The sequence below is a fragment of the Paraburkholderia dipogonis genome (assembly GCF_042680985.1).
GTDB lineage: Bacteria > Pseudomonadota > Gammaproteobacteria > Burkholderiales > Burkholderiaceae > Paraburkholderia > Paraburkholderia phytofirmans.
In genome coordinates this window covers 1-57,421 of the sequence record NZ_JBHUFR010000003.1, presented here as the reverse complement: position 1 = coordinate 57,421, position 57,421 = coordinate 1, and the positions used below count along the sequence as shown (strand labels likewise).

Here is a 57,421-nt window from a genome sequence, read left to right as displayed (position 1 = left end):
CCCTTTCCTGAATGCTTCTGGATGCCGCCGGTGGTCTCTCCGGCCACGCCACAGGAATATTTTTTCGCTGCCTGAAATGCTTGCGGCGCCGTGCTCGGAGAGCGGACGCCGCTGACTTATTCACCCAGTTGTGCACGCGCTTATCACACGGTTATGCACATGGTTATGCACAGAGCAACACAAGATATAGTGCACAACTGGATTTGTGGCACCAAGTATAGTGGAGATTCGAGACAGGTCAAATCGTTTTATTTGCTCTCGAAGTCTTGACTTTTGCCTGGCGCGGCGCGAACTCGACTCCTCGGAGAACAAGGCGGCGCCTTGCTCTCCTCGCATCACGCGAAGTCGCGCGAAGAGCCGTTACGGCGTTTTGGAAAACTTGAGATAGGGGAAATACCGAGCGTCGAGCGAGGTGTCGCGCTGCAGACGCTGCCATTCGAAATGCGGCCCTGGATCGGTCTTGCGACCGGGGGCGATGTCCGAGTGACCAGCGAGCGCTTCGACCGGATAGCGAGCCTTGAGCGCGCTCACCAGGGCACCGAGCGTGTGGTATTGAGCCGCTTCGAAAGGCGTGGTGTCGCTGCCCTCCAACTCGATGCCGATCGAGAAGTCATTGCAGCGCTCGCGGCCGAAAAAATTCGACGGCCCGGCGTGCCACGCGCGCTCGTTGCACGACACGAACTGTTCGAGCGCGCCGTCGCGATGGATCACGAAATGCGCCGACACCCGCACGCCGCGCAGGTGTGAGTCGTAGTAGGGATGGGCGTCGCAATCGAGCGTATTGAGGAACAGTTCGGCGATCGCGGTGCCGCCGAATTCGTTGGGCGGCAGGCTGATGTTGTGAACCACGATCAGCGTCGGCACGGCCGCTTCGGGCCGCGCTTCGAAATTCGGCGATGGCAGTTTGCGTGCGGCGGCGACCCAACCGTCGGCATCGACGGTGAACGCGACGCTCATCGAGCGTCGCGGCCCGTGGGTCGCGCGCCGTGACGCTGCGCGTGCGCGGCGCTGCAGAACGGCTGCCCGGCCACCACCACCGAATCGCTCTTCGGCGCGTGCACGCCGCATTCGACGCAACGGATCATCGGCTCGGGGAGTTGCGCCGGCGCGGCAGAGCGCGCGCCGCCGTTCGGACCAGCCGCGCCATCCGCACCTTTGGCGCCCGCGGCGCCGTTCGCGCCGCTGCGCTGAGACGCCTGCGCGTCATGACGACGCAGCGCCTTCACCAGCCACTGGCCGACGATGAACAACAGGATCAGCAGAAATATTTGTCGCATGGGACACGCTCACACTACAGCTCGGTGCAACAGCACCTCGAAAACAAAACGGCTGCCGACGTACGCCAGCAACAGCGCGACGAACGACGCCAGCACCCAGCGCAATGCCGCACGGCCGCGCCAGCCGGAAACTTTGCGCGCAGTCAGCAGCGCGCCGAACATCACCCAGGAAAGAATCGCGAACACGGTCTTGTGATCGAGCTGCAATGCGCGGTCGACCAGTTGCTCGCTGAACAGAATGCCCGACACCAGCGTCAACGTCAGCAGGACGAAACCCGCGCCGATCAAACGGAACAGCAGCTTCTCCAGCGTGAGGAGCGGCGGCAGCGTATCGAGCCAGCTCGACAGCCAGCCGTTGCCCGCCGCAGCCGCGTGCCGCTGCGCCATGCCGCCGCGCATGGCATGCAGACGCCGTTCGACGAGCAGCATCAGAATCGCGTGCAGCGCCGCGATCGCAAACAAACCGTAGGCGATGTTGGCAATAAGAAAGTGCAGCTTGAACATCGGCGCGGCCGAATACGGCAGCACGCGCACGCCGTTGAATGCGAGCGGCAACAACGAGGCGACGCAGGCGAGCGGCAGGACCAGCAGACGCAGGCCGTCGAGCGGAAAGAAAAAGCTCTCTATCCAGTAGATGCCGGCGCCGAGCCAGAACATGGCCGACAGCGCGAACGCGAAACCGAACACCATCGCGTTCTGCGGGAAGATGGTGGTGTGCAGCAGCACGCCGTGGGCGAGCAGCGCCACGAACAGCAGCGCGCGGCCCGAGCCGCTCATGCCCGAAGCAGCCGACGGCGCCGCTGCGGCAGGCACCGGCGGCACGCTTTCGAGCATGGGACGCAACGCGGCGTGCCGGTGCGAGCGCCAGCCGGCCACGGCTAGACCGCCGTAGAGGAGCGCAGTGAGGGCATACAGTACAATATCCATATTCGAAGTTTACACTAGGCCCCTGCTCCGCGACGTCTCCTGCATCGCGCCCGCTCCGGCCGCACTGTTCATCGCTCCCCATGCTCGACAATCTGACTCAACGGATGGCGCGCGTCGTCAAGACGCTGCGCGGCGAAGCCCGGCTCACCGAGGCGAACACCCAGGAAATGCTGCGCGAGGTGCGTCTCGCGCTGCTCGAGGCCGACGTGGCGCTGCCCGTCGTGCGCGAGTTCATCGCCAAGGTGAAGGAAAAGGCGCTCGGCGAGGAAGTCATCAGCAGTCTCTCGCCGGGCCAGGCGCTCGTCGGCGTGGTGCAGCGCGAGTTGACCGCGATCATCGGCGGCGACTACGAGGGCAAGGCGGTCGAGCTCAATCTCGCCGTCACACCGCCGGCCGTCATTCTGATGGCGGGTCTGCAGGGCGCGGGTAAAACCACCACCGTCGGCAAGCTCGCCAAGCTGCTGCGCGAGAAGTACAAGAAAAAAGTACTGACCGTGTCGTGCGACGTTTACCGCCCTGCCGCGATCGCGCAGTTGAAGACGGTGACCGAGCAGGTCGGCGCGGATTTCTTCCCGTCGGAACCGGACCAGAAACCGGTCGACATCGCGCGCGCCGCAGTGGATTGGGCCAAGCGCCACTATCACGACGTGCTGCTGGTCGACACGGCCGGCCGTCTCGGTATCGACGAAGCGATGATGCAGGAAATCACCGCGCTTCATCACACGCTGAAGCCGGCGGAAACGCTGTTCGTGGTCGACGCGATGCTCGGTCAGGACGCGGTCAACACCGCCAAGGCGTTTAGCGACGCGCTGCCGCTCACCGGCGTGGTCCTCACCAAGCTCGACGGCGACTCGCGCGGCGGCGCGGCGCTCTCCGTGCGTCACGTCACCGGCAAGCCGATCAAGTTCGTCGGCGTCGCGGAAAAGCTCGACGGCCTCGAAGTCTTCTACCCGGATCGCATGGCGAACCGGATTCTCGGCATGGGCGACATTCTCGCCCTCGTCGAAGAAGCGCAACGCGGCGTGGACGTGCAGGCCGCGCAGAAGCTCGCCGACAAGGTCAAGAAGGGCGGCGACTTCGATCTGAACGATTTCCGCGCGCAGCTCACGCAAATGAAGGGCATGGGCGGCCTCTCGTCGCTGATGGACAAGCTGCCCGCGCAGTTCCAGCAAGCCGCCGCGGGCGCCAACATGGGCCAGGCCGAGAAGCAGATGCGCCGCATGGAAGGCATCATCAATTCCATGACGCCGCAGGAGCGCGCCAAGCCGGACCTGATCAAGGCCACGCGCAAGCGCCGTATTGCCGCCGGCGCGGGCGTGCAGGTGCAGGAAGTCAACCGCATGCTGAATCAGTACGACCAGATGCGCACCATGATGAAAAAGCTCAAAGGCGGCAATCTGCAAAAGATGATGCGCGGCATGAAGGGCATGTTGCCCGGCATGCGCTAAGCTTTAGCAAGACGGCGACGCGCGTTCCGCGCATGAACCACGGAACGCGCCCCTGACTCCGCTGGGCCGACTCCCGCTTTGTGCGGGTTTATTCTGTACCGCGCGCCGCCGTCCTCACTCACACTATGTATACAGTCACCGCCCGTCAGACGTCATGAACCGCGAAGAAGCCCTCCACATTTTTAGCCACTCCGAAGAAATCGTTTCGGCCGACGACGTCAACGCGTCGATCAGCGGCATGGCGGCCGCCATCCGCAGCGAGATGAGCGAGGACTTTCCGCTCGTGCTGTCGGTCATGGGCGGCGCGGCGGTGTTCACCGGCATGCTGTTGCCGCATCTCGATTTTCCGCTCGAGTTCGACTACATCCACCTGACCCGCTACCGCAACACCACCAAGGGCGGCAACGAGATGCAGTGGCGCGTGGCGCCGGCGGAGTCGGTGAAAGACCGCGTCGTGCTGGTGCTCGACGACATTCTCGACGAAGGCGAGACGATGGCCGCAATCCGCGACCGCATTCTCGCGATGGGCGCGAAGCGCTTCCTGAGCGCGGTGCTGTGCGAGAAGATCATTCCGAAGGCCAAGCCGCTGCGCCCGGATTATTGCGGCTTCGAAGTGCCGGACCGCTATGTGTTCGGCTGCGGCATGGATGCGAAGGGTTACTGGCGTAACCTGCCCACGATTCGTGCGCTGACCGAAGGGGCGTAATTGCCTGCTTTTCTCGCCGCCGCGTGCTGTTTTGCGGCGTGCCGAAGAGACGAAAAAGCGGCCCTCATGGAGCCGCTTTTTTTATGTGAAATTGCTGGGCTTTGCGCTGTGCTGCCCGCGTTGCGTCGCGCTGTGTTGCGCTAGGAGCCGCAAGTCGCGGCTTCTTGGCGCGGCGGCGAGCGTCTTTCAAAGTTGATGCACGAACGACCGAATCCCGCCGAGCATCATCTCCACCGAAATCGCCACCAGCACGAGACCCATCAGCCTTTCGAAAGCCATCATGGCGCGCTCGCCGAGCCACGCCTGAATACGCTCCGCCAGCATCAGCACGATCGCGCAGACGACCATCGTGACGGTCAGCGCGCCGATCCACTCGAACATCTTGCCGGGCGCCTGCGACGTCAGAAGCATCACGGTGGCCAGCGCCGACGGACCCGCCAGCGCCGGAATGGCGAGCGGCACGATGAGCGGCTCGCCGCCGCGCGTGTCGCCGCCGAACGGACCGTCCGGATGCGGAAACACCATTCTGAGCGCAATCAGAAACAACACGATCCCGCCGCCGATTCGCAACGACTGGTCAGTCAGGCTCATCATGCGCAGAAAACGGTCGCCGACCACCATGAAGATCAGCAGGATCGCAAACGCGATCGCCACCTCGCGGAGAATGACGATCGTGCGCCGCTTCGGCGACACACCGCGCAGACAACTGATGAAGAGCGGAATGTTGCCGAGCGGATCGGTGATCAGAATCAGCAGGACGGTCGCGGACAGGAAGGTGTACTCCACCGTCCGCTCCGCTTAACGCGCCAACGCTGCGCGAACTTTCCCGATCACCGTTTGCGCGGCGTCTTCGACCGGCAGCAGCGTCGCTTCGGCGTCGCGGCGGCCCTGGTATTCGAGCTTGCCTTCCTTGAGGCCACGGTCGCCGATCACGAGACGATGCGGCACGCCGATCAGTTCCCAGTCGGCGAACATCACGCCCGGGCGCTCGCCACGGTCGTCGAGAATCACGTCGATGCCCGCTTCGACCAGCGCCGCGTAAAGCTTGTCGGCTTCTGCGCGCACCGCTTCGCTGCGGTCGTAACCCATCGGGCACAGCACGACTTCGAACGGCGCGATCGATTCCGGCCAGATGATGCCCTTGTCGTCGAAGTTCTGTTCGATCGCGGCACCCAGAATACGCGTGACGCCGATCCCGTAGCAGCCCATTTCCATCGGCCGCGGCTTGCCGGTTTCGTCGAGGCAGGTCGCGCCCATGGCTTCCGAATACTTGGTGCCGAGCTGGAACACGTGGCCCACTTCGATACCGCGGCAGATGTCGAGCACGCCCTTGCCGTCCGGCGACGGGTCGCCCTTCTTCACGTTGCGGATGTCGGCGACGACCGGCTCCGGCAGATCGCGGCCCCAGTTCACGCCCGTGGTGTGGAAATCCACCTCGTTCGAGCCGACCACGAAGTCGCTCATGTTCGCGACCGTGCGATCCGCGACGACCTTGATCGGCTTCTTCGTGCCGATCGGACCGAGGTAACCCGGCGGCGTACCGAAGGTTTCGATGATTTCAGCCTCGGTCGCCATGCGGAACTCGGCCAGACCCGGCAGCTTGCTCGCCTTGATCTCGTTCAGATCGTGGTCGCCGCGCAGCATCAGCAACCAGATGGTCGGCTCGGTGCCTTCATTTTCAGTGGCGAGGATGATCGACTTGATCGTGCGCTCAAGCGGAATGTTCAGCAGCTCAGCCACCGCTTCGCACTTCGCCTTGCCCGGCGTGGCAGTCTTCTTCATCTCTTCGGCCGGCGCCGCACGTTCCGCGTAGAGCGGCAGCGCTTCGGCCGCTTCGACGTTCGCCGCGAAATCCGAGGTCGGGCAATAGGCGATCGCGTCCTCACCGGTCTCGGCGATCACGTGGAATTCGTGCGAACCGCTGCCGCCAATCGAACCGTTGTCCGCCGCCACCGCGCGGAAGTCCAGACCGAGGCGCGTGAAAATGCGCACGTACGCGTCGTACATCTTGCGATAGGACTCGCGCAGACCGTCCATGTCCTTGTCGAACGAATACGCGTCTTTCATGATGAATTCGCGGCCGCGCATCACGCCGAAACGCGGACGGATCTCGTCGCGGAACTTGGTCTGGATCTGGTAGAAGTTCACCGGCAGCTGGCGATAGCTCTTGATCTGATTACGCGCGATATCGGTGACCACTTCTTCGTGGGTCGGTCCGATCACGAAATCGGACTGCCTGCGGTCCTTGAAGCGCAGCAGTTCGGGACCGTACTTTTCCCAACGGCCCGATTCCTGCCACAACTCGGCCGGCTGCACCGCCGGCATCAGCAATTCAATACCGCCTGCCCGATTCATTTCTTCGCGCACGATGGCTTCCACCTTGCGGATCGAGCGCAGGCCGACCGGCAGGTAGTTATAGATACCGCCGGCAACGCGACGGATCATGCCTGCGCGCACCATGAGCTTGTGGCTGACGATCTCTGCGTCGGCGGGAGCTTCTTTGAGGGTACCGATAAAGAAACGGGAAGCTTTCATTCAGATTATCCAAAAGCGGCGGCTCCGGAGGGACCGCCCGAAAGGTGAAAACGGTGGGGAAATCGACACAGATCCAGCGCTGAGCCGGCATGGCTCACCTGACAATACACTGACACCGGTGCAGCGCAATCCGACCGCAGCGCCGAAGCCGCCGCGCAAAGCCTTTGCACAAGGGATAAGGCACGGAAAGACTGACAGGCTACCGCAAACGCGGGCCTTTGGCGGCGAATCGTTCCAATCCGGTGCGAATCGGTGCGTCAGACCCGTTATCTGTTTATAATCAAAGCAATTTTAAAGGATTCGAAGGTGGTTGTATGCTGGATCGTGAAGGCTTTCGCCCGAACGTCGGCATCATCCTCTTGAACGCGCACAACGAGGTGTTTTGGGGCAAACGGCTCCGTGAACATTCCTGGCAGTTTCCGCAAGGGGGCATCAAGTACGGAGAGACCCCCGTGCAAGCGATGTATCGGGAGTTACACGAAGAAACCGGGCTGCTTCCTGAGCACGTCAAGGTGATTGGTCGCACGCGCGACTGGTTGCGTTACGAGGTGCCTGACAAGTTCATCAAGCGCGAAGTACGCGGTCATTACCGCGGCCAGAAACAAATCTGGTTTTTGCTCCGGATGGTTGGACGCGACTGCGACATCTGCTTGCGCGCCACCGACCACCCTGAGTTCGATGCGTGGCGCTGGAACGAGTACTGGGTGCCGCTCGACTGTGTGATCGAGTTCAAGCGGGATGTATATCAGTTGGCGCTGACGGAGCTATCCCGTTTCATGCGCCGGGCTGCGCCGCGTGCGGAAAAACCTGGCGGGCACCATGGGCCGCGCTATCCCCGGATAGCGTCGTCAATGGAAAGTCCGCCGGATTCCACGGTAATGACGGTGACTTCTGTGACCACCGTCGGCATCGAAACATCGGTTCACGTAACGATCGCGTCCGATTGCGGTCCGGGATCCGGGTCAACGGCAGAACTCGACGCCGCGCCGGATCACGAAGACGAATCGGCAGGCGAAACGGCCGGCTCGCTGTTCCGCCCGGGCGTGCGCAATTAACAACTCTGAGCGGCTGTCCACGCCGCCTCTCTCTGGCGCGGCTCGACGAGCCGCGCCAGTGTTTCGAGGAAACCATATTGAAAGCACTTGCTCTCGTCGTGGCGTGCGTCGCCACCGGCGCCCTGCTGGCTGGTTGTTCGAGCGCCGGCAAACCTACTAATAAAGACGACAGCGCGTTTACCTATTTGCTGGACCGTCAGAGCAACTGGGTTGAGAACAAAGTGGACGCTCTGCCGCCGCTGCCGCAAGAGTCGAATCTGTTGCCTTTCGAAGTCTCCGGCAACACGCCGCTGCAGTTCGCGGTCGACCGGAAGTCGTTAACTGTCGGTACGGACGGAGTGGTTCGCTTTACCGTCGTCGTGACAAGCCCGAGCGGCGCTCGTAACGTGATCTACGAAGGGATTCGTTGCGACACGTATGAATGGCGCCAGTATGCGGGCCTGAATTCGGATCACGACGGCTGGGACACGACGGTCGCGAACAGCTTCACGCGCATCGAGAACGGCGCGCTCAACGCTTATCAGGCCGCGCTGTATCAGGACTATCTGTGCGCGAACAAGATGCCCATGGGGAACGCAGCCTCGATTCTGGAAAACATCCGCTATAAGCGCACGGCGAGTTCGTCGATCCACTGAGCTTTGGATCCTGCCGGGTTGCGGGCGTAAAAAAGCCGTTCCAGCTGTTGCTGGAACGGCTTTTTGTTTGCCGTATGCGTGTTCCCGCGCCTGGAACTATCCGTGACTTAGATCAGCACCAGGTTGTCGCGGTGAATCAGCTCCGGCTCCAGCATATAGCCGAGCACCGATTCAATCTCGCCACTTGGGCGCCGCTGAATCAGCTTGGTTTCCGCGCTGCTGTAGTTCGTCAGACCGCGCGCCACTTCGCGCCCAGCGGTGCTCAGACAAGCGATCACTTCACCGCGAGCAAAGGCACCCTGAACGCCGACGATGCCGATAGGCAGCAGGCTCTTGCCCCCTTCGGTCAGCTTTTCGACGGCGCCGTCGTCGATCACCACATGGCCGCGCACCTGAAGATGATCCGCCATCCATTGCTTGCGCGCCGCCATGCGCGCCGTGCGCGCGATCAACTGCGTGCCAATCGCCTCGCCCGAGGCCAACCGTGACAGCACATCAGCTTCGCGCCCGCTTGCGATCACCGTATTGGCGCCACTGTGCGCCGCGCGCTTGGCGGCGAGAATCTTGGTCAGCATGCCGCCACGACCGAGACTCGAACCCGCGCCGCCGGCCATGGCTTCGAGCTCCGGCGCGCCGGCATCGGCTTGCTGAACCAGCGTGGCGGTCGGATCCTTACGCGGATCGGCGGTGAAAAGTCCTTGCTGATCGGTGAGGATGACGAGTGCGTCGCCTTCGATCAGGTTTGCGACGAGCGCGCCCAGCGTATCGTTGTCGCCGAATTTGATTTCGTCGGTGACGACCGTGTCGTTCTCGTTGATGATCGGCACCACGCCCAAGCGTAGAAGCGTGAGCAACGTGGAGCGCGCATTCAGATAGCGTTCTCGATCGGCCAGATCGGCGTGCGTCAGCAGAATCTGCGCGGTCTGAATGGAATGCTCGGCAAAGCGGCTTTCGTACACCTGCGCGAGACCCATTTGGCCGACGGCCGCGGCCGCTTGCAGTTCGTCGATCTCTCGTGGCCGCCTGGTCCAACCGAGCCGTTGCATTCCTTCGGCAATGGCGCCCGAGCTGACGAGCACCACTTCCTTGCCCCGCGCGCGCAGCGCGGCAATCTGTGCGGCCCAGCGGCCGATAGCGGCATGGTCGAGGCCCCGCCCGTCGTTCGTGACGAGGCTCGAACCGACTTTCACTACCAATCGCCGTGAATCTGCGATGACGGAACGCATTGTGCGCGGTCTCCCAAGATGACGCGTATGCATACCGGCAGCCCGCTCGGGCGCCGGCGCTCGAGCTTTTATGCCTGCGGGTCGGTGCCGGCGTCGTCTGCGGCGGCCGGGGCTTGCGGCTTCTCGCGGAAACGCACGTCCGCAGCGAGATCTTCGGCCTCCGCCGCGCGCTGTGCGTCAGAATGCGCGGAGATGTGGTCGAACACCGCGTAGCAAAGGTTTTCGCAGCCTTGGCCAGTCAGCGCCGAGATTTCGAACACCGGACCCTCCCAGCCGAAGCCTTCGAGGAACGCCGAGACACGCGCTTCGCGCTCCTCTTCGGGCACCATGTCCAGCTTGTTCAGCACCAGCCAGCGCGGCTTTTCATACAGCAGTTCGTCATACTTGCGCAATTCGTTGACGATCGCCTTGGCTTCCGCGACCGGATCGACCCCGTCGTCGAACGGTGCCAAGTCGACGATATGCAGCAACAAGCCCGTGCGCTGCAAATGACGCAGGAACTGGTGGCCAAGGCCCGCGCCTTCCGCCGCACCTTCAATCAAGCCGGGAATGTCGGCGATCACGAAGCTGCGGCTCGGCCCGACACGCACCACACCGAGATTCGGTGCGAGCGTCGTGAACGGGTAGTCTGCGATCTTCGGCTTCGCGTTCGACACCGACGCGATGAAAGTCGACTTGCCAGCGTTTGGCATGCCGAGCAGGCCGACGTCCGCCAGCACCTTCAGCTCGAGGCGCACCATGCGCCGCTCGCCCGGCTTGCCGTCCGTTTTCTGACGGGGCGCGCGGTTCGTACTGGATTTGAAATGCAGGTTACCGAGACCGCCCGCGCCACCCTGAGCGATCTGCACGCTCTGGTTGTGCTCGGTCAGATCGGCGATCAGTTCGCCGGTCTCCATGTCGGTGATCGTGGTGCCGACCGGCATGCGCAACGTAATATCGTCGCCGCCTTTGCCGTAGCAGTCCGCGCCGCGGCCGTTTTCGCCGTTGCGCGCCAAGTGTTTCTTCGCGTAGCGGTAGTCGATCAGCGTGTTGATGTTTCGGTCCGCGACCGCGATCACGCTGCCGCCCCGGCCGCCGTCGCCGCCATCCGGGCCGCCGAACGGAACGAACTTCTCGCGGCGCATCGACGCGCTGCCATCCCCTCCGTCGCCGGCGATGACTTCAATCCTCGCTTCGTCAATGAACTTCATGCGTAACTCCGTCCCGTGGTGTGCTGCCAGATGGTGCTGCTAAATTTGATGCTGCTGGATGCTGCTATTTTGCCGCGCCCGCCGTGCGCCGATCAATCGGCCAAACGGCATAGGACGTTTCGGCATGAAGGGCGTTCCTGCCCATTCATCCGGCGAAAACCTGCCGGAATAAAAAAAGCCCCGCTAACTTCGCGGGGCCTTTTCCGGTCCTGAAGCCCGTGCCTGAGTAAGCTCAGACTGCTGCCGGGACGACGTTGACCATGTGCTTCTTCGCTGCGCCCTTCGTCGAGAAATTGACGTGGCCGTCCGTCAGCGCGAACAAGGTGTGATCCTTGCCGATGCCAACGTTTTCGCCCGGGTGCATACGCGTGCCACGTTGACGAACGATGATGCCGCCAGCGTTGATAGCCTGACCGCCGTAAACCTTCACGCCAAGGCGTTTCGATTCGGAGTCGCGGCCGTTGCGGGATGATCCGCCTGCCTTTTTGTGTGCCATTTGATTTGCTCCTTAACCGGTGCGCTTACGCGTTGATCGCGTCGATGCGCAGTTCGGTATAGTTCTGGCGGTGGCCGCCATGCTTCTGGTAGTGCTTCCGGCGACGCATCTTGAAGATGGTCACTTTTGCGTGACGACCTTGCGACACGACGGTAGCCTTGACGGAAGCCCCACTGACCAGCGGCGTACCGAACTTAATCGATTCGCCTTCGCCCACTGCGAGAACCTGGTCGAGCGTGATTTCAGCGTCAATGTCTGCCGGTATCTGTTCTACTTTAAGTTTTTCGCCGACGGCAACTTTATACTGCTTGCCACCGGTTTTTATGACCGCGTACATTGAGAACCTCACTCTGTGTTCATTTTTCCCACGCACCGCGCGCGGAAACCCGTGATTATACATAGAGTTAGCTACTCGGTCAAAACTCATTGAGAGGCGCCGCGCGTAGCGCCCGGCGTCTTGCCGCACAGCCCCGGCGCGCGGTTCTGCTGCCGCCCGGAACGCGCCGCGCCGCAGCCTGCGACCCGGAACTGTCGCGATTCGCCTTATAATTCGCGGCACTACCCAATTCAGCCATCATGTCGTCGACTGCCACCCCCTCCTCCAACGCCGCCAGCCTGCTCGCTCCGATCGCCGAAGACATGCAGCAGGTCAATCGCGTCATACGGCACCGTCTTGCGTCCGACGTGATGCTGATCAACCAGATTTCCGAGTACATCATCAGCGCCGGCGGCAAGCGGCTGCGGCCCGCGCTGCTGCTGCTGGTGGCGGGCGCGCTGGGCGAAACCACGGGGCACCGGCATGAGCTGGCCGCGGTCGTCGAATTCATCCATACGGCCACGCTGCTGCACGACGACGTGGTCGACGAATCCGACTTGCGGCGCGGCCGTCAGACCGCCAACGCGCTGTTCGGCAACGCCGCGAGCGTGCTGGTGGGCGACTTCCTGTACTCGCGCTCGTTCCAGATGATGGTCGGTGTCGGCAAGATGCGCGTGATGGAGATTCTGTCGGAGGCGACCAACATCATCTCCGAGGGCGAGGTCCTACAGCTCCTGAACATGCACGACGCCGACGTGGACGAAGCCCGCTACATGCAGGTGATCCGCTACAAGACCGCCAAGCTGTTCGAAGCAGCCGCCCAACTGGGCGCGGTGCTGGCCGGCTCGGACGCGAAAACGGAAGCCGCCGCGGCAGAGTTCGGCCGGCGCATCGGCACCGCGTTCCAGATCATGGACGACTGGCTCGACTACACGGGCACGGCTGAATCGATGGGCAAGAACGCCGGCGACGACCTTCGCGAGGGCAAACCCACGTTACCGCTGATCTATCTGATCGAACGCGGCACGCCGGAGCAATCGGCGCTCGCGCGAGAAGTTATCGAGCAAGGCGGCACGGACCGTTTCGACACCATTTTCGAAGCGATCACGCGCTCCGGCGCGCTGGATCACACGCTCGAATGCGCAAAAAAGGAAGCTCAGGCCGCCGCAGCAGCAATTTCTTCATTTCCGGATTCCATTTTTAAAGAGAGCCTGCTAGAATTATGTTCTTACTCGACGGCAAGACAGTCTTGAACGAGACTGGAACGCCGGCTTAGTCTGAATCGAGTCTGCAGTACACATCGGGGTGTAGCTTAGCCTGGTAGAGCGCTACGTTCGGGACGTAGAGGCCGGAGGTTCGAATCCTCTCACCCCGACCAGATTCGCCTTGTTAGTTCAAGGCTCAAAAAACCGCCCAGCTTGCTCGGCGGTTTTTTGTTTTTCGGCCAAGTGCACGTGTTATGTCCCTCACGCGCCCTGCACCGCCATCGCCGCCCTGTCTTTTGCCGCCAGCGCGGACGGCGCGCGCAAGCCCCTCTGCTATATTCTCTTCATCCTTTCCCCTATCCTTCACGACGCGTGGAACAACTTCCCTTATGGGCGCAGATTGGCGCCGTCTTTCTGCTGCTTATCTGCTCGAGCTTCTTTTCGATTTCCGAAACGGCGATGATGGCGATCAATCGCCATCGCCTGAAACATCTGGCCAATCAGAACGCGCTCGGCGCAAAGACCACTCAAGGTCTCCTCGCGCAGACAGATCAGCTTTTGAGCGTCGTGCTGATCGGCAACAATCTGTTCAACACCATCATTCCGGTGCTCACCACCTCGATCGCGCTGCACACGTTCGGCCGTAACAACCTGGTGCTGTCGATCGCGACCGGTATCGTCGCGTTTCTGATCATCGTGTTCGCGGAAATAACGCCGAAGATCGTCGGCGCGACGTTCCCTGAGAAAGTCGCGCTGCCGGCCAGCTTGCTGATTGCGCCCATGATGCGCATCGCCAGACCGCTAGTCTGGTTCGTCAATCTTTTTGCAAACGGCATTCTGCGCGTGCTGCACATCAATACGAAAGGCGCACACGACCAGCGCCTCTCGACCGAAGAACTGCGCACCATCGTGCTCGAGTCGGGCAGCTTCATGCCGACCAAGCACCGCAGCATTCTGCTGAACCTGTTCGACCTGGAAAACATCTCCGTCGACGACGTGATGATCCCGCGCCGCCGCATCGAGGCGCTGGATTTCGACGCGCCGTTCGAACAGATCCTGCATCAACTGGAAACCTGCTATCACAACAAGCTGATCGTCTATCAAGGCGACATCGATCGGGTGCTCGGTGTGCTGCACGTCCGCAAGACACTGGCGGCGCTGCACAACCAGGAGCTCGAGCGCGAGACGCTTCGCGAACTGCTGGCCGAGCCGTACTTCGTGCCGAGCGGCACGCCGGTTTTCCAGCAATTGCAATTCTTCCAGGAGAGCCGTCACCGCACGGCGCTGGTCGTCAACGAATACGGCGAGTTGCAAGGCCTCGTCACGCCGGAAGACATCATCGAGGAACTGATCGGCGAGTTCACTACCTCGATCCCGCGCGGCGCCAACTCTCGCGGCGGCTGGAACGAGAGCGGCGAATGCATCGTCGCCGGCAGCATGCCGCTGCGCGAGTTGAACCGCTGGCTGCATCTCACGCTGCCCACCGACGGACCGAAAACGCTCAACGGCCTGATCCTCGAAATTCTCGAAGATATTCCCGACGGCGACGTGTGCGTGCAGATCGGCGAAGTCAAACTCGAAGTGATGCGAAGCGACGATCAGGCGATTCGTACGGTCAAGCTGTTCAGGCCGCCTACGCGTGCGAAAGCCGGCAAGGTATTGCGCGGCTAGGTAAGAAGACTTAACTGCGCAACTTCACAACGCTGCGCACGAGAGCCGCGTACGACAGGCAACAGCGCGAATCGGGCGAGCACCACAGCCACGCACGACAGGCCGCAGCAGCATCGCACGCGCCAGGCACGGCGGCCAGACATCCAGCAGCATCGCACACGGACACAGCGCGCGCCATTAGCCGAATGGCCGAATAGCGGCGCCCGCCACCTTGCCGGAAGATGAACCCGTCGTGTTCTACAGGCGGTTCATCACCGGTCTCTCATGCAAGCATCTTTCCAACCCGCGGCAGCGTCGCCGCGTCCCGTCGCAAGCGCCCACGAAAGCGCCGTCAGAGCGAAGCTGAAACCATTCGCACCCGATCTCAGCGCAGCAAATCCCGCCGACACCGACAACGCTCCCGCCGTGCGTCTCCTGACTGACACATTGCAGGAAGCAACTCGCCGGAACGCGTCGGACCTTCACATCGAGCCAGCGGAACACGGCTGGCGCGTGCGCTTGCGAATCGACGGCGTGCTGCACGAAATGCCGCCGCCGCCCGCGCATCTGCGCGACGCGTTCATTACTCGGGTGAAGGTGCTGGCTCGTATGGATATCGCCGAGCGGCGCGTGCCGCAAGACGGCCGGCTGCGCATTTCCACTTCGCCGGGACGCGTTGAAGACTACCGCGTCAACTCGCTGCCCACGCTATTCGGAGAAAAGCTCGTGCTGCGCAGACTCGACGCGCTGCCCGCCGATCTTTCACTCGACTCGCTCGGCCTCGATCCGCATCAACGCAAAACAGTGGACGCCGCGATTCGCGCGCCGCACGGCCTCATGCTTGTCACCGGTCCCACAGGGAGCGGCAAGACATTGTCGCTGTACTGCTTTCTGAATTTGCTCAACGGCGAGGCCCGCAATCTCTGTTCGGTGGAAGACCCCGCGGAGATCCAGTTGGCGGGCATCAATCAGGTCAGCGTGCGCGAGAAAGCCGGGCTTACTTTCGCCGTGGCGCTACGTGCGTTTCTTCGTCAGGATCCCGACGTGATCATGGTCGGTGAAATTCGCGACGAAGAGACCGCCGACGTCGCGGTGAAAGCCGCGCAAACGGGCCACCTTGTCCTGTCGACCCTGCATACGAACGACGCGCCGGCAGCCGTCGCGCGTCTGATCGATATCGGCGTCGAGCCGTATAACCTCGCGGCCGCGTTGCGGATGGTCACCGCGCAGCGGCTGGTGAGGCGGCTCTGCGTCGCATGCCGAGTGCCGGCGCCGCAGTCGGCCGCAGCGCTCCGAGCGGCGGGTTTCAGCGAGCATGAACTCGATGGCTGGCAGCCTTACGCCGCCGCCGGGTGTGCCGCATGTCACGGCATCGGCTATCGCGGCCGCGTCGGCGTTCATCAGGTGATGCCCGTCTCCGATGCGATGCGGGAGTTGATCGTCGCGAGCGCCGGCACGCATGAACTCGCGCGGCTAGCGCAAACCGAACAGGTGGGCACCTTGCGCGACGCGGCGTTGACGCGTGTGCGCGACGGCACCACCAGCCTCGCCGAAGCGCTCGCCGCCACCGAGGTCGCATGAACACGGCGACAATCCAAAGACCACCGGCCTCCGACATGCGTTTCAAATGGCGCGGCGTCGATGCCGACGGCGTGCGGAAAAACGGCGCACTCATCGCGCCGGACGCAGCCGTCGCGCGCTCGGTACTCAAGCGCGACAATCTGTTCATCCTCGAACTGACCGCGCACGGACCGGCACCGCGTCCCACCACGCGCGCCGCGGACATCACGCTCTTCACGCGGCAACTCGCCAGCCTGCTACGCGCGGGTCTGCCACTCGCGCCCGCGCTGGACCTGCTCGCGCAAGCCGAGACTTCGCGGCGTCAAGGTATGGCGCGGATCGTCGGCGCTCTTGCACGCGACATCACAGGCGGCCTGCGTTTTTCCGCGGCATTGCAGCGGCATCCTGCGCAATTCAACGCGCTGTACTGCCAGCTCGTCGAAGTCGGCGAGGCGGCCGGCGCGCTCGCGGCCGTGCTCGCCCGCATCGCCGACGACCGCGAACGCGCCGCCGCGCAGCGCGCCAAAGTGCGCGCGGCACTGACCTATCCCGTGGCGATCCTCGTGCTGGCAATGGCCATCACCGCGGCATTGCTCGTGTGGGTCGTGCCGACCTTCAAACAGATCTTCGACGGCTTCGGCGCCAGGCTGCCCGTACCCACGCAGTTCGTGCTGGCGTTGTCGTCCGGTGTGGCGCGATGGAGCATACCGGCATTCGCCATGATCTTCGCAACCGGATCAGCAGTGACGTTTCTACTGCGACGTTCCGAAGCCGCGCGCATCCGCTTTGCTCGCGTATCGCTGACAATACCGGTCGCCGGTCCGCTGCTGCGCACGTTGTGCGCGGCGCGCTGGAGCCGCGCGCTCGGCACCTTGTTGTCAGCCGGCACGCCGCTGGCCGACGCGTTCGACTCGCTGACTCACGCCACCGGCAACGCCTTCTTCGACCGCGCCACCATGGAAATCGCCGCGCGGCTGCGGCGCGGCGAGCGGCTCGCCGCCGCGATGCGCGCGGCACGCTGCTTTCCGCCAGAGGTCGTGCAGCCGATCGCGGTTGCCGAGGAGTCCGGAGCACTCGACACCATGCTGATCGACGTGGCGTCGCTGGCGGATCGTCAAGTAGACGAAAAGATCGGCACGCTGTCGAGCCTATGCGAGCCGCTCGTCATCGTCGTGCTCGGCGCGCTGGTCGGCGGCCTCGTGATCGCGATGTATCTTCCCATTATTCAACTCGGCAACGTGGTGTAGGATCGCAGCCGAATCCATCCTAAATCTATGCGGGCTACTCTTCCACTCGTGCCAGACACCTCTTCCAGCCTGCTCTCGGGCTTGCTGCCCGGCCATTTCGCGACCGGCTTCGGCCAGGCGTTCGGCAGCTTGCCCGCAGCACTGCAAATGACGTTCGCCATTGTGTTCGGCCTCATGATCGGCAGCTTCCTGAACGTTGTCGTGCATCGGCTGCCGATCATGCTCGACCGCGCCTGGCGCGCTGAAGTCAGCGAGGCGGCCGATCAACCACAGGAAGAAGACGGCTTGCCTGCGCGCTATAACCTGTGGGTGCCGCGCAGCGCGTGTCCTCATTGCGGCCACGTGTTGAGCGCATGGGAGAACCTGCCGGTGCTGAGCTATCTACTGCTGCGCGGCCGCTGCTCCGCGTGCAAGGCGCGTGTGAGCCTGCGCTATCCGTTGCTCGAAATCGCCAGCGCAGCGTTCGCGGCCGGCGCACTCGCGTTGTTCGGCCCGACCTTCACGGCGCTCGCCGCCTTTGGTCTGTGCGCTACGCTGCTCGCCATGAGCGCGATCGACATCGACACGCATCTGCTGCCCGACTCCATGACGCTGCCGTTGCTGTGGGCGGGCATCATCGTCAATTTCAACGGTATGTTTACGAACTTGCATGATGCGGTGCTCGGCGCGATCTTCGGCTATCTGGTGCTGTGGGTCGTGCATTGGGTATTTCTACTGATACGCGGCGTCGAAGGCATGGGTCATGGCGATTTCAAACTGCTGGCGGCGCTAGGCGCATGGCTCGGCTGGGCCGCGCTGCCGCAGATTGTGCTGGTCGCCGCGGTGACCGGCGCGGTCGTCGGCCTGCTGGCAACATGGCGCGGCCGTATGCGCTTCGAAGAGCCGCTGCCCTTCGGGCCGTTTCTCGCCGCGGGCGGCGCACTGACGCTGTTTCTCGGCACGCCGCTCTATCTGGCTCTGGGAGGCTGAAGCATGTTTGCTGTGGGATTGACCGGCGGCATCGGCAGCGGCAAATCGACTGTCGCCGACCTGTTCGCGGCGCACGGTGTGCCGCTCGTCGACACTGACCTGATCGCGCACCGCATCACCGCGCCACACGGCATCGCCATGCCGCCAATCGCCGCTGAGTTCGGCGAGGCGTTTGTCGCCCCTGACGGCTCGCTCGACCGCGCCCGCATGCGCACACTCGTATTTAGCGACGACAGCGCGCGCAAACGCCTCGAAGCCATCACGCATCCATTGATTCGCGCGGAAACCGAACGCGAGCAGCGCGAGGCTCAAGGGCCTTATGTGATCGTCGTGGTGCCGCTGCTGGTCGAATCCGGCAAATGGAAGACGCGCGTGAATCGCGTGCTGACGGTGGATTGCAGCGTCGAAACGCAGATATCGCGCGTGATGAGCCGCAATAATTTCAGTCGCGAACAGGTGCTGGCGATCATCGCCCGTCAGGCCACGCGTGAAGCGCGCCTCGCCGCGGCCGACGACGTGATCGACAACGACAACGCGCCGCTCGACGCGTTAGCAGCGCAAGTCGACGCGCTGCATCGCGTGTATCTGTCGCTCGCCGGCGCATGACGCCGACATGACACCTCGGGAAATCCCGGTTGAACTTCGCAGCGATGCGCATGCCAAAAGTGCGTTGAAAACCGCCCGAAACACGTGGGAAAAGTTGCAAATGCGCGCTGAAAAAGTGCGTGATTGCTAGGGTAGTCTCACGGCATTAGAATGTTCTGCATTCCCGTCACCGACCACGCCCGAGGCGAGCCCGCTTGATCCTTTACGAGTATCCCTTCAACGAGCGAATCCGGACGCTATTGCGCCTCGAAGATCTGTTCGAGCGCTTCACGTTCTTTCTGACTCAGGAAGACGCCAGGGAACATCACGTCGCACTGACAACGTTGTTCGAAATTTCAGAGGTTGCGGGCCGCGCTGATCTGAAGTCGGATCTGATGAAAGAACTCGAACGCCAACGGCAAACACTGGCGCCGTTTCGCGGCAATCCGGGAATCGAACAGAGTGCGCTCGAGGCCGTACTCGGCGAGATCGAGCAAACTCTCGCGGGGCTTTCGCAGATGCAGGGCAAGACCGGCCAGCATCTTGCAGACAACGAGTGGCTCGCCAGCATCCGCAGCCGCGCGATCATTCCAGGCGGCACCTGCAAGTTCGATTTACCGTCTTATTACGCCTGGCAACAGATTCATCCCGATCAGCGCCGCCAGGACATCGCAAAATGGGTGACGCCGTTGCTGCCGTTACGCGACGCGGCCATCATCGTCTTGCGGCTCGCGCGCGAATCCGGCCAGGCATCCAAGGTCATGGCCATGCAGGGCAGCTATCAGCAGATGCTGTCCGGCCGTTCGTATCAATTGATGCAAGTGCGGGTGGCACCGGAATTGCGCGTGATCCCCGAAGCCAGTGCGAACAAGTACATGCTGTGGGTGCGCTTTACAGTGCAGGACGGCGATTTGCGTCCGCGTGCGGTCGATGTCGACGTACCTTTCCAGCTCACGCTTTGCAGCCTGTAAAACACGCTCGCAAGCCTGTCACGTTCACCGGGTAAATCAGAAAGGAAGGGGCACGCCTTTAAAGCGGCGAAAAATCCCCCTATATTCGTTACTTGTTCCGTTTGCAATTGATTGCCTGACCGTATGCCTACTGTCGTCAAATGCCCCACTTGCGGAAAGGACGTCCGCTGGACACCTGAAAACCGCTTCCGCCCCTTCTGTTCCGATCGCTGCAAGCAGATCGACCTTGGCGCCTGGGCCGCTGAGAAGTACAAGATCGGCGGGTCCGAGCAGGAAGCGTCGTCGGACGAGACGCCTGGCGGGGATTACACCCCGCATTGAGCAGCGGCCCGCTGGGCAGGCCATGCCGATCGGCGCCGCGGTGAAGCAGCGCCAGGCGTCGCGCGTCCTGCTCTTCGCTTCAGTTCTCTTCGGCTGCGAGCCATTCCAGCACGGGAATGGTCGCCGGCAACAGCGGCTCGACATCCGCGGGCAGCGTCTGCCAGACAAAAGCCTGACCTTCGCGGCCGTGCGGCTCGCCGGACCACTGCGTCACTTTGCAGAAAAAGAGCCGCACATACGCGTGCGGGTAATCGTGTTCGAGCGTATGCCAGAGATGGCTTGCTTCGACGTCGATACCCAGCTCCTCATGCAACTCACGTGCGAGCGCGGCTTCGACCGATTCGCCCGCTTCCAGCTTGCCGCCCGGAAACTCCCAGTAGCCCTCGTACGGCTTGCCTGCCGGGCGCTGCGCCAGCAGATAGCGCCCGTCGGGCTGGACCAGCACGCCGACCGCGACTTGCGTCACCTTGCGGCCGGCGGCGTTCTTCTCGACGTCGTCGTTCATGCTGACGCTCACGCTGAGGTTTTGCGGCCGGACCAGTCGCGCGCGAATTGCCACGCGACGCGTCCTGAACGCGATCCGCGCTCGAGCGCCCACACCAGCGCATCGCCGCGCGCCGCTTCGACTTCGGCGTCGTCGCAGCCGAAATGGCGCAACCAGTGGCCGATAATCGACAGGTAGTCGTCCTGTTTGAACGGATAGAAGCTGACCCACAGCCCGAAACGCTCGGACAGAGAGATCTTTTCTTCGACCAGTTCACCAGGATGAATCTCGCCGTCGGACGTGTGCTTGTACGTCTCGTTGTCGCTCATGTATTCGGGCAACAGATGGCGGCGGTTCGACGTCGCGTAGATCAGCACGTTGTCCGATTGCGCGGCGATCGAGCCGTCGAGCGCAACCTTGAGCGCCTTATAGCCCGATTCGCCGTCTTCGAACGAAAGGTCGTCGCAGAACACCACGAAGCGCTCCGGCCGCTGCGCGATCAGGTCGACGATATCGCCGAGGTCGTGCAGATCGTCCTTATCCACTTCGATCAGACGCAAGCCGTCTTTGGCATACGCGTTCAGACACGCCTTGATCAGCGACGACTTGCCGGTGCCGCGCGCGCCCGTCAGCAAGACGTTATTGGCCGGCTGCTTGTGCACGAATTGACGCGTGTTCTGCTCGATCAGGCCTTTCTGGCGATCGATGTTTTGCAGGTCGTCGAGCGTGATTGCCGAGATGGCAGGCACCGGCTGCAGGTAGCCGCGCCCCTGGCGTTTGCGCCAGCGGAAGGCCACTGCCGCCGACCAGTCGATATCAGGCGAAGCGGGCGGAAGCATCGCTTCGAGGCGAACGAGCACGGCTTCGGCTCGGGTCAGAAACTGTTCGAGTTTATCCATGGCTGGAAAGTAAGCGGCCATGAGGCCGCGTTAAACCCCTGATGAGGAACCTGGTTACGAACGATAGTCGGCGTTGATGCTCACATAGTCGTGCGACAGATCGCAAGTCCAGATCGTGGCTTGCGCATCGCCGCGGCCGAGCACCACACGAATGCCGATCTCGCTCTTCTTCATGACGCGCTGGCCGTCTTCTTCACGGTAGGCCGGATTGCGGCCGCCGGCAGTCGCAACCAGCACGTCGTCCAGATACAGATCGATCTTGCCGACGTCGAGATCGTCCACGCCGGCATAACCGATGGCCGCGAGAATGCGGCCGAGATTCGGATCCGATGCGTAGAAGGCCGTTTTCACGAGCGGCGAGTGGCCGATCGCATAGGCGATCTGGCGGCATTCGCCGACGCTCGAACCGCCTTCCACTTGCACGGTCATGAATTTGGTCGCGCCTTCGCCGTCGCGCACGATCAGTTGCGCGAGGGTCTGGGCGACTTCGGTCACCGCGTCGCGCAGCGCTGCAAAAGCGGGCGAGTCGGTGGACGTGATCGCCGGCAGGCTCGATTTGCCCGACGCGATCAGAATGAACGAGTCGTTGGTCGACGTATCGCCATCGATCGTGATGCAGTTGAACGAGCGGTCCGCCACATGCTTGACCAGCGCGTCGAGCACCGGCTGGGCGACGGCGGCGTCGAACGCGAGGAAGCCGAGCATGGTCGCCATGTTCGGCTTGATCATGCCCGCGCCCTTGCTGATGCCGGTCAACGTGACCGTGTGACCGTCGATCGTGACCTGGCGCGACGTGGCCTTGGGCAGCGTGTCGGTGGTCATGATCGCCTGCGCGGCGTCGTACCAGTTCGCTTCCTTGCGGTTCGCCAGCGCGGCCGGCAAACCCGCTTTCAAACGATCGACCGGCAGCGGCTCCAGAATCACGCCCGTCGAAAACGGCAGCACCTGTTCCGGCGTAATGTCCGCCAGACGCGCGAGTTCGGCGCAGGTTTCGCGCGCCGCCACGAGGCCTGGTTCACCCGTGCCCGCGTTCGCGTTGCCGGTGTTGATCACCAGCGCGCGAATCGGCTTGCCGCCGGCGCGCACGCGTTCCAGATTCTCACGGCACACGGTGACGGGCGCCGCGCAAAAACGGTTCTGCGTGAACACGCCGCCCACCGTGGCGCCGTCGCCCACGGAAATGACGAGCACGTCTTTGCGGTTCGGCTTGCGAATATTCGCCTCCGCCCAGCCGAGCGAGACGCCGGCGACGGGGTGGAGTTGAGCGGGATCGATCGAGGGGAAATTGACAGCCATGGTCGCGACCTGTCGAAGAAAATGCCGGCAGGCGCCGGCATCGGGGAAACGGAACTGATGGCCCGGGCGTGCTGCCGGACCACCGCGAAATCAAGACAAGCAAACGTACAAAACGACGCGGCGCGCCTCTCAGCGCGCCGCATTCGGCATTAGACGATCTTGCCGTGGCACTGCTTGTACTTCTTGCCGCTGCCGCACGGGCACGGGTCGTTGCGGCCGACCTTCGGCACGTTGTCCGCACTCAGGTTCGCCGCTGCCGTATGCGACGAGCCGTGGCTCATTGCATCGCCGATCATGGCGGCGGTGGCTGCCTCCGCGGCAACAGGCGCTGCGGCGGCTGCTTCGGCGAATTCGGCGTGGCGGAACTCGACGTTTTCAAGGTGGCCGCCCTGCTCTTCGAGCTGTTCGGCAGCCTGTTCCAACTGTTCCGGCGACTGGATCTGCACGTTCATCACCACGCGGGTGACTTCGAGCTTCACCGCGTCGAGCATGGCGGCGAACAGTTCGAACGCCTCGCGCTTGTATTCCTGCTTCGGATTCTTCTGCGCATAGCCGCGCAGATGGATGCCCTGACGCAAGTGATCGAGCGCGGCCAGATGTTCGCGCCAGCTACGGTCCAGCGTTTGCAACATGATCGAGCGTTCGAACGCGCTGAACGATTCGCGGCCGACCAGTTCGACCTTCGCTTCGTAGGCTTCGTCCGCGGCGGCTTCGACCGCCTCGAGAATCTCGTCCGCGCTGATCGAGTTCGACTCGTTGATCATTTCCTGGATCGCGAGATCGAGCTGCCATTCGTTGCGCAGCACTTCTTCCAGCTCGGGCACGTCCCACTGCTCTTCAATGCTGCCTGCCGGCACGAACTGGTGAACGATTTCGCCGATCACGCTCTGGCGCATCGCGCCGATCGTCTCGGTGATGTCGTTCGCTTCAAGCAATTCGTTGCGCTGCTGGTAGATCACCTTGCGCTGATCGTTCGACACATCGTCGTATTCGAGCAATTGCTTGCGAACGTCGAAGTTGCGCGCTTCCACTTTGCGCTGCGCCGATTCGATCGAGCGCGACACGATGCCCGCCTCGATCGCTTCGCCTTCCGGCATCTTCAGGCGGTCCATGATCGCGCGCACGCGATCGCCGGCGAAAATGCGCAGTAGCGGATCTTCCAGCGACAGATAGAAGCGCGACGAACCCGGGTCGCCCTGACGGCCGGCACGGCCGCGCAACTGGTTGTCGATCCGGCGCGATTCGTGGCGCTCGGTGCCGATGATGTGCAGACCGCCCGCGGCCTTCACCTGATCGTGCAGCGCTTGCCATTCGTCGTGCAGCTTCTGGATGCGGCGCAGCTTGTCGTCTTCAGCCAGCGTTTCGTCCAGTTCGAGGAACGACGCCTGCTTTTCCGCGTTGCCGCCGAGCACGATGTCCGTACCGCGACCGGCCATGTTGGTGGCGATCGTGATGCGCTTCGGACGGCCGGCTTCGGCGACGATCTCGGCTTCGCGCGCGTGCTGCTTGGCGTTCAGCACTTCGTGCGGCAAACCGGCCTGCTTCAGCAGATGCGAGAGCAACTCGGAGTTTTCGATCGACGTCGTGCCAACGAGCACCGGCTGACCGCGCTCGTAGCAATCGCGGATGTCGCGGATCACCGCGTCGTAACGTTCCTTGGCGGTCTTGTAGATCTGATCCTGCTTGTCGATCCGCTTGGGCGGACGGTTGGTCGGGATCACGACCGTTTCGAGACCATAGATCTCGTTGAATTCGAACGCTTCCGTATCCGCAGTGCCCGTCATGCCGGACAGCTTCGCGTACATGCGGAAGTAATTCTGGAACGTGATCGACGCGAGCGTCTGGTTCTCGCTCTGGATCTTGACGTGTTCCTTCGCCTCGACAGCCTGGTGCAGACCGTCCGACCAGCGGCGGCCCGACATCAGACGGCCGGTGAATTCGTCGACGATCACCACTTCGCCGTTCTGCACCACGTAATGCTGGTCCTTGAAGAACAGCGTGTGCGCGCGCAGCGCGGCGTACACGTGGTGCATCAGCGTGATGTTCTGCGGCGCGTACAGGCTTTCGCCCTCGCCGATCAGGCCCCACTCGGCGAGCAGGCGCTCGGCCTTTTCGTGGCCCGATTCCGTCAGGAACACCTGGCGGCCTTTTTCGTCCAGCGTGTAGTCGCCCGGCTTTTCGACGCCGGTGCCGTCAGCTTTCTCTTCGCCGATCTGGCGTTCGAGCAGCGGCGGCAGCGCGTTCATGCGCACGTACAGGTCGGTGTGATCTTCAGCCTGGCCGGAGATGATCAGCGGCGTACGGGCTTCGTCGATCAGGATCGAGTCGACCTCGTCGACCACCGCGAAATTCAGGGCTCGCTGCACACGCGCGTCGGTCTCGTAGACCATGTTGTCGCGCAGGTAGTCGAAGCCGAATTCGTTGTTGGTGCCGTACGTGATGTCCGCCGCGTAGGCTTCCTGCTTCGCGCCGTGATCCATCTGCGACAGGTTGATGCCGACCGACAGACCGAGGAAGTTGTACAGGCGCGCCATCCATTCGGCGTCGCGCTGAGCGAGGTAGTCGTTGACCGTGACCACGTGCACGCCGCGGCCCGACAGCGCGTTCAGGTACACCGGCAGCGTAGCGACGAGCGTCTTGCCCTCGCCGGTGCGCATTTCACCGATCTTGCCGTAGTGCAGAACCATGCCGCCGATCAGTTGCACGTCGAAGTGGCGCATTTTCAGCACCCGCTTGCTGGCCTCGCGGCACACCGCGAAGGCTTCCGGCAGGATCTTGTCGAGCGATTCGCCGCTCGCGACGCGCTGGCGGAATTCACCCGTTTTGGCGCGCAGTTGATCGTCCGTCAATTGCTCGATCTGCGGCTCGAGCGCATTGATCGCCGCGACGGTCTTTTGATATTGCTTGACTAGCCGCTGGTTACGGCTGCCAAAAATCTTCTGTAGAAAACCGGTGGTCATCGGATCGGTGTCTGCGTCGCGGCTTCGGCTGGGTCGCGGCGTGCAGTTCATGCACGCGCGCTCCGGGGTCGGAAGGGCCTCGGCGGCTTAGTCCAAGAGTGAATTGTCGGGTAGCCCGACCTTCTTACGAAGATCGGGCCCCCCGAGAACCGTACGTGCGAGTTTCCCCGCATACGGCTCAAATCTACAAACAAAGTTCTGTCTACGACAGAACCGGCTTAGTTACTACAAGTTTACCAACGTGTACCTGCTGGTGACAGTGCGGGTGAAGCAAGACCCGGTTGGACAACTTGTCTGACCCGCCATGCATCCGATATTCCAGATGATGGTCGTGCCAGCCTGTTTCGTCCGTCAAGGCACAGCCGCAGTGCGCACACAACCCGCTCTGCGACATGTACAGCTTTGCCCACTGTTTCCGGTAGCGCATCGAATCCCACAGACGCGTCTGCCGCAGTTGCTCGCCATATTGCTCCCACTTCGGATCAAAGGGATTGAATTCTCCTTGGATCTTCTTGTGTCTCCTGATCGCCGTACCGCTGAGTTGGTACAACTCCATCAGGCCCCAACTGCCATCGTCTCGAACCGTCCGGACCGCGAACACCCACTGTCGAGCGTCGATTGAGTGGAAGTACTTCTGTCGCACCCAACTGCTGCTCTTTCGCGGATGTCGCCGCTTGGACCACCACCAGAGCCTCCGGAACACCAGATGCTCCATGCGGGTGTACGCCTTTTTGGCCGTAACCGGATGGTGATACTGCGCCCATCCGCGCAACATTGGGTTTAGCAGTCGGATCATCTCCTCCTGCTTCACCGTCTTGTTGCTGCTAATCGTTTCCGCCACCTTGCTGTAGAACGCTTTCGCGTTCTTTTTGCTCGGTTTGATGAGCATCTTTCCCGAGTACTTCCGGAAATTCCACCCAAGGAAATCAAAGCCGTCGTCAATGTGAGTGATCCGCGTCTTTTCCTCCGATAACTGCAACCCTCGAACCGCAAGGAATGCCTCCACCCAAGGTCGGACCTCTTGCGCCAGTATCTCTTTCGAGTCACCGGTTATCACGAAGTCGTCCGCGTACCGCACCACATTTACCTTCAGCCTTCGGGCTTTCATGATCCCCAGTTTTGCACCGAGATGCACCGCCAGTTCTCGTTCCAGCCCGTTCAGCGTTACGTTAGCCAACGTCGGGGAGATGATGCCTCCCTGCGGCGTACCGGCCTCAGTCGCCCGTAGCCGACCTTGATAAATCAGGCCGGCCTTCAACCATTTCCGGAGGATTCCTCTGTCCATCGGGACATTGGTTTCCAACCAGTCATGACTGATGTGGTCGAAGCACCCCTTGATATCCGCTTCTAGCACCCACTTGGCCGAGGCCTCTTGGGACATACAGACGCGGATTTGGGACATCGCGTCGGCTGTCGAACGATTCAACCTGAACCCGTAAGAGTTCAGGTCGCTCGTCGATTCCGACACTGGCTCCAAGGCCAGCAGATACAGAGCTTGCATCGCCCTGTCCCGCATGGTCGGAATGCCCAGTGGACGTTCCTTCCCATTTGCCTTGGGGATAAAGACTCTCCGTAATGGCAGAGGCTTGTATCCGCGCCGCTTCAACCTGCCGATGGCTTCCCACCGGCTTTCAGGCGAATCCCATAGCTCGCGATCGACTCCAGCCGTTCGCGCACCCTGGTTTTGCGTAACACGTCGTACCGCATACAGCTTTGCAGACAACGTGCGAGTTAGCATCCGTTGCAGGGCTTTCACCCTACGCCAGTCACCTTCCCGCGTCGCCTTCGCAATTCGAATCTGCATCCCTCTCACGTTCCGCTCAACCCGTCGCCAATCTACGGCGTACCAGTTGTCCGGCGCGCGGGAAAGCGCAGATCCGGTCTTTCGACCAGATACTTTCATGCTGCTCTCCTACCTGGAAAAGTCCCCAGACAGAAGGCGCATCTCCCCCAGCGGGGTAGATACACCCCGCTGGGGAACAACAAAACTCAATGCAGGCGCATGCACCTGCATCTGACCAAGTTACAGAGGGTAGTCAGCCGTCTTGCGACGGTAGACCAGACGGAAGTCTGCCCGCTTTCGCGTGGGGTGATGTTCCAACCCCTATCCGAACCATTACAGCCCGGCTTTCGCTTTTTCCGTCCTCCCATACCTGCACAATCAACAGCGTCCCTTGCGGTTCGCCTGCCAGCCTTACTGCGCTGGCAACCATACAGGCTTACCACGTTCCCGGCATGTCACACGACTGACTTAGGTTCTGCCTATTCCCCGGCGGTATCACGAACGACGTAACCCGAGATTCGAGCGGGCTATCCAACCGCATACCTTTTTGGTTAGTGCCTATCAGCAGCTTTGGCACACAATGCTAACGAGGTTTATCAGCAGTTCACTTCCGTTAACCCTATCAGCCAGCCTAGCGCCTTACCCCCTTGCTGCTAGGAGTATCCAGACCGCCTCCTCGCGGAACCAATCTGCCCGAAACGTCCGGGGGCTACATTGTCAGAAGAGCTTCACACCCCACCGTTGCCAGTGACGCATGTCTTCCTAGGCTACTGCTGGTCGTACAGCAGGTTCACTACCCTCGTCTTCCAACAAACGAGGTCGAACAATGACACACCGAGCTTTCGCTCGTATCGTTTAGCGAAACCCTTGCCTGAAGGCTCGGGAATTGCAAACATCACCCCCGCCCTGTCGGCGGAGGTGAAGCCGCTGACTGGGCGGGACCTGATGGTAATCAAGCCCATGCAACAAGGTTCCCGGCTGATTGCTCCGGTTTCCAATTTCACTACAAGGATGCTTCCCATAGGGTTGCATCCGCTTCCTAAAGTGCGGCCCACAAGGGGGCCGCCTGCGGAGGGCATGGTGAGTTACCTCAATAACCCTCTAGTCGATGCTCCGTAACGTGGAGCAGCCGGACACGAGCGTGCGTGTCGCACCGAATCGCGCATTTTAGCACGCGCCCCCGCCCACGCTTATGTCAGCAGCGAGACGGCGGCAGGGCATCGGAAGCCCGCCGCAGCGAGCTCTGGCAGTCCGCATTGAGGCGGGCCCGCGTGCGTCCTGCGCGGTACAATCGCGGCGTGAACGCGCATAGGGTGCGGACACGCCGTTACCCATCGAAAATGAGCCGTTTTCCTTCCTTTTCAAGGCCGCCGCCCCAGCAGTTCAAGGCGCGCCGCCCGCAGCCGGTCGCCGAGGTGCTCAATCGCACCGACGCGTTCGCGGCCCTGCGCGCGGGCGTCGAGCAGATTGCGGCGTTGGAGAAGGATCTGCGCGCGCTGCTGCCCGACTATCTGGCGGCGAGCGTCGAACCCAGCTTTATCAAGGAAGGCGTGCTGGCCCTGTTCGCCGGCCATAACGCGCTGGCGGCGCGGCTGCGGCATCTGGAACCACGGCTGCTGGCGGACCTGCAGCAGCGCGGCTGGCCGGTCAATTCTCTGCGGATTCGCGTGCGGCCGCAGGCGGTCAAGGAACCGCCGCCGGTCAAACAGGCGCGCATGACGCCGGCTGGCGCCGATGCGCTCCACGCGCTGAGCGAATCTCTGGCGCCGTCGCCATTACAGGAAGCCTTGGCGAAAATGGCGGCCCGGCATCGGAGAAATCGCTAGCAAAAGAAAAGCGGCCCGACTGGGCCGCTTACTTTTCATGCGCTTGCTTCGGAAATTTCACCCCAAGGCGTTAGGCAAAAGCCGTCTGCGTCTCGTAGGCAAAACCGCGCGGCGCCTTCTGCGTGTCGTCGAAGGTGACGATTTCGTACGAATCTTCGTGCGCCAGCAGTTCGCGCAGCAGCGCGTTGTTCAGGCCGTGGCCCGACTTGTACGCGTCGTACGCCGCCAGCAACGGATGGCCAACCACATACAGGTCGCCGATCGCGTCGAGCATCTTGTGCTTCACGAACTCGTCGTCGTAGCGCAGGCCGTCGTTGTTCAGAATGCGGTATTCGTCCAGCACGATTGCGTTGTCCATGCTGCCGCCACGCGCCAGACCCAGTTCGCGCATCATTTCCACCTCATGCGCAAAACCGAAGGTGCGGGCACGCGCGATTTCGCGCACGTACGATGTATTGGCAAAATCCACTTCCAACGCCTGACCGGTTTTATCCACAGCCGGGTGACGGAAATCGATCGTAAATTTAAGCTTGAAACCGAAATACGGGTCGAGACGCGCGAATTTATCGCCGTCACGAATTTCGACCGGCTTGGTGACCTTGATGAATTTCTTCGCCGCGTTCTGCTCTTCAATACCGGCAGACTGAATCAGAAACACGAAAGAACCGGCGCTGCCGTCCATGATCGGAATTTCTTCGGCGGTGACGTCGACATAAAGATTGTCGATGCCGAGACCGGCGCAGGCGGACATCAGATGCTCGATGGTCGAGACGCGCGCGCCGTCCTTCTGCAACACGGAAGCCAGACGCGTATCGCCAATCGCCATCGCCGACGCGGGAATGTCCACCGGCGTGGCCAGATCCACGCGCGAAAACACGATGCCCGTGTCCGGCCCGGCCGGACGGAGCGTCAGTTCGACTTTGCGGCCCGAATGCAGGCCGATGCCGACTGTCTTGACGATTTGTTTGATAGTGCGCTGCTTCAGCATGGTGATCTTCTATTCGATTGAAAATCCCAATCGGGACTTTTTATTCCATAGCGGGAATTATACTCCAATACCCTAAGGAGCGTCTTTTCACGGAACGTATCAATCTGTTTCGCTGCATTACCCTTGGGCGCCCGTCAGGAAAGCGTGGCGGGCCGATGCACCGGAACGGAGGCGTTTCCGGTCATCGGCCCGCGTAACGGCCTGTCACAAAAGCGTCTTGTCGACCGTTGCCCTGGCACAACGCGACAACCGCGCATGCCTGTGGCGAAGGCCACGACACCTGCGTGTCTAGCTCAACGTAGCGAGAATACTCCCTGCATCGCTGACTTCGAATTTGCCGGCAGCCTCGACGTTCAACGTCTTGACCACGCCGTCGTCGACCACCATCGCGTAGCGCTGGGAACGGATTCCCATGCCGCGCGCCGACAAATCCTGCTCGAGACCAAGCGCTCGCGTGAAAGCCGCACTGCCGTCCGCCATCATGCGCACCTTGCCCGAGGCGTGCTGATCGCGTCCCCACGCGCCCATTACGAACGCGTCGTTGACGGACACGCACCAGATCTCGTCGATGCCAAGAGCGCGCAACTGCTCGGCGTGCTCGACATAACCCGGTACATGTTTGGCCGAACAGGTGGGCGTAAATGCGCCGGGCAATCCGAAGATCACCACGCGCTTGCCCGCCGTCTGCTCGCGCACGTCGAAGCTGTTAGGCCCGATCGTGCAGCCCGCCCGCTCGTCTTCGATCAACTCGAAGAGCGTTGCGTCGGGCAGCTTGTCACCTGCCTGAATCATGCTCAGTCCTTTGCATCGATGCGAAGCACGCTCGCACGTCGTCGTGTCGCAGTGAAAAATCCGGCGTGGGCACCAACCACTGCATGCTCCGCCGTCCGGCGACAGTCGCCCACTCCGCTTCGCGAATCCGAAGAGGGCAGTTGTCCTTGTCGCGAATCCTCAACGATACGCGACTTGTTCGCCGTTCACCCGCCACGCTCGTGCATTCGTCCGCCAGCGCCAGAATCGGCGCAGCAACGAAAGCCTGCCCGTGCGCTCAGTCCGCCTGCTTACGCAGGAATGCCGGAATGTCGTACGTGTCGACGCCCTTTTCCTGCAGCGCCTGCACATGCGAAGCGGCCGTATCGCGCGACGTGCGCCACACTGCCGGCGTATCCAGCGCGCCGTAATCGGCGGTGCTGGCGTGCGACGACTGCGGTGCGTATGCAGCGTGTGCGCTGATCGGCTGGTTGTCGGTGCCGGTGCGCAGCAGCGTCATCGGTGCCGATTGCTGCTTCTTCGCCGCGCGGCCCAGACCCGTTGCCACGACCGTCACGCGCAGCGCGTCGCCCATTGCATCGTCGTACACTGCGCCGAAAATCACGGTTGCGTCTTCCGCGGCGTAGCTCTTGATCGTGTTCATCACTTCGCGCGTTTCCGACAGACGCAGCGAACGGCTCGACGTGATGTTCACCAGCACGCCACGCGCGCCCGACAGATCCACCCCTTCCAGCAGCGGGCTGGCCACAGCCTGCTCAGCAGCCAGACGTGCGCGATCGACGCCGGCAACCGTCGCCGTGCCCATCATCGCCTTGCCCTGTTCGCCCATCACCGTCTTCACGTCTTCGAAGTCGACGTTCACCAGACCGTCGACGTTGATGATTTCTGCGATGCCGGCAACTGCGTTGTTCAGAACGTCGTCTGCGCACTGGAAGCACTTGTCCATCTCGGCGTCATCGCCCATCACCTCGAACAGCTTGTCGTTCAGAACGACGATCAGCGAGTCGACGTGATCCTCCAGTTGCTGCGAACCGGCTTCTGCCACGCGCATCCGCTTGCCGCCTTCGAATTCGAACGGCTTGCTGACGACGCCAACGGTCAAGATACCCATTTCCTTGGCGATCTGCGCGACCACGGGTGCTGCGCCCGTGCCCGTGCCGCCGCCCATGCCGGCCGTGATGAAGACCATGTGCGCGCCGCGCAGTGCGTCGGCGATGCGCTCACGTGCTTCTTCCGCAGCGGCGCGGCCCATTTCCGGCTTGGCGCCGGCGCCCAGACCCGTGTTGCCGAGTTGGATCACCGCAGTGGCGCGCGAACGCGACAAAGCCTGCGCATCCGTGTTCATCACGATGAAGTCGACGCCTTGCACGCCTTTGTTGATCATGTGCTGAACAGCATTGCCGCCAGCGCCACCTACTCCGACCACCTTGATGATGGTGCCGTTCGTTTCGGTTTCCAGCATTTGGAAATCCATGATGCCTCCGTCAAGATAAAAATTTACAGCCACTTCGGCCGTTATTCGGCAGGAGATCGGGCAACCCCCTGTCGCGCGCCGGCCGCCGGCACCAGCGCGTATTTTGAAACTCGTTCGACAAGCCGTTCTGTGCAGCGGTGCTACGAATGCTTTAGAAATTGCCGAGGAACCAGTCCTTCATGCGCGTGAACACCTGTCCCATGGAGCCCGACTGCACCGCGACCTTGCGGCCGCGCATGCGCTGCGAGCGTCCCTCGACGAGCAGGCCCATCGCCGTCGAATAGCGCGGATTGCGCACCACGTCGGCGAGACCGCCCGCGTATTCCGGCACGCCGATACGCACCGGCTTCAGGAAAATGTCTTCACCCAGTTCGACCATGCCGAGCATCATCGACGCGCCGCCGGTCAGCACCACGCCGGAGCTCAGCAGTTCCTCGTAACCCGACTCGCGCACCACCTGCTGCACAAGCGAAAACAGTTCTTCGACACGCGGTTCGACCACCGCCGCCAGCGCCTGGCGCGACAGCGTACGCGGACCGCGTTCGCCGAGACCCGGCACTTCGATCATCTCGTCCGGATCCGCGAGCGCCTGCTTGGCGATGCCGTAATCCACCTTGATGTCTTCCGCGTCCGGCGTCGGCGTGCGTAGCGCCATCGCGATGTCGCTCGTGATCTGGTCGCCAGCAATCGGAATCACCGCCGTATGACGGATCGCGCCTTCGCTGAAAATCGCGATGTCCGTCGTGCCGCCGCCGATATCGACCAGCACCACGCCGAGTTCTTTTTCGTCTTCCGTCAGCACCGCCAGCGACGACGCCAGCGGCTGCAAGATCAGATCGTTCACTTCGAGTCCGCAACGGCGCACGCACTTCACAATGTTCTGCGCCGCGCTCACCGCGCCGGTGACGATATGCACCTTCACTTCGAGGCGAATACCGCTCATACCGATCGGCTCGCGCACATCTTCCTGACCGTCGATGATGAATTCCTGCGTCAGGATATGCAGCACCTGCTGATCGGTCGGGATGTTGATCGCCTTGGCCGTTTCGATCACGCGCGCCACGTCCGCCTGCGTGACTTCCTTCTCCTTGATCGCCACCATGCCGCTCGAATTGAAGCTGCGGATATGGCTGCCGGCAATCCCGGTAAACACGTTCGTGATCTTGCAGTCGGCCATCAGTTCGGCTTCTTCGAGCGCGCGCTGAATGGACTGCACGGTGGCCTCGATATTCACCACCACGCCTTTCTTGAGCCCCTTTGATTCGCTCTGGCCGAGGCCGATCACCTCGTAGTGACCTTCGCCCTTCAACTCGGCGACGATGGCCACGACCTTCGACGTCCCAATGTCGAGGGCGACCAGCAGATCTTTATAGTCTTTACTCATAGCGTGCTCATTGCGTGTGATGTCCGTTTACTTCTTGCCCTTGTCGGGTTCGGTGATAAAGCGCATCCCTGCCGCGCGAATCGCGAAACCGTTCGGATAGCGCAAGTCCGCATACTCGATATCCTTTCCCCAACGTTGCGTCACCGCGCTCCACGCCGCGCTCAGACGTTTGCTCCGATCGAGCAGCGTGTCCTGATTGCGTTCGCGCCCAAGTTCCACCTGCGTGCCGTTCGAGAGCTTCACCGTCCACGCGTAGCGCGGCGACAGCGTCACTTCTTCAGGCGTCGCGCCCAATGGCGCAAACCATTTCTGGAAGTCGTGATACCGCGCGACCACCTCTTTTGCCGTACCGTCCGGGCCGTCGAACGCGGGCAGATCTTCTTCGAGCTCGCCCTGGTTCGCCGTGAACAACTCGCCGTCGACGCTCACGAGCTGATCGCTGCCCCACGTCCCCAGCGGTTTGTACTCTTCCAGCGTGACAGCCAGTGCATTCGGCCAGACGCGCCGCACGCTCGCATGACGCACCCACGGCATTTGCTCGAATGCCTGACGCGCCACGTCGAGATCCACCGTAAAAAAGTTGCCCTTCAACCGCCCAACCACACCCGCGCGCACCGTCGGCGAATTGATGTGCTCGGTATCGCCGTCGATCTGAATCTCGTGCAGCGCGAAATTCGGACGCTGGATCAGCCAGTAACCGCCAGCCGCCAGCAGCACGAGCACCAGCAACACATGCAATGCGTTGGCGGCGAAATTGAGCTGGCGAACGTTGTTCCACATGGTGTTGCTTTCGGGTCGCCCCGGTTAGTGCTGCAATTAGTGCCGCAATTAGTCCTGCAACGTCAGCGCCAATACGCCGACAACGAGTTCCTGATAGCTGATGCCCACCGCGCGCGCCGCTTTCGGCGGCAGCGAGTGATCGGTCATGCCGGGCGCCGTGTTCACTTCGAGGAAATACGGGTTGCCGTCGGCGTCGAGCATGAAATCCGCGCGGCCCCAGTCGGTGCAGCCGAGCACGTCGAACGCACGGCGCGCCAGCACTTTCAGGCGCGCCTCCTCGTCCGCCGACAGACCGCACGGAATCAGGTACTGCGTGTCGTTGGCGATGTACTTCGCGTGATAGTCGTAGAACTCGCCGGCCGGCACGATGCGAATCACCGGCAGATCCAGATTGCCCGCGATGCACGCGGTGTATTCGCCACCGCCTTCAATGCTCTTTTCCACCACGACGATCTTGTCGTACTTGACCGCTTCGATCAGCGCGGCGGGCAGTGCGTCGGCGCTCTTCACCTTGATCACCGCGACGCTCGAACCTTCGCTCGCCGGCTTCACGAAGAGCGGCAAGCCTAGCTTCGCGACGATCTCTTTCGAGCGCGTTTCGTAGTCGTCCCCACGCAGCACGGCTTCGAACGGCGGCGTCGGAATGCCGAGTTGCTGCCACACGAGCTTGGTGCGGAACTTGTCCAGACCGAGCGCCGAGCCAAGCACGCCGCTACCCGTGTACTTGATGCCGTAAAAGTCGAGCGCGCCCTGAATCTGGCCGTTCTCGCCGTAGCCACCGTGCAGCGCGTTGAACGCGCGCACGAAGCCTTCTTCCTTCAACGCGGCGAGCGGACGCTCGGCCGGATCGAACGGATGCGCGTCCACGCCCGCGTCGCGCAGACCTTGCAGTACCAGGCGGCCAGAGTTGAGCGAGACTTCGCGCTCGGCGGAATTGCCGCCGAGGAGTACTGCTACCTTGCCGAATTGTTTCGGGTCAATACTGCTCATCTCACACCTTCGTTTCCTGCGCGAGGCGACCCGGCACACCGCCGATCGAACCCGCGCCCATCGTGATCACCACATCGCCGTCGCGCACCACTGCTGAGAGCGCGTCCGGCACTTCATCCACCGTATCGACAAATACCGGCTCGACCTTGCCCGCCACCCGCAGCGCGCGCGCCAACGCGCGGCCGTCCGCGGCAACGATCGGCGACTCGCCGGCCGAATAGACTTCGGTCAGCACGAGCGCGTCGACGGTCGACAGCACTTTCACAAAATCCTCGAAGCAATCACGCGTGCGCGTGAAGCGATGCGGTTGAAACGCCAGCACCAGACGACGCCCCGGAAATGCGCCGCGCGCCGCCGCCACCGTGGCCGCCATTTCGACCGGGTGATGACCGTAGTCGTCCACCAGCGTGTAGGCGCCGCTCGCTTTGCCTTCGCTTACGACCGGCACTTCGCCGTAACGCTGGAAGCGTCGGCCCACGCCGTTGAAATCCGCCAGCGCTCGCTGGATATCGGCATCTTTCACTTCAAGTTCAGTCGCAATTGCAATTGCGGCCAAAGCGTTCTGCACGTTGTGCTCGCCGGGCAGGTTCAAGACGATGTCGATCGGCGCCGCGTCTTCGCGCATTGCCGTGAAATGCATCTTGCCGTCGTGCGCTTTGACGTTGACCGCGCGCACCTGCGCATCCGGCGCGAAACCGTAGCGGATGATCGGCTTCGACACGAACGGCAGGATCTCCTTCACGTTCGGATCGTCCACGCACAACACCGCAATACCGTAGAACGGCAAACGGTGCGTGAATTCGATGAACGCCTGCTTGAGCCGCGCGAAGTCGTGGCCGTAGGTGTCCATGTGATCGGCGTCGATGTTCGTGATGACTTCGATCACCGGGAACAGATTCAGGAACGACGCATCCGACTCGTCGGCTTCCGCGACGATGAAGTCGCCTGTGCCGAGCCGTGCATTCGCGCCTGCGCTGATCAGCCGGCCGCCGATCACGAAAGTCGGATCCAGCCCGCCCGCCGCCAGTACGCTCGCCACCAGCGAGGTGGTCGTGGTCTTGCCGTGCGTACCGGCAATCGCGATGCCCTGCTTCAGGCGCATCAGTTCCGCGAGCATCACCGCGCGCGGCACGATCGGAATGCGGCGATGACGCGCGGCCAGCACTTCCGGATTGTCGCTACGCACTGCCGTGGAAACGACCACAGCGTTCGCGCCTTCGATGTTCTCCGCCGCGTGACCGATCGCGATCCGCGCGCCGAGTGCAGCGAGGCGATCGGTGATCGCGTTGCTCGTGAGATCCGAGCCGCTCACCTGATAGCCGAGGTTGACCAGCACCTCCGCGATGCCGCTCATGCCGACACCGCCGATGCCGACAAAGTGAATGTGTTTGACGATGTGTTTCATTGCTTTCCTTCTGGGCTCGCGCCCGAAATCGAACCCGCCACGGTCGCGCAAATCTGCGCGACCTGTTCAGTGGCGTCGGGTTTCGCGAGCGAGCGCGAACGCTCCGCCATCTCCGCGAGGGTCTCTCGCGTCTGGCTGCGCAACCAGTCAGCGAGGGTTTCCGCCGACAGATCGCGTTGCTGCACGACCAGCGCCGCGCCGTTGTCGGCGAGGAACGCTGCATTAGTGGTTTGGTGATCGTCTACTGCATACGGGAACGGCACGAAGAACGCCGCCACGCCTACTGCTGAAATCTCTGAAACTGTCATGGCGCCCGAGCGGCAAATCACGAGGTCCGCGTTCGCGTAGGCACTCGTCATGTCGTCGATGAACGGCACGAGTTCGACGTCGGCGCCTGCTTGCAAACCGGCAGCCGCGTAGTTCTCACGCAGCGCTTCGATATGCTTCGCGCCCGCCTGATGCACGATGCGCGGGCGCTCATTCGGCGCGAGCAAAGCCACCGCACGCGGCACGACTTCATTCAATGCCGCCGCGCCCAGACTGCCGCCCACGACCAGCACATTCAGCGGACCGCTGCGTTGCGCGTAGCGTGCTTTGGGTGCGATTGCGCGCGCAAGTTCCTCACGAATCGGATTTCCCGTCCATTCACCGTGCGGCAATGCATTCGGAAACGCAACCAGCACGCGTTTGGCGAGTTTCGCCAGCACCTTGTTCGCCAGACCCGCAATCGAATTCTGTTCATGCAGCACCAGCGGACGGCCGCTCAACGCGGTCATCAAGCCGGCCGGAAACGTGATGTAACCGCCCATGCCGAGCACGACGTCGGGTTTCACGCGACGCAGTACGGAGAGACTTTGCGTGCAGGCGCGCAAGAGATTGACCGGCAGCATCAGCTTGGTTTTCATTCCCTTGCCGCGCAGGCCGCCGAAGCGCACGTATTCCATCGGGATGCCGTGCTTCGGCACCAGTGTCGCTTCCATGCCCGCGGGATTGCCGAGCCATACGACCTTCCAGCCCCACGCCTGCATCAGATGAGCGACCGCGAGCCCCGGGAACACGTGTCCCCCGGTGCCACCGGCCATCACCATCAGCGTGCGTTGCGGCAGAGCGGTCATACTTTCCCTCCGCGCATAAGCATGAGCCTGGACGAAAACCCGTTTTGGCTTCGGCCGCTGCGCTTAACTTCGCGCGCCTTGCGCACGAAGTTAGCCTTCGCCGAAATCGTGCGCTGCTGCGTGGGGGTCATACCTTCCCCCCGCGCATCAGCACACGATTTTCGTAATCGACCCGCATCAACACAGCAACAGCAACGCAATTCAGCACGATGCCCGAGCCGCCATAACTGACGAGCGGCAACGTAAGACCCTTGGTCGGCAGCAAGCCGAGGTTCACGCCCATGTTGATGAAGGTCTGCGCGCCGAACCAGATGCCGATGCCCTTGGCGACGAGACCCGCGAACGTGCGATCGAGCGCGAGCGCCTGACGGCCGATCTCGAACGAACGGCGCACGATCCAGTAGAACATCAGGATCACGACCAGCACGCCGACAAAACCAAGTTCCTCGCCGATCACTGCGAGGATGAAGTCGGTATGCGCTTCCGGCAGATAGTTGAGTTTCTCGACGCTGCCGCCAAGGCCCACGCCGAACCACTCGCCACGCCCGAACGCGATCAGCGAATGCGTCAATTGATAAGCCTTGCCTTGCGCGTAACGGTCGTCCCACGGATCGAGGTAGGCGAAAATCCGCTCACGACGCCACGGCGACGCCCACACCAGCAAACTGAACGTGCCGACCGCAGTGGCGACCAATCCGCCGAACAGCTTGCCGTTCACGCCGCCGAGAAACAGCACGCCCATCGCGATCGCTGCGATCACCATGAACGCGCCCATGTCCGGTTCGAGCAGCAGCAACGCGCCGACGAGACCCACCGCCACCGCCATCGGCAAAAAGCCTTTGGCGAAGCTGTGCATGTATTCCTGCTTGCGCACCGTGTAGTTCGCCGCGTAGATCGTCACCGCGAGCTTCATGATTTCCGACGGCTGCATGTTCGTGATGCCGAGCGGAATCCAGCGACGCGCGCCGTTCACGCCCTTGCCGACGTGCGGAATCAGCACGATCACCAGCGCGACCAGCGAAATCAGAAACAGCTTCGGCGCGTACTTGTCCCACGTCGCGATCGGAATGCGGAACGACACGATACCGATCACCGAACCCATCACCACGAAGATGATCTGGCGCACGAGGAACGCGTAGTCGCGGTACGACGCGTACTTCGGCGAGTCGGGCATGGCGATCGACGCCGAATACACCATCACGACACCGAGCCCGAGCAGCGCGACGACCACCCACAGCAGCGAGTGATCGTAGTCGAGCATGCGCGAGCGCAGCGGACGCACGCCATTGACGGCGCTCGCGAGGCCACTGCCGCCCGTGCGGCCGCCGACGCGTGCCGCGCCGCCCGAACCACCCGCGTCGCCGGCGGCGGCCTGACGCGAACCGAAACGTTCCGACCAGCTCATATCATCGTCCCCCGTTCGGCCGCGATGTCTTCTACCGTGCTGCGGAATACCGCGGCGCGGTGCGCGTAACCCTTGAACATGTCGAAGCTCGCGCAAGCCGGTGACAACAGCACGGCATCGCCCGGCTCCGCGAGCGCGGTTGCTGCGCGCGTCGCTTCTTCGAGCGTGGCGTGATCGGTCATCGCGATGCCGGTGTCTTCCAGCGCGGCGCGAATCAACGGCGCGTCACGGCCGATCAGCATCACGGCGCGGCACCAGCGCATGACCGGCGCGGCCAGCGGTTCGAAATCCTGGCCCTTGCCGTCGCCGCCGGCGATCAGCACGATGCGCTGCGCAAGTCCGTCGAGCGCGGCAACCGTCGCGCCGACATTGGTGCCCTTGCTGTCGTCCACGTAGTCAATACCGTCGATCGACGCGATCAATTCCACGCGATGCGGCTCGCCGCGATATTCGCGCAGTCCGTGCAACAGCGGCGCGCCCGGCAGACCGACTGCGCGCGTCAGTGCGTAAGCGGCGAGTGCGTTGGCGGCGTTGTGCAGGCCGCGAATACGCAAGGCGTCCGCGGGCATCAAGCGTTTCAGCGCGATGTTCGGCGGCGTGACCACTTCGTTCTTGCGACGGCGCTTCGGCACCGGTTCGTCGCTTGCGTCGCGATCGTGCGCCTGCACGAGCCAGATCATCCCGTTGTCGCGCAGCAGCCCGTAGTCGCCGTCGTTTTTCGGCTCGGTAACGCCGAACGTGACCATTTCGGCTTCGCTGTCTTCCGCGGGCGCCAGCTTCATGACGCGCGAGTCATCGCGATTCAGCACGCGCACAGTCTGCGCACCGAAGATGCGGCCCTTCGCGGCGGCGTACGCGTCCAAACCGCCGTGCCAGTCCAGATGATCCTGAGTGATGTTCAGCACGACCGCCGCATCCGGCGTAAACGTGTGCGCGGTTTCCAACTGGAAGCTCGACAGTTCGAGCACCCACACGTCGGGCAACGCGGTGTTGTCGATCGCTTCCGAGAGTTTGTCGAGCAGCGCCGGGCTAATGTTGCCGGCCACCGCGACCTTCTTGCCGGCGCGCTCGCACAACAAGCCCGTCAGGCTCGTGGTCGTGGTCTTGCCGTTGGTGCCGGTAATCGCGATCACTTTCGGCGCGTAGCCGCTTTCGCCGAGCGTCTTCAGCGCTTGCGAGAAGAGTTCGAGTTCGCCCCACACGGGGATGCCCTGCTCGCGCGCCGCCGAGATCAGCGGCACCAGATCGGCGGCAAGCGGCGACAAACCCGGGCTGATGGCGACGAGTTCGACATCTTCGAGCAACACCGGCGAAAACGGGCCGCCGACGAATGCGGCGTCGATGCCGTGCGCTTCCAGTGCGGGCAGGTTCGGCGGCACTTCGCGTGTATCGGCCACACGCAGCCGACAGCCGTGCCGCGCGCACCAGCGCGCCATGGCGAGACCGGATTCACCCAGTCCCAGCACGAGCACCATCGGCTTTTGCCGATCCCGAAACTTCTCGCCGAACATCGCCTGCTTCCTTAATGACCTGCTGCTTAACGCAGTTTGAGCGTGGACAAACCAAAGAGACACAACATCAGCGTGATGATCCAGAAGCGCACGACCACCTGCGTTTCCTTCCAACCCGACAATTCGAAATGGTGATGCAGCGGCGCCATCTTGAAGAGACGCCGCCCTTCGCCGAAGCGGCGCTTGGTGAACTTGAACCAGGTGACCTGCAACATCACGGAGAGCGTTTCAGCGACGAAAATGCCGCCCATGATGAAGAGCACGATTTCCTGACGCACGATCACCGCCACCGTGCCGAGCGCGCCACCGAGCGCGAGCGCGCCGACGTCGCCCATGAACATCTGCGCCGGGTGCGTGTTGAACCAGAGGAACGCGAGCCCTGCCCCGCCCATCGCCGAACAGAAGATCAGCAGTTCACCCGCGCCGGCGATATGCGGAAACAGCAGATACTTCGAATAGACCGAGCTGCCCATCACGTAAGCGAACACACCGAGGGACGCGCCGACCAGCACGACCGGCATGATCACGAGGCCGTCGAGGCCGTCGGTGAGGTTGACCGCGTTGCTCGCGCCCACGATCACCAGATACGTCAGCACGATGAAGCCCCACACGCCGAGCGGATAGCTGATCGATTTGACGAACGGCAGCATCAGGTCGGCGCGCGCCGGCAAACCCATCGAGAGGCCGCTCCTCACCCACGCCATGAACAGGTCGAACACGCGCACATTGTTCGCTTCGGACACGCTGAAGGCCAGATAAACCGCCGCGAACAACCCGATCACCGACTGCCAGAAATACTTTTCACGCGACGACATACCGCGCGGGTCCTTGTAGACCACCTTGCGGTAATCATCGACCCAGCCGATCACGCCGAAACCGAACGTGACGAGCATCACGATCCAGATAAAGCGATTGGTCAGATCCGCCCACAACAAAGTAGCCACGGCGATGCCAAGCAGAATCAGCACGCCGCCCATGGTCGGCGTGCCGGATTTGACGAGGTGAGTTTGCGGGCCGTCTTTGCGAACTGCCTGACCGACCTTCATGGCGGTCAGCTTGCGAATCACCGCCGGGCCGCAGACGAGCCCGATCAGCAGCGCGGTGATGGTCGCCATCACCGCACGGAAAGTCAGATAACTGAACACGCGCAAGAAGCTTGCGTCATTCTGCAGCCATTGCGCCAGCGCCAGTAGCATGCTTCGGTCCTTCTATTTCAATGTGCGGCGGGCGTACTGCCCGCTGCGTTGGGTTGTGGACTCGTTACGGCGTCCACCACGCGCTCCATCTGCATGAAGCGCGAGCCTTTCACGAGAAGCGTTGCGGCAGGGCCGAAACCGGCCTGCTGCAATTGCGCGATCAGCGTGCCGATATCGGCGACGTGATGCGCGTTCGCGCCATACGCGGTGCAGGCGTCGCGCGAGGCGTCGCCCATTGCGTACAGCGCGTCGATACCGCGTTCCTTGGCGTAAGCGCCGATTTCGCGGTGGAACGCCGGACCGTTGTCGCCGACTTCGCCCATGTCGCCCATCACCAGCACGCGCGGCGCGGCGCGTGAGGCGAGCACGTCGATCGCGGCGCGCATCGAATCGGGGTTGGCGTTATAGGTGTCGTCGATGACGGTGGCGCCGGCGAGCGTGCCGAGTACAGCTCGCTTCACCTGCAAGCGGCCCTTGACGGCGCCGAACGATTCGAGACCGCGCTTGATGGCGTCGAGCGACACGCCCGCTGCCAATGCGGCTGACGTTGCGGCCAGTGCGTTGTGCGCGTTGTGGTCGCCGAGCACTTGCAGCGTGACTTCGATTTGGCCTTCCGGCGTGTCGATGCTCAGGACGTTGCCGGCGAACGTGCCTTTCACTGCGGCTTCGGTGACGCGCTCGGCGGTGTTCAGCGCGAAGTCCATGATGCGGCTGCCGGTTGCGGCCACGCGCCAGATGCTCGCGTAGGCGTCATCGGCCGGGAACACCGCGACGCCTTCCGGCGTCAGCGCGTGAATCACGCTCGCATGTTCGAGCGCGACCGCTTCGACCGTCGCCATGAATTCCTGATGCTCGCGCTGCGCGTTGTTCACCACGGCGACCGTCGGCTCGGCGATTTTCGCGAGCTCAGAGGTTTCGCCCGGATGGTTCATACCGAGCTCGATTACCGCCAATTGATGTGCTGCGTGCAGACGGAACAGCGTGAGCGGCAAGCCGATGTCGTTATTAAAGTTGCCCGCGGTCGCGAGACGCGCGTCGGCGCCGACCGCGGCGGCGAAGATCGACGCGATCATTTCCTTGACCGTGGTCTTGCCATTGCTGCCCGTCACGGCGACGAGCGGCATGCTGAACTTGCGGCGCCAGCCGCGTGCGAGCGCGCCGAGACCCACGCGCGTGTCCGCGACTTTGAGCGCCGGCACAGTCCAGTCTTGCGGCGTGCGCGTGACGAGAACGGCCGTCACGTTGCGCGCGGCGACGTCCGGCAGAAAGTCGTGAGCGTCGAACCGGTCGCCCTTGATCGCGACGAACAGATCGCCGGGGCCCGCGCTGCGGCTGTCCGTGGACACGCGTTCGAACGTGACGTTTTCGTCGCCGATAACGGTTGCGCCCGGAATCAGCGCGGCGGCTTCACGCAGCGAGAACATAGCATCTCCATGCCGGTTCATTCGCCACCTCCGCGTGCGTGCGTCGCGCGTGCGGCCAGCGCGAGGCGAGCGTGGTCCTGATCGGAGAAAGCGCGTTTCTTGCCCATGATTTCCTGTGTTGCTTCGTGCCCCTTGCCCGCCAGCACGATGACGTCTTCGCGCGCCGCGCTGCGGATCGCTTGCAGGATCGCGCTCGCGCGGTCCTCGATACGGCGCGCCTTCGAGGCGTCTTTCATTCCAGCCGCGATCTGCTCGATGATGGCTTGCGGATCTTCGCTGCGCGGGTTGTCGCTGGTCACCACGACGCCGTCGGCGATTTTCTCGGCGATCGCGCCCATCAGCGGACGCTTGGTGGCGTCGCGGTCGCCGCCGCAGCCGAACATGCAGATCAGTTCGCCGCCGCGCGCCGTGGCCATCGGGCGCAACGCTTCGAGTGTTTTTTCCAGCGCGTCCGGCGTGTGCGCGTAATCGATCACGACAAGCGGTTCGTCGTTCTGCAAGCGGCCACCGAGACGCTGCATGCGGCCGTTCACCGATTCGAGCTTTGCCAGTTCGGCGACGGCGGCGTTGAACGGGACGTCGGCGGCGAGCAATGCGCCCAGCACACCGAGGAGATTGCTCACGTTGAACGCGCCGAGCGTTTGCACTTCGACTTCGGCATCGCCCCAATCCGAGGTGCTCAGATGGAACGCCGTGCCCGTGGCGGTCGCGCGCACATTCGAAGCGAGCAGAAGCGCGTCGGCTTGCGGCGCGTCTTGCAGTGCGTCGTCGAGCCCGTAGGCGATCGTGCGCGCATGGCCTTGCGTGCTCGCGAGCAAGCGGCGGCCGGCGGCATCGTCGCGATTGATCACGGCCGCGCGCAGTTCCGGCCAGGCGAACAGACGCGCCTTGGCGGCTTCGTAGGCTTCGAACGTGTGGTGATAGTCGAGATGGTCTTGCGTGAGATTCGTGAACACGACGATGTCGAACGCCGTGCCGTTCACGCGCCCCTGATGCAGCGCGTGCGACGACACTTCCATGGCCACCGCCTGTGCGCCAGCATCGCGCAACTGCGCGAGACTGCGCTGCAATTGCGGCGCGTCGGGCGTAGTGAAACCGGTGTGCACCAGGTGGCCCGGCAAGCCGGTGCCGAGCGTGCCGATGATCGCGCAGCGCGTGCCGAGCGCCGTCAGCGCCGCCGAGATCCACTGGCTGCACGAGGTCTTGCCGTTCGTGCCGGTGACGCCGAACGTCAGCATGCTGTCACTCGGATCGTTGTACCAGCCGCTCGCGATCGAACCCGCAAGTTCGTTCAACGCCGGCACGGCCAGCGTGTTCGACGGATCGATCGCGCCGCTGAAGCCTTCGGGCTGAACCAGCACGGCGGCGGCGCCACGTTCAATCGCGCCTTCGATGAACGGGCGGTTGTCCGCGCCATCCACGGCGTAGGCGAAAAACGCGTCGCCTGCCGCGAGCGAGCGCGTGTCGGCGTGCAGATTCGCGCCTGGCTGCACATGAGCATGCAGCCAGGCGAGGGCGTCGGCGATCTGCCGCTGTGCGGGATGCTTCTTCCGCAACATGCTCATCGCACGACTCCTGGATGGCTTTTCGCGTTCGCGGAAATCGTCATCTTCTTCGCGCCGGCGCTGGTGGAGAGTTTCTTGGCCGTGGCTGGCGTGGCGGGCGCGGTCGGCGCAGAATCGTCCGACACCACCATTTGCTTGACCGGCATGTCCGGCGGCACATTCAACGAGCGCAGCGTGTCGCCGACGATGCTCGAGAACACCGGGCCCGACACCTGACCGCCGAAGTGGCTGCCCGCCGTCGGTTCGTCGACCGAAACGGCCACGACGATGCGCGGGTTCGGCATGGGCGCCATGCCGACGAACGAAGCGCGATATTTGGAGTGGTCGTAGCCGTGCGCGCCGTGCTTGTACGCCGTTCCGCTCTTGCCGCCGACGCGATAACCCGGCACCGCCGCATCCGGCGACGTGCCGCCCGGCGCCGTGACGGTTTCGAGCATGGCGCGCACCTGGCGAGCGGTGGTCGGCGCGAAGATCTGCGGACCGGTGGCCGGCTGATCGCCAGGCGTACGGAAAATCGACACCGGCATGATCTCGCCGTCATGGGCGATCGCGGTGTAAGCGCGGCCCAACTGGAACAGCGACACCGACAGGCCGTAGCCGTACGACATGGTGGCCTGCTCGATGCGGCGCCAGCTCTTCCACGGGCGCAGACGGCCGGCCGCCGCGCCAGGGAAACCGACCTTCGGCGCCTGGCCGAGACCGATGCTGGTGTACATGTTCCACATCTCTTCGGGCTTGAGCTGCATCGCGATCTTGGTCGCGCCGATGTTGCTCGACTTCTGGATCACGCCGCCCACGGTCAGCACGCCGAACGCGCTGTCGTCGGTAATCGGCGCACCGTCAAGCACGAAGCGGCCGCCGCCTGTATCAACCAGTGTAGTCGGCGTGACGCGGTGCAGATCGAGCGCGAGCGAGACCGTGAACGGCTTCATGATCGAACCGGGCTCGAACGTGTCGGTCAGGATGCGGTTGCGCAACTGGTCGCCGGTCAGGTGTGAACGGTCGTTCGGGTTGTAGGTCGGGTAATTGACCAACGCCAGCACTTCGCCGGTGCGCACGTCGATCACCATGGCCGCGCCGGCCTTCGCCTTGAATTTCTCGACGGCCGCCTTCAGGTTCGTATAAGCGATGTACTGAATCTTGCTGTCGATCGAGAGATCCACGTCCTGGCCGTTGTGCGGCACGACCTGCTCGTCCACGTCTTCAATGATGTGGCCCATGCGGTCCTTGATCACGCGGCGGCTGCCCGACATGCCGGCGAGCAGCTTCTGGTCGCCGAGTTCGACGCCTTCCTGGCCTTCGTCTTCCACATTGGTGAAGCCGATCAGGTGAGCCGTGATCTCGCCTTCCGGATAGAAGCGCTTGTACTCGTCGCGCGCGTAAATGCCGGGGATCTCCAGCGCGGCGACCTTTGCGGCGACGTCGACCGGCACCTGGCGCTTTACGTAGACGAAGGTCTTGTCTTCCGAGAGCTTGGCGCGCAGCTCCTTATTAGTCATGCCGAGCAGTTTGCCGAGCGACGTCAGCTTGTCCGCGCCAAGATCGTCCGGCACCGACTCGGGAATCGCCCAGATCGCGCGCACCGGCAGACTTGTGGCGAGCACGAGACCGTTGCGGTCGAGAATCTTGCCGCGCGTGGCCGGCAGTTCGAGGCGGCGCTGATAGCGGATTTCGCCCTGCTTCAGATAGAAAGCGTTGCCCGGGCCCTGAATCCAGAACGCGCGCGCGGTGAGCGCGACGAACGCCATGAACAGCATGAACACGACGAGCTTGGAGCGCCACATCGGCAGGCGCACCGAGAGGATCGGATTGGCCGAGAAGGCCACGCTCTTGCGAGTCGACGATTTTTTCATCGCACGCCTCCGCGACGGGTCGCCGCCGGCGCCGATGCCGGGCCGGAAGTCGGAATCGGTGCGTCCTGAGCTTTCGCCGCGCCCGGGTCGAGTGTGAGGTACTGGGTGCGGCCAGTGGTGACCGATTGCATCTTCAGGGAATCAGTGGCGATAGTCTCGATGCGCGACGTTTTCGACAACGCGCTCTGCTGATATTGAAGTTGCGAATAATCCTGCTGCAGCTGGCGCTCCTGCGATTGAGCACGCTGCAACTGGATAAAGATCTGGCGCTGCTGATTGGTAGCGTTGACGACGGACAGAGCGCAACCCATCACGATGATCAGCAGAAAGATGTTGAGACGGTTCATGGTGCGATCCGCTCCGCCACACGCATCACGGCAGAACGGGCGCGCGGATTCGCGGCGACTTCAGCGTCGCTTGCGAATACGCGGCCGATGATTTTGAGCGGAGGGCTCGGCAGATCGACGGCGCGAATCGGCAGACGGCGATCCACCGCGGGCGTACTCGCGTGCGCCTGCATGAATCGCTTGACGATCCGGTCCTCGAGCGAATGAAAGCTGATGACCACCAGCCGCCCCCCTTGCTCCAACAGCGACAACGCTGCTTCTAAAACGACTTGCAGCTCCGCAAGCTCTTGATTGATGTGAATCCGTATAGCTTGAAAGGTGCGGGTTGCCGGATCCTTGCCCTTCTCACGGGTTTTGACGACGTTAGCCACGATTTGGGCAAGCTCGCCCGTGCTGACGAGAGGCCCAAGACGGTCGGACTCTGCCCGGCGAGCAACAAGCGCCTTTGCAATCTGAAAAGCAAACCGTTCTTCCCCATAATCTCGTATCACCTCCGTCAATTCCTGCACCGTGGCCCGCGCGAGCCAATCAGCCGCCGATTCGCCGCGCGTCGGGTCCATCCGCATGTCGAGCGGGCCGTCGGCGCGAAAGCTGAAGCCCCGCTCCGGATCGTCGATTTGCGGCGACGATATGCCCAGATCCAATAAAACGCCCGACACCCGTCCTACGCCGCGCTCCGCAATCGCGGTGCGCAGTGAAGCAAAACTCTCGTGCACGATGCCGAAGCGCGGATCGGCAATCTGCTGCGCCGTGGCGATGGCGAGCGGGTCTTTGTCGAAAGCGATAAGACGCCCCGACTCGGCCAACTTCTCCAACACCAGGCGGCTATGCCCACCGCGCCCGAACGTGCCGTCCACATACACGCCGTCCGCGCGCGTGACCAGCGCCTGAACCGCTTCTTCCAGCAGCACCGTGCGATGCTGCAATTCGTTTCCCATCGCAGGTGCCATATATGTAAACCGCGATCAGAACGTGAAATCTTTTAACGCGTCGGGCATGCCCTCGGCCATTGCCGCCTGTTCCTTCGCGGCGTATGTTTGTGCATCCCACAACTCGAAGTGACGACCCATGCCTAGCAAGGTCACTTCTTTTTCCAACCCGCCGGCCGTGCGCAATTCCGGCGACACGAGCACGCGCCCTGCGCCGTCCATTTCCACGTCCATTGCATTGCCGAGAAAAATGCGCTTCCACCAGGTCGCGTTCATAGGCAGCTTGTCGACCTTGTCGCGGAAGATTTCCCACTCCGGGCGCGGAAAGAGCAACAGGCAGCCGTCCGGGTGCTTGGTGATCGTCACCCGGCCCTCTGCCTGTGTCTGCAGCGCATCCCGATATCGAGAGGGAATAGACATCCGCCCTTTCGCATCGAGCGTCAGCGCCGACGCCCCTTGGAACACTTCGCTCTCCCCATGTGGCGCATTGGCGCGCCAACTGCCCGACCCATGAAAATCTACCCGAAACCGCTTGCGAGATCACACAAAAATACACTTTCTCACACTGTCTCCCACTTTAGAGGAACGCTAAACGGGGGTCAAGGGAGATACGTGCTTTTCCGGCGAATTTTGTTTGTTAGAACAAGGACTTAGCGCGACTCCTTCACGTCACGCATAAAACGGAAAACCGTTATAAATGAATGAGCTAGTGCAGCTTGTGAAGGTGATACGTGAAAAGTGCGGGGGAAAGGCGTGGAATGAAAGAGATCGTTAAGCGGGATCGGCAGGTGTGGGATGGCGTTTCCGGGTGCTTCAGGCGGACGGCGCGCGCGGCGCCGTCCCACTTCCGAGAGGTACGTGAACGGCTGGCTTTAACTTATATGTAATAGGCGGTGCGGGTCATGACTTTCGACACGGCGCGCATCAATGCGCGCGCGGGGAACGGTAGCTCGAGGCCGCCGGCTTCCATTGCCGCCTTACCGTGTTCCGCTTCGTCCACGCGCATCTGCTCGACGATGGCACGCGACTCGTGATCGGCTGCCGGCAACTCGTCCAGATGGCTGTCGAGATGCAGTTCCACCTGACGCTCCGTCTCCGCCATGAAGCCGAGGCTGACACGGTCGCCCATGCGCCCTGCCGCGAGGCCGATGGCAAGCGCGCCCGTATACCAGAGCGGGTTCAGCAGACTGGGACGCGAGTCGAGCGCTTCGAGACGTTTGGACGTCCACGCGAGATGATCTTCTTCCTCGATTGCGGCGCGATCGAACACAGCCCGCAAGGACGGCGATTTGGTAGCGAGTTTCTGAGCCTGGTAGAGCGCCTGGGCGCAGACCTCGCCGACGTGATTCACGCGCATCAAGCCAGCCGCGTGCGCACGTTCGGCCGGTGAGAGTTCGACCGCCGTTTCCGTCACCGTGGATTCTTGCGGAACCGGCAACGGACGACTCATCCGCGACACGCCGGTCATTGAGCGTAAACCCCGATCAAACTCGCTAATCAACTCGTCCAGAAACATTCAGCACTCCCTCGTTCAACAACCGCCCCACCGATCCGCCAGGTCCACTCGGCAAGGCTTTGCAGCGCAAAACCGGTTTCGCGGAAACCTTCAAACCGCATGAATCGGGCGGCCAATTTCTGATTTTAGACCATGTTGCGTAAACGAAACAGGAGCCTTCGCGCCCCGCTCCTTTTTCTTTGTGCCATGTATGCCTTTTGTTACATTACGTGCAACTTCTCGCGAAGTTGGACATGCAAGGCCTCAACGCTAGATAAATATTCTGCCTTGTACAAAAGATTCGTAATCCTTGGAGATCATTCGATGAAAAAGTCGCTTCTCGCTCTCGCAGCACTGGGCGCATTCGCAGGCGTCGCACATGCTCAGAGCAGCGTGACCCTGTACGGTATCATTGACGAAGGCTTCAACATCAACACCAACTCGGGTGGCAAGCACCTGTACAACCTGTCCAGCGGCGTTCTGCAAGGCTCGCGTTTCGGCCTGCGCGGCACGGAAGATCTGGGCGGCGGTCTGAAGGCAATCTTCGTGTTGGAAAACGGCTTTGACGTGAACAATGGCAAGCTGGGTCAAGGCGGCCTGATGTTCGGTCGTCAAGCTTACGTCGGCCTGTCGAGCCAGTTCGGTACGGTCACGCTGGGTCGTCAGTACGACTCCGTGGTCGACTACGTTGGTCCGCTGGAAGCCGGCGACCAGTGGGGCGGCTACATCGCTGCTCACCCGGGCGACATCGATAACTTCAACAACGCGTACCGCACCAACAACACGGTCAAGTACACGAGCGCGAACTACGGCGGCCTGACGTTCGGCGGCACGTACAGCTTCGGCGGCATCGCCGGCAACGTCACGTCGAACCAGATCTGGTCGTTGGGCGCTGGCTACAACAACGGTCCGTTGGTCTTGGGTGTTGGCTACTTGAACGCACGCACGCCGGCAGCTGCGGGCGGCCTGTTCAACACCGGCAGCACGGCTGCAGCACCGGCTGCTGCTGTGACGTCGCCGGTCTACGCTGGCTTCACGTCGGCTAACACGTATCAAGTGATCGGTGCAGGCGGCGCGTACACGTTCGGCGCAGCAACGGTTGGCTTGACGTACTCGAACATCCGCTTCGGCAACCTGGGCGCTTCGTTCGCATCGCCGTTCAAGGGCCAGTCGGCTACGTTCAACAACGCAGAACTGAACTTCAAGTATCAGTTGACCCCGGCATTGCTGGTCGGCGCGGCGTATGACTACACGCGCGGCGCGGAAATCAACGGCAACTCGCGTGCTCAGTACCACCAAGGCGCAGTTGGCGTGGACTACTTCCTGTCCAAGCGTACCGACGTGTACGTGACGGGTGTGTACCAACACGCTCTGGGCGACACGATCACGGCAACGGGTGCTACGGTCGACGCAACGGCAGGCATCAACGGCCTGACGGGTTCGTCGAACCAGAACCAGTTCACGGCTCGCATCGGTATCCGCCACAAGTTCTAATAAGTCGTAAAAAAGCAGTCTGCCTCAAAGGCGCCTTCGGGCGCCTTTTTTATGGCGCTCGCTATCGGCGGGTTTCGCGATGCGTTAGCTGCGCAAAAGAAAAGGCCGGGCAGACTTTCGTCTGCGCGGCCTCTTTCGCTTACTCACTACTTCGTGTCGGCTTCGTGCTTGATCAGCGCGCGATTCGCCTACGCCCGCCCGTCGCGCAACTCGCGGCGCAGAATCTTGCCGACGTTGCTCTTCGGCAGCTCGGCACGGAACTCGACGATCTTAGGCCGCTTGTAGCCGGTCAATTGCTGCTTGCAATAGGCGAAGATGTCGGCATCGGTGAGCGCCTGATCCTTCTTCACCACAAACAGCTTCACCGCTTCGCCCGAATGCTGGTCCGGCACGCCGACCGCGGCAACCTCGAACACGCCCGGCAGCTTGGCGACCACGTCTTCGATTTCATTCGGATAGACATTGAAACCGGACACCAGAATCATGTCCTTCTTGCGGTCGACAATCTTGACGAAGCCGCCGTCATTCATCAGGCCGACATCGCCCGATTTGAAGAAACCGTCCGGCGTCATCACTTTCGCGGTTTCGTCGGGCCGGTTCCAGTAGCCCGCCATCACCTGCGGGCCGCGGATGCAAATCTCGCCGGGCTGGCCGAGCGGCACCTCGTTACCTTCGTCGTCACGAATGGAGATTTCCGTGGACGGCAGCGGCAGGCCGATCGTTCCGCTGTATTCGGTGACCGTGACCGGATTGCAGGTCACGCACGGCGACGTCTCCGACAAACCGTATCCTTCGATAATCGGCGTATGAGTCTGCTCGTACCAACGTTTGGCGACGGCTTCCTGCACCGCCATACCGCCGCCGTTCGCGGCGATCAGCTTCGAAAAATCGAGCTTGTGGAAGTCCGGGCTGTTCAGCAACGCGTTGTACAGCGTGTTGACGGCGGGAATCGTCGTAATCGGATAGCCTTCCAGCGCCTTGATCATGCCCGGAATGTCGCGCGGATTCGGAATGAGCACACCGAGGCCGCCGGTACGGATCGTCAGCAGCCCGCACACGGTCAGCGCGAACACGTGATACAGCGGCAACGCGACGACGGTGACGAACTGATCGATATCCGTGCGATTCGCGCGAACCGGATCGAGCCAGATTTCCGACTGCAGCACGTTGGCGATCAGGTTCCGATGCAGCAGCGTTGCGCCCTTGGCCACACCTGTCGTTCCGCCCGTGTACTGGAGAAATGCGACGTCTTGAGGGCCTTGCTGGACCGCTTTGAAATTCTGGCGTGCGCCTTCTGCTACGGCCGCGTTGAATTTGACGTGCCCCGGCAGACTCCAGGCCGGCACCATCTTCTTCACCTTGCGCACCACGAAATTCACCAGCGTGCCCTTGATCCCCATCAGGTCGCCCATCGCCGCCACGACGACATGCTTGATCGACGTGTTGCGCACGATCGCCTGCAGCGTAACCGCGAAATTCTCGAGCAGAATGATCGCTTCCGCTCCGCTGTCCTTCAGTTGATGCTCGAGTTCACGCGGCGTATAGAGCGGGTTCACGTTAACGACCACATAGCCTGCGCGCAAGATGGCTGCAATGGCCACCGGATATTGCAGCACGTTGGGCATCATGATCGCGATGCGGGCGCCGCGGGCGAGGCCCTTCGACTGAAACCATGCGGCGAGTTTGCGCGAAAGCGCGTCGAGCTCGCCGTAGCTGATCTCCTTGCCCATGCAGACGAACGCCGGTTTGGCGCGGTGCTCGCGAAAGGCTTCTTCGAGCAGTTCTCCCACCGACGAATAGCGGCTCGGGTCGATCTCTGCGGGAACGCCGGGCGGATAAGATTTCAGCCAGATTTTGTCCATGCAGCGTCTCCTCCTTTATTTTCGAATGGTCGTGCTAAAAACGCATCGTAGCATGGGCACCTCGGTGCTATTCGCGAAAAGCGGCCTGGTTAGACTGCAGCCTCGAACCCGTAAGGGACGCGCGCTGCGGGGTGACTGAGCGGGTTTCAGACGGGTTCGACTTCGACCAGGCAGTCGTAGAAAGTTGCCGAGCCGCCCAGATCGGTGAGCGCCTGGCTGGTGAGTTGATTGGCATTGCGGCCGTCGGGCGCGAGCTTTTTCCACCAGATCGACAGGCCGACCACGAGCCCTTCGCGGGCTTTATCCGTGACGCGCACGCGCGCCTGCATCGAACCGCGATCGTTAAAGATACGCACCTGAGCGCCATCGACGATGTCTCGCGATTGCGCGTCGGCTGGGTGCATGTCGAGATGCGGCTCACCTTCCGTCGAACGCAGACTTTCGACGTTCACGAACGTGCTGTTCAGGAAGTTGCGGGCCGGCGGTGAGATCATCGCAAGTGGGTAGCGGGCGGCGAGTTCCGGTGCGCCGTCGGCGGATTCGTAGGGCGGCAGGTAGTCCGGCAGCGGGTCGAGTCCCTGCTGCGCGAGCCGTTCACTATAGAACTCACATTTGCCGGACGGCGTTCGGAAGCCGCCTTCGGCGAAAGGCGCGTCGGACAGGTTCAACCGGGCCCAGCCGGCTTGCTTCAACGTCTGCCAATCCACACCTTCGAGCGTTTTGTCCTGCCAGCGGAACGCAGCCTGCGCGACGGTCTCGTCGCTCTCGAACAGTGCCGGTTCGTCGAGCCCCATGTGGCGCGCGAACCCGCGAAAAATCTCGGTGTTTGGAAGTGCGCCGCCGACGGGTGCGATTGCCGGCAGGTTGACCATGACGTGCGTGTGGCCGTATGACTTGTGGACGTCGAGGTGTTCGAATTGGGTGGTCGCGGGCAGGAGCAGGTCGGCGTAGTCGGCGGTGTCGGTCTGGAAATGCTCCAGCACGATCGTGAACAGATCCTCGCGCGCGAAACCGGCTGCGACTCGCTCGGAATCCGGCGCGACGGCCACGGGATTCGAGTTGTAGACAACGATCGCTTCGACTTGAGGGCCGAACGCGGCGTCGCCCTTGTGCAGCAACGCGTCGCCGATTGTATTCATATTGATGACGCGGCTGACCTTGGACGGCCAGCCCGGCATCAGGTCCGGACGCTGCAACGCATGCGAGTCGACCGGCGCCCAACCGCCCGAGGATAGCAGCACGCCACCCGCTCTTTCGCGCCACGCACCGGTCAGCGACGGCAGGCAGGCGATCGCCCGCACGGCATTGCCGCCGCCACGCACGCGCTGCAGACCGTAATTCATGCGGATCGCGGCCTTTTTAGTACCACCGTAAAGCCGCGCAAGATCAACGATAACGCATTCATCAATGCCGCAAATTTCGGCAACGCGCGACGGCGAGTAATCTGACGCGCGGGCCTTCAGTTCATCAAAACCTAATGTGTGGGCCTCAATGTAGGCGTGATCGAGCAGGTTTTCCGTGATCAACACGTTCATCATGCCGAGCGCCAAGGCGCCGTCGGTGCCGGGTTTCAGGGCAATATGCTGATGGCATTTTTCGGCGGTCAGCGAGCGGTACGGATCGATCGCGATCAGCCGTGCGCCGCTGCGTTTGGCCTGTTGAGCGCGCGTCCAGAAATGCAGACTCGATGCGATGGGATTGGAGCCCCAGATGAGGATGACTTCGCTCTCATCGAAAAACTCCGTGAGCATGCCAAGGCTCGCGCCATAGGTGTACTTCAACCCGGCGGCGCCGGCGGATGCGCAGATCGTACGGTCCAGTTGCGACGCGCCGATCTTGTGGAAGAAGCGCTGCGCAATGCTGTCGCTCTGAATCAAACCCATCGTGCCGGCATAGCTGTAGGGGACGATCGCCTCTGGCGCGCGGCGCGCAATTTCCGCGAGGCGGCCAGCTGCGATCCGGAACGCCTCGTCCCAACTGATCGGTTCAAAGCGACCCTCGCCTTTACGGCCGACGCGCTTCATCGGCGTCGTCAATCTTTGCGGATGATGCACACGCTCAGCATAGCGGCTGACCTTGGTGCACAGCGCGCCTTGCGTCGGCGGATGCTCGGGATCAGCGATAACCTTGATCGCACGTCCGCCCGCGACCGTCACTCGCATCGCGCAGGTGTCGGGGCAATCGTGCGGGCATACGGCGCGAGCGAGTTCAGTCTGGGCATTCATCAGCGATCCGTTCAAGAAGGCAGTAAGCGGTGAAGCACTGCGGGATTCTATTACGGCAATTGCTGCCTGGTCTGCGTGGTGCCGCCAAAAAGGCCTTGGGCGTAGAATCGGTTATTACCGTGCCCGGGCCAATGGGGCCCCGAGCGATTCCACGCAAGCCAAAGCACAGACGCGTCACTACTCCATCATGAAACTTATCCCCGAAATCCAGGCCGCTCACGGCGAAATTCAGACCCTCCGACGAACCATCCACGCCCATCCGGAACTGCGTTACGAAGAAACGGCGACGGCCGATCTGGTAGCACGAACCCTCGAGTCCTGGGGTATCGAAACTCATCGAGGGTTGGGCAAAACCGGCGTCGTCGGTGTGCTGAAACGCGGCAATGGCTCACGCTCCATTGGTCTGCGGGCCGACATGGATGCGCTGCCGATACAGGAGCTGAACAGCTTCGACCACCGGTCGAAAAACGACGGCAAGATGCACGCGTGCGGCCATGATGGACATACCGCGATGCTCCTCGGTGCAGCGCGGCACCTGGTCAAACATGGTGAATTCGATGGCACGATCGTGTTCATTTTCCAGCCTGCTGAAGAAGGCGGCGCCGGCGCGCAAGCCATGATCGACGACGGCCTGTTCGTGAAATTTCCGGTTGACGCCGTGTTCGGCATTCATAACTGGCCGGGCATGCCGGCGGGGCACTTCGGCGTGACCGAAGGTCCGATCATGGCGTCGAGCAACGAGTTTCACATTGAAATCAAAGGCGTGGGTTCGCACGCCGCGCTGCCGCACAACGGCCGCGATCCTGTCTTCACTGCGGTGCAAATCGCGAATGGGCTGCAGAGCATCATCACGCGGAACAAGAAGCCGCTCGACACCGCTGTGTTATCGATCACCCAGATTCATGCTGGCGACGCGGTCAATGTTGTTCCGAATAACGCGTGGATCGCAGGCACAGTACGGACGTTTACGACCGAAACGCTTGATCTGATCGAAGCGCGCATGCGCAAAATCGCGGAGAGCACGGCCGAGGCTTACGATTGCTCGGTCGATATTCAATTCCACCGAAACTATCCGCCGACGATCAACAGTAGCGAAGAGGCCCGCTTTGCAGCGAGGGTGATGAAGGAAATTGTCGGCGCGGAAAACGTCGACGACGCGGTTGAGCCGACGATGGGCGCGGAGGACTTCTCTTTCATGTTGCTCGCCAAACCGGGTTGTTACGCGTTCCTTGGTAACGGCGATGGAGGGCACCGTGATTCGGGCCATGGCGCGGGCCCGTGCATGTTGCATAACGCGAGCTATGACTTTAACGACGAGTTGCTGCCGATCGGCTCGACGTACTGGGTACAACTGGCACAGCGGTTCCTGGCGCAGGGCAAATAGAATGCTTCGAGCGGGTTGGCGGCTGTGGATCGTCGCCCGTTATGTCTCGCGCAACGGGTGATTGACGCACGTTGCCGCTCGTTCGCCTAAGCCGGCCGAGCGGGTGGGCAGGGAGTGAAGGCGGCTGTGAAGACAGCTGAACGCGCGGGATTTTTGCGTGTATGTTTCGGCGGCGTAAACGCAGAAACCCCACCTTTTTGGGGTGGGGTTTCTGATGCTGCAGGGGAGCCTGACGATTACCTACTTTCACACGGGTA

The 57,421-nt window shown here is 62.3% G+C and carries 49 protein-coding genes and 1 tRNA gene; 16 read left to right on the top strand and 34 right to left on the bottom strand.

Features of this window, described 5'->3' with window-relative positions; genetic code table 11:
* Positions 1–360: 360 nt before the first annotated feature.
* Genes ampD through ACFSNN_RS03165 form a run of 3 tightly spaced genes read right to left on the bottom strand, consistent with a single transcriptional unit; the run spans position 361 to position 2,204 of the window.
* Entirely contained in the window at positions 361–957 is a 597-nt protein-coding gene (ampD, locus tag ACFSNN_RS03175) for a 1,6-anhydro-N-acetylmuramyl-L-alanine amidase AmpD (protein WP_134457773.1), read from the bottom strand.
* Positions 954–1,277 carry a PP0621 family protein gene (locus tag ACFSNN_RS03170; RefSeq protein ID WP_134457772.1) on the bottom strand — a complete coding sequence of 108 codons (324 nt, stop codon included), beginning with the start codon at positions 1,275–1,277 and terminating at the stop codon, positions 954–956. The genes ampD and ACFSNN_RS03170 overlap by 4 nt, the downstream gene beginning before the upstream one ends.
* Before the next feature lie 9 nt (positions 1,278–1,286).
* On the bottom strand, positions 1,287–2,204 hold the full coding sequence (locus ACFSNN_RS03165) for a cytochrome C assembly family protein (protein WP_134457771.1): 918 nt from the start codon (positions 2,202–2,204) through the stop codon (positions 1,287–1,289).
* An 80-nt stretch (positions 2,205–2,284) separates the two neighbouring features.
* On the opposite strand from ACFSNN_RS03165, the gene ffh reads away from it, so the two are divergent.
* Positions 2,285–3,652, top strand: a complete 1,368-nt coding sequence (ffh, locus tag ACFSNN_RS03160) for a signal recognition particle protein (protein WP_134457770.1) — start codon at positions 2,285–2,287, stop codon at positions 3,650–3,652.
* 154 nt (positions 3,653–3,806) lie between these two features.
* Complete coding sequence (locus ACFSNN_RS03155) at positions 3,807–4,358, top strand: hypoxanthine-guanine phosphoribosyltransferase (RefSeq protein WP_134457769.1); 552 nt, start codon at positions 3,807–3,809, stop codon at positions 4,356–4,358.
* A gap of 186 nt (positions 4,359–4,544) precedes the next feature.
* Here ACFSNN_RS03155 and ACFSNN_RS03150 read toward each other — a convergent pair whose 3' ends face one another.
* A complete protein-coding gene (locus ACFSNN_RS03150) occupies positions 4,545–5,144 on the bottom strand; it encodes a MarC family protein (RefSeq protein WP_106310934.1) in 600 nt (199 codons plus the stop codon).
* A gap of 12 nt (positions 5,145–5,156) precedes the next feature.
* Positions 5,157–6,893 carry a proline--tRNA ligase gene (locus ACFSNN_RS03145; protein WP_134457768.1) on the bottom strand — a complete coding sequence of 579 codons (1,737 nt, stop codon included), beginning with the start codon at positions 6,891–6,893 and terminating at the stop codon, positions 5,157–5,159.
* A 314-nt stretch (positions 6,894–7,207) separates the two neighbouring features.
* Between ACFSNN_RS03145 and ACFSNN_RS03140 the strand changes: the two genes are divergently transcribed.
* On the top strand, positions 7,208–7,948 hold the full coding sequence (locus ACFSNN_RS03140) for an RNA pyrophosphohydrolase (protein ID WP_134457767.1): 741 nt from the start codon (positions 7,208–7,210) through the stop codon (positions 7,946–7,948).
* Positions 7,949–8,025: 77 nt separating this feature from the next.
* Positions 8,026–8,583: a CNP1-like family protein gene (locus ACFSNN_RS03135; RefSeq protein WP_134457766.1), complete on the top strand. Its 558-nt coding sequence runs from the start codon at positions 8,026–8,028 to the stop codon at positions 8,581–8,583.
* Between the two features lie 107 nt (positions 8,584–8,690).
* Here the strand turns inward: ACFSNN_RS03135 and proB are convergent, their stop codons facing one another.
* The 4 genes from proB to rplU form a co-directional block, all read right to left on the bottom strand.
* Entirely contained in the window at positions 8,691–9,809 is a 1,119-nt protein-coding gene (proB, locus tag ACFSNN_RS03130; RefSeq protein ID WP_134457765.1) for a glutamate 5-kinase, read from the bottom strand.
* Between the two features lie 68 nt (positions 9,810–9,877).
* Positions 9,878–10,999 (bottom strand): Obg family GTPase CgtA, encoded by a 1,122-nt coding sequence (gene cgtA, locus ACFSNN_RS03125; protein WP_134457764.1) that lies wholly within the window; start codon positions 10,997–10,999, stop codon positions 9,878–9,880.
* 232 nt (positions 11,000–11,231) lie between these two features.
* Entirely contained in the window at positions 11,232–11,495 is a 264-nt protein-coding gene (gene rpmA / locus ACFSNN_RS03120) for a 50S ribosomal protein L27 (protein WP_007180330.1), read from the bottom strand.
* Between the two features lie 25 nt (positions 11,496–11,520).
* Positions 11,521–11,832, bottom strand: coding sequence for a 50S ribosomal protein L21 (rplU, locus tag ACFSNN_RS03115; protein WP_007180329.1), 312 nt, complete (start codon positions 11,830–11,832; stop codon positions 11,521–11,523).
* Positions 11,833–12,071: 239 nt separating this feature from the next.
* Here rplU and ACFSNN_RS03110 point away from each other — a divergent pair, with 239 nt between their 5' ends.
* The 9 genes from ACFSNN_RS03110 to yacG all read left to right on the top strand — a co-directional run bounded on the left by ACFSNN_RS03110 (position 12,072) and on the right by yacG (position 20,319).
* Positions 12,072–13,064, top strand: coding sequence for a polyprenyl synthetase family protein (locus tag ACFSNN_RS03110; RefSeq protein WP_012434401.1), 993 nt, complete (start codon positions 12,072–12,074; stop codon positions 13,062–13,064).
* A 48-nt stretch (positions 13,065–13,112) separates the two neighbouring features.
* A tRNA-Pro gene (locus tag ACFSNN_RS03105) sits at positions 13,113–13,189 on the top strand.
* Positions 13,190–13,388: 199 nt separating this feature from the next.
* Positions 13,389–14,687, top strand: a complete 1,299-nt coding sequence (locus tag ACFSNN_RS03100; protein ID WP_208949498.1) for an HlyC/CorC family transporter — start codon at positions 13,389–13,391, stop codon at positions 14,685–14,687.
* Positions 14,688–14,951: 264 nt separating this feature from the next.
* A complete protein-coding gene (locus tag ACFSNN_RS03095; RefSeq protein WP_134457763.1) occupies positions 14,952–16,247 on the top strand; it encodes a GspE/PulE family protein in 1,296 nt (431 codons plus the stop codon).
* Positions 16,244–17,473 carry a type II secretion system F family protein gene (locus ACFSNN_RS03090; protein ID WP_134457762.1) on the top strand — a complete coding sequence of 410 codons (1,230 nt, stop codon included), beginning with the start codon at positions 16,244–16,246 and terminating at the stop codon, positions 17,471–17,473. Before ACFSNN_RS03095 ends, ACFSNN_RS03090 begins: the two co-directional genes overlap by 4 nt.
* A gap of 27 nt (positions 17,474–17,500) precedes the next feature.
* The gene (locus ACFSNN_RS03085; RefSeq protein WP_134457761.1) at positions 17,501–18,442 is read left to right on the top strand and encodes a prepilin peptidase; all 942 of its coding nucleotides are present in this window, start codon (positions 17,501–17,503) and stop codon (positions 18,440–18,442) included.
* Between the two features lie 3 nt (positions 18,443–18,445).
* Positions 18,446–19,048, top strand: coding sequence for a dephospho-CoA kinase (gene coaE, locus ACFSNN_RS03080; protein WP_134457760.1), 603 nt, complete (start codon positions 18,446–18,448; stop codon positions 19,046–19,048).
* A 194-nt stretch (positions 19,049–19,242) separates the two neighbouring features.
* On the top strand, positions 19,243–19,998 hold the full coding sequence (gene zapD, locus ACFSNN_RS03075) for a cell division protein ZapD (protein WP_012434407.1): 756 nt from the start codon (positions 19,243–19,245) through the stop codon (positions 19,996–19,998).
* Positions 19,999–20,121: 123 nt separating this feature from the next.
* Positions 20,122–20,319 carry a DNA gyrase inhibitor YacG gene (gene yacG / locus ACFSNN_RS03070; RefSeq protein WP_106310901.1) on the top strand — a complete coding sequence of 66 codons (198 nt, stop codon included), beginning with the start codon at positions 20,122–20,124 and terminating at the stop codon, positions 20,317–20,319.
* 79 nt (positions 20,320–20,398) lie between these two features.
* On the opposite strand, the gene mutT is transcribed toward yacG, so the two are convergent.
* The 5 genes from mutT to ltrA form a co-directional block, all read right to left on the bottom strand.
* A complete protein-coding gene (gene mutT, locus ACFSNN_RS03065) occupies positions 20,399–20,824 on the bottom strand; it encodes an 8-oxo-dGTP diphosphatase MutT (protein WP_134457759.1) in 426 nt (141 codons plus the stop codon).
* Between the two features lie 8 nt (positions 20,825–20,832).
* Complete coding sequence (locus tag ACFSNN_RS03060; RefSeq protein WP_134459094.1) at positions 20,833–21,702, bottom strand: ATP-binding protein; 870 nt, start codon at positions 21,700–21,702, stop codon at positions 20,833–20,835.
* A 54-nt stretch (positions 21,703–21,756) separates the two neighbouring features.
* Positions 21,757–22,998, bottom strand: coding sequence for a bifunctional glutamate N-acetyltransferase/amino-acid acetyltransferase ArgJ (gene argJ / locus ACFSNN_RS03055; RefSeq protein ID WP_134457758.1), 1,242 nt, complete (start codon positions 22,996–22,998; stop codon positions 21,757–21,759).
* Between the two features lie 149 nt (positions 22,999–23,147).
* Positions 23,148–25,958 (bottom strand): preprotein translocase subunit SecA, encoded by a 2,811-nt coding sequence (secA, locus tag ACFSNN_RS03050; protein WP_134457757.1) that lies wholly within the window; start codon positions 25,956–25,958, stop codon positions 23,148–23,150.
* A gap of 202 nt (positions 25,959–26,160) precedes the next feature.
* The gene (gene ltrA / locus ACFSNN_RS03045) at positions 26,161–27,861 is read right to left on the bottom strand and encodes a group II intron reverse transcriptase/maturase (protein ID WP_134457756.1); all 1,701 of its coding nucleotides are present in this window, start codon (positions 27,859–27,861) and stop codon (positions 26,161–26,163) included.
* A 1,220-nt stretch (positions 27,862–29,081) separates the two neighbouring features.
* Between ltrA and ACFSNN_RS03040 the strand changes: the two genes are divergently transcribed.
* Positions 29,082–29,567, top strand: a complete 486-nt coding sequence (locus ACFSNN_RS03040) for a DciA family protein (protein WP_134459092.1) — start codon at positions 29,082–29,084, stop codon at positions 29,565–29,567.
* Between the two features lie 70 nt (positions 29,568–29,637).
* On the opposite strand, the gene lpxC is transcribed toward ACFSNN_RS03040, so the two are convergent.
* The 18 genes from lpxC to coq7 all read right to left on the bottom strand — a co-directional run bounded on the left by lpxC (position 29,638) and on the right by coq7 (position 50,220).
* Entirely contained in the window at positions 29,638–30,555 is a 918-nt protein-coding gene (gene lpxC / locus ACFSNN_RS03035) for a UDP-3-O-acyl-N-acetylglucosamine deacetylase (protein ID WP_106285167.1), read from the bottom strand.
* Positions 30,556–30,843: 288 nt separating this feature from the next.
* Positions 30,844–31,347, bottom strand: coding sequence for a peroxiredoxin (locus ACFSNN_RS03030; RefSeq protein ID WP_012434415.1), 504 nt, complete (start codon positions 31,345–31,347; stop codon positions 30,844–30,846).
* Between the two features lie 256 nt (positions 31,348–31,603).
* The gene (gene ftsZ / locus ACFSNN_RS03025; protein ID WP_012434416.1) at positions 31,604–32,800 is read right to left on the bottom strand and encodes a cell division protein FtsZ; all 1,197 of its coding nucleotides are present in this window, start codon (positions 32,798–32,800) and stop codon (positions 31,604–31,606) included.
* A 151-nt stretch (positions 32,801–32,951) separates the two neighbouring features.
* Positions 32,952–34,184, bottom strand: coding sequence for a cell division protein FtsA (gene ftsA / locus ACFSNN_RS03020; RefSeq protein ID WP_012434417.1), 1,233 nt, complete (start codon positions 34,182–34,184; stop codon positions 32,952–32,954).
* Positions 34,185–34,211: 27 nt separating this feature from the next.
* Positions 34,212–34,964, bottom strand: coding sequence for a cell division protein FtsQ/DivIB (locus tag ACFSNN_RS03015; protein WP_012434418.1), 753 nt, complete (start codon positions 34,962–34,964; stop codon positions 34,212–34,214).
* A gap of 48 nt (positions 34,965–35,012) precedes the next feature.
* Positions 35,013–35,954, bottom strand: a complete 942-nt coding sequence (locus tag ACFSNN_RS03010) for a D-alanine--D-alanine ligase (protein WP_134457754.1) — start codon at positions 35,952–35,954, stop codon at positions 35,013–35,015.
* A 1-nt stretch (position 35,955) separates the two neighbouring features.
* Positions 35,956–37,359 (bottom strand): UDP-N-acetylmuramate--L-alanine ligase, encoded by a 1,404-nt coding sequence (murC, locus tag ACFSNN_RS03005; RefSeq protein WP_012434420.1) that lies wholly within the window; start codon positions 37,357–37,359, stop codon positions 35,956–35,958.
* Positions 37,356–38,474 (bottom strand): undecaprenyldiphospho-muramoylpentapeptide beta-N-acetylglucosaminyltransferase, encoded by a 1,119-nt coding sequence (gene murG, locus ACFSNN_RS03000; RefSeq protein WP_134457753.1) that lies wholly within the window; start codon positions 38,472–38,474, stop codon positions 37,356–37,358. The genes murC and murG overlap by 4 nt, the downstream gene beginning before the upstream one ends.
* A 127-nt stretch (positions 38,475–38,601) precedes the next feature.
* The gene (gene ftsW / locus ACFSNN_RS02995) at positions 38,602–39,879 is read right to left on the bottom strand and encodes a putative lipid II flippase FtsW (protein ID WP_012434422.1); all 1,278 of its coding nucleotides are present in this window, start codon (positions 39,877–39,879) and stop codon (positions 38,602–38,604) included.
* The gene (gene murD, locus ACFSNN_RS02990; protein ID WP_134457752.1) at positions 39,876–41,390 is read right to left on the bottom strand and encodes a UDP-N-acetylmuramoyl-L-alanine--D-glutamate ligase; all 1,515 of its coding nucleotides are present in this window, start codon (positions 41,388–41,390) and stop codon (positions 39,876–39,878) included. Before murD ends, ftsW begins: the two co-directional genes overlap by 4 nt.
* 26 nt (positions 41,391–41,416) lie before the next feature.
* A complete protein-coding gene (gene mraY / locus ACFSNN_RS02985) occupies positions 41,417–42,586 on the bottom strand; it encodes a phospho-N-acetylmuramoyl-pentapeptide-transferase (protein ID WP_134457751.1) in 1,170 nt (389 codons plus the stop codon).
* A gap of 17 nt (positions 42,587–42,603) precedes the next feature.
* A complete protein-coding gene (locus tag ACFSNN_RS02980) occupies positions 42,604–44,031 on the bottom strand; it encodes a UDP-N-acetylmuramoyl-tripeptide--D-alanyl-D-alanine ligase (RefSeq protein ID WP_134457750.1) in 1,428 nt (475 codons plus the stop codon).
* The gene (locus ACFSNN_RS02975) at positions 44,028–45,575 is read right to left on the bottom strand and encodes a UDP-N-acetylmuramoyl-L-alanyl-D-glutamate--2,6-diaminopimelate ligase (protein WP_134457749.1); all 1,548 of its coding nucleotides are present in this window, start codon (positions 45,573–45,575) and stop codon (positions 44,028–44,030) included. The genes ACFSNN_RS02980 and ACFSNN_RS02975 overlap by 4 nt, the downstream gene beginning before the upstream one ends.
* Entirely contained in the window at positions 45,572–47,428 is a 1,857-nt protein-coding gene (locus ACFSNN_RS02970) for a peptidoglycan D,D-transpeptidase FtsI family protein (RefSeq protein WP_134457748.1), read from the bottom strand. Before ACFSNN_RS02970 ends, ACFSNN_RS02975 begins: the two co-directional genes overlap by 4 nt.
* Positions 47,425–47,775 carry a cell division protein FtsL gene (ftsL, locus tag ACFSNN_RS02965; RefSeq protein WP_012434428.1) on the bottom strand — a complete coding sequence of 117 codons (351 nt, stop codon included), beginning with the start codon at positions 47,773–47,775 and terminating at the stop codon, positions 47,425–47,427. Before ftsL ends, ACFSNN_RS02970 begins: the two co-directional genes overlap by 4 nt.
* Positions 47,772–48,725: a 16S rRNA (cytosine(1402)-N(4))-methyltransferase RsmH gene (gene rsmH, locus ACFSNN_RS02960; RefSeq protein WP_012434429.1), complete on the bottom strand. Its 954-nt coding sequence runs from the start codon at positions 48,723–48,725 to the stop codon at positions 47,772–47,774. Before rsmH ends, ftsL begins: the two co-directional genes overlap by 4 nt.
* Positions 48,726–48,740: 15 nt before the next feature.
* Positions 48,741–49,169 carry a division/cell wall cluster transcriptional repressor MraZ gene (gene mraZ / locus ACFSNN_RS02955; protein WP_012434430.1) on the bottom strand — a complete coding sequence of 143 codons (429 nt, stop codon included), beginning with the start codon at positions 49,167–49,169 and terminating at the stop codon, positions 48,741–48,743.
* A gap of 412 nt (positions 49,170–49,581) precedes the next feature.
* On the bottom strand, positions 49,582–50,220 hold the full coding sequence (coq7, locus tag ACFSNN_RS02950) for a 2-polyprenyl-3-methyl-6-methoxy-1,4-benzoquinone monooxygenase (RefSeq protein ID WP_134457747.1): 639 nt from the start codon (positions 50,218–50,220) through the stop codon (positions 49,582–49,584).
* Between the two features lie 303 nt (positions 50,221–50,523).
* Here coq7 and ACFSNN_RS02945 point away from each other — a divergent pair, with 303 nt between their 5' ends.
* On the top strand, positions 50,524–51,693 hold the full coding sequence (locus tag ACFSNN_RS02945) for a porin (RefSeq protein ID WP_134457746.1): 1,170 nt from the start codon (positions 50,524–50,526) through the stop codon (positions 51,691–51,693).
* A 188-nt stretch (positions 51,694–51,881) separates the two neighbouring features.
* Here the strand turns inward: ACFSNN_RS02945 and ACFSNN_RS02940 are convergent, their stop codons facing one another.
* On the bottom strand, positions 51,882–53,555 hold the full coding sequence (locus ACFSNN_RS02940) for a long-chain fatty acid--CoA ligase (RefSeq protein ID WP_134457745.1): 1,674 nt from the start codon (positions 53,553–53,555) through the stop codon (positions 51,882–51,884).
* 146 nt (positions 53,556–53,701) lie between these two features.
* Entirely contained in the window at positions 53,702–55,780 is a 2,079-nt protein-coding gene (locus tag ACFSNN_RS02935) for a molybdopterin-containing oxidoreductase family protein (RefSeq protein ID WP_134457744.1), read from the bottom strand.
* A gap of 187 nt (positions 55,781–55,967) precedes the next feature.
* On the opposite strand from ACFSNN_RS02935, the gene ACFSNN_RS02930 reads away from it, so the two are divergent.
* Positions 55,968–57,164 carry a M20 aminoacylase family protein gene (locus ACFSNN_RS02930; protein ID WP_134459090.1) on the top strand — a complete coding sequence of 399 codons (1,197 nt, stop codon included), beginning with the start codon at positions 55,968–55,970 and terminating at the stop codon, positions 57,162–57,164.
* The last annotated feature ends 257 nt before the right edge of the window (positions 57,165–57,421 follow it).

What these genes read in the sequence shown, in the direction of transcription:
- ampD (WP_134457773.1), bottom strand. Translation starts at nt 957, where the DNA reads ATGAGCGTCGCGTTCACCGTCGATGCCGACGGTTGGGTCGCCGCCGCA.
- ACFSNN_RS03170 (WP_134457772.1), bottom strand. Translation starts at nt 1,277, where the DNA reads ATGCGACAAATATTTCTGCTGATCCTGTTGTTCATCGTCGGCCAGTGG.
- ACFSNN_RS03165 (WP_134457771.1), bottom strand. Translation starts at nt 2,204, where the DNA reads ATGGATATTGTACTGTATGCCCTCACTGCGCTCCTCTACGGCGGTCTA.
- ffh (WP_134457770.1), top strand. Translation starts at nt 2,285, where the DNA reads ATGCTCGACAATCTGACTCAACGGATGGCGCGCGTCGTCAAGACGCTG.
- ACFSNN_RS03155 (WP_134457769.1), top strand. Translation starts at nt 3,807, where the DNA reads ATGAACCGCGAAGAAGCCCTCCACATTTTTAGCCACTCCGAAGAAATC.
- ACFSNN_RS03145 (WP_134457768.1), bottom strand. Translation starts at nt 6,893, where the DNA reads ATGAAAGCTTCCCGTTTCTTTATCGGTACCCTCAAAGAAGCTCCCGCC.
- ACFSNN_RS03140 (WP_134457767.1), top strand. Translation starts at nt 7,208, where the DNA reads ATGCTGGATCGTGAAGGCTTTCGCCCGAACGTCGGCATCATCCTCTTG.
- proB (WP_134457765.1), bottom strand. Translation starts at nt 9,809, where the DNA reads ATGCGTTCCGTCATCGCAGATTCACGGCGATTGGTAGTGAAAGTCGGT.
- cgtA (WP_134457764.1), bottom strand. Translation starts at nt 10,999, where the DNA reads ATGAAGTTCATTGACGAAGCGAGGATTGAAGTCATCGCCGGCGACGGA.
- rpmA (WP_007180330.1), bottom strand. Translation starts at nt 11,495, where the DNA reads ATGGCACACAAAAAGGCAGGCGGATCATCCCGCAACGGCCGCGACTCC.
- rplU (WP_007180329.1), bottom strand. Translation starts at nt 11,832, where the DNA reads ATGTACGCGGTCATAAAAACCGGTGGCAAGCAGTATAAAGTTGCCGTC.
- ACFSNN_RS03110 (WP_012434401.1), top strand. Translation starts at nt 12,072, where the DNA reads ATGTCGTCGACTGCCACCCCCTCCTCCAACGCCGCCAGCCTGCTCGCT.
- ACFSNN_RS03095 (WP_134457763.1), top strand. Translation starts at nt 14,952, where the DNA reads ATGCAAGCATCTTTCCAACCCGCGGCAGCGTCGCCGCGTCCCGTCGCA.
- ACFSNN_RS03090 (WP_134457762.1), top strand. Translation starts at nt 16,244, where the DNA reads ATGAACACGGCGACAATCCAAAGACCACCGGCCTCCGACATGCGTTTC.
- ACFSNN_RS03085 (WP_134457761.1), top strand. Translation starts at nt 17,501, where the DNA reads ATGCGGGCTACTCTTCCACTCGTGCCAGACACCTCTTCCAGCCTGCTC.
- coaE (WP_134457760.1), top strand. Translation starts at nt 18,446, where the DNA reads ATGTTTGCTGTGGGATTGACCGGCGGCATCGGCAGCGGCAAATCGACT.
- yacG (WP_106310901.1), top strand. Translation starts at nt 20,122, where the DNA reads ATGCCTACTGTCGTCAAATGCCCCACTTGCGGAAAGGACGTCCGCTGG.
- mutT (WP_134457759.1), bottom strand. Translation starts at nt 20,824, where the DNA reads ATGAACGACGACGTCGAGAAGAACGCCGCCGGCCGCAAGGTGACGCAA.
- ACFSNN_RS03060 (WP_134459094.1), bottom strand. Translation starts at nt 21,702, where the DNA reads ATGGATAAACTCGAACAGTTTCTGACCCGAGCCGAAGCCGTGCTCGTT.
- argJ (WP_134457758.1), bottom strand. Translation starts at nt 22,998, where the DNA reads ATGGCTGTCAATTTCCCCTCGATCGATCCCGCTCAACTCCACCCCGTC.
- secA (WP_134457757.1), bottom strand. Translation starts at nt 25,958, where the DNA reads ATGACCACCGGTTTTCTACAGAAGATTTTTGGCAGCCGTAACCAGCGG.
- ltrA (WP_134457756.1), bottom strand. Translation starts at nt 27,861, where the DNA reads ATGAAAGTATCTGGTCGAAAGACCGGATCTGCGCTTTCCCGCGCGCCG.
- ACFSNN_RS03040 (WP_134459092.1), top strand. Translation starts at nt 29,082, where the DNA reads ATGAGCCGTTTTCCTTCCTTTTCAAGGCCGCCGCCCCAGCAGTTCAAG.
- lpxC (WP_106285167.1), bottom strand. Translation starts at nt 30,555, where the DNA reads ATGCTGAAGCAGCGCACTATCAAACAAATCGTCAAGACAGTCGGCATC.
- ACFSNN_RS03030 (WP_012434415.1), bottom strand. Translation starts at nt 31,347, where the DNA reads ATGATTCAGGCAGGTGACAAGCTGCCCGACGCAACGCTCTTCGAGTTG.
- ftsZ (WP_012434416.1), bottom strand. Translation starts at nt 32,800, where the DNA reads ATGGATTTCCAAATGCTGGAAACCGAAACGAACGGCACCATCATCAAG.
- ftsA (WP_012434417.1), bottom strand. Translation starts at nt 34,184, where the DNA reads ATGAGTAAAGACTATAAAGATCTGCTGGTCGCCCTCGACATTGGGACG.
- ACFSNN_RS03015 (WP_012434418.1), bottom strand. Translation starts at nt 34,964, where the DNA reads ATGTGGAACAACGTTCGCCAGCTCAATTTCGCCGCCAACGCATTGCAT.
- ACFSNN_RS03010 (WP_134457754.1), bottom strand. Translation starts at nt 35,954, where the DNA reads ATGAGCAGTATTGACCCGAAACAATTCGGCAAGGTAGCAGTACTCCTC.
- murC (WP_012434420.1), bottom strand. Translation starts at nt 37,359, where the DNA reads ATGAAACACATCGTCAAACACATTCACTTTGTCGGCATCGGCGGTGTC.
- murG (WP_134457753.1), bottom strand. Translation starts at nt 38,474, where the DNA reads ATGACCGCTCTGCCGCAACGCACGCTGATGGTGATGGCCGGTGGCACC.
- ftsW (WP_012434422.1), bottom strand. Translation starts at nt 39,879, where the DNA reads ATGAGCTGGTCGGAACGTTTCGGTTCGCGTCAGGCCGCCGCCGGCGAC.
- murD (WP_134457752.1), bottom strand. Translation starts at nt 41,390, where the DNA reads ATGTTCGGCGAGAAGTTTCGGGATCGGCAAAAGCCGATGGTGCTCGTG.
- mraY (WP_134457751.1), bottom strand. Translation starts at nt 42,586, where the DNA reads ATGCTACTGGCGCTGGCGCAATGGCTGCAGAATGACGCAAGCTTCTTG.
- ACFSNN_RS02980 (WP_134457750.1), bottom strand. Translation starts at nt 44,031, where the DNA reads ATGAACCGGCATGGAGATGCTATGTTCTCGCTGCGTGAAGCCGCCGCG.
- ACFSNN_RS02975 (WP_134457749.1), bottom strand. Translation starts at nt 45,575, where the DNA reads ATGAGCATGTTGCGGAAGAAGCATCCCGCACAGCGGCAGATCGCCGAC.
- ACFSNN_RS02970 (WP_134457748.1), bottom strand. Translation starts at nt 47,428, where the DNA reads ATGAAAAAATCGTCGACTCGCAAGAGCGTGGCCTTCTCGGCCAATCCG.
- ftsL (WP_012434428.1), bottom strand. Translation starts at nt 47,775, where the DNA reads ATGAACCGTCTCAACATCTTTCTGCTGATCATCGTGATGGGTTGCGCT.
- rsmH (WP_012434429.1), bottom strand. Translation starts at nt 48,725, where the DNA reads ATGGCACCTGCGATGGGAAACGAATTGCAGCATCGCACGGTGCTGCTG.
- coq7 (WP_134457747.1), bottom strand. Translation starts at nt 50,220, where the DNA reads ATGTTTCTGGACGAGTTGATTAGCGAGTTTGATCGGGGTTTACGCTCA.
- ACFSNN_RS02945 (WP_134457746.1), top strand. Translation starts at nt 50,524, where the DNA reads ATGAAAAAGTCGCTTCTCGCTCTCGCAGCACTGGGCGCATTCGCAGGC.
- ACFSNN_RS02940 (WP_134457745.1), bottom strand. Translation starts at nt 53,555, where the DNA reads ATGGACAAAATCTGGCTGAAATCTTATCCGCCCGGCGTTCCCGCAGAG.
- ACFSNN_RS02935 (WP_134457744.1), bottom strand. Translation starts at nt 55,780, where the DNA reads ATGAATGCCCAGACTGAACTCGCTCGCGCCGTATGCCCGCACGATTGC.
- ACFSNN_RS02930 (WP_134459090.1), top strand. Translation starts at nt 55,968, where the DNA reads ATGAAACTTATCCCCGAAATCCAGGCCGCTCACGGCGAAATTCAGACC.